Below are 43,312 nucleotides of genomic sequence, written 5' to 3'. Positions count from 1 at the left end.
TTTAAGGCGGTTTTCTACATAATTTTATCCTGTAAATGTTTTATACATTAATTTACATTAAACTGTCCATACGTCAGATGGTTTAGGATTGCCTCCTTCCCCGTAATATTCAAATACGTATCCTGCTGGCCGGCAAAGGAGGCCGTCGGTAAATCCTCTGCAGTTGCGCTGGAACGCACGGCATAGGCATCTTTTTCACCAAACTTTGTGAGATAATCCGCGATCTCTTCTGTTATATCCTTAGAAATAGATATTCTTTCGATAACCATGCGAACTTTCTTGCTAACTTCACCAGCTTTTTCCTTATCTTCTACTCTAAGATGTGATAATTCATCTAATAAACTGTTAAGTTCCTTATTATTTCCAGTTATCTTTTTATATGCTTCCGTGGTGACACAAAAACCTTTTGGTACTGGGATCCCGAGAGCCTTGGATAGTTCCCCTAGGTTGGCGCCTTTACCCCCCACTATGGAAAGCTTTGTTTTGTCAATTTCCTGAAAACTAAGTACATATGAATTCATACATATTCTCCTTCCTCTTTTCCAGGTATGGATGAAGTAATTCTCTATGACGTGATATCTGTTCCTATAATACACACAATAAGAGGAAATTATAAGCCTGTTATTTAAAAATTTCATATGATATAATTAAACTGGAGGGGAACAAACGTGACTAAAATGGTTATTATTAGCATTTTCTCCTCCTTAGACAAAAATAAAAGACCCTTGGCGTAGTAAAAACACGTCAAAAGTCTCATTTCGCATTTTAGGGTTAAATTTTATTGGTTTTTGTGAATATTTTCAATAAACGTAAGTAGTGATTTGCTTCACGTAAAGTATGGTCGCCTAACAATGGTATTATTATGGACTTAATTTTACATTCTACCAATCCCTGCGTACCTTGTGCCTTAAATTTGCTTATTTCCATGGTTGCTTTCAGGCTATCATCTGTAATTTTTGAAATGGGCATTGCCTTATCCATGGCCTCTTTTGCCTCTTTTGTCAACTTATCAAATTCATTACCAAAGTTATTTGCTGTATTTATAAGTTCATTTTCAGTTGGATCAAGAAGCCCACGAATAAATTTCGAATGTTCAGCCATAATTCTATTCCAGAATGTTTCTTGTTCATAAGCCTCTTTTTCCACGTTTATTTCTCCGTGATTTTGCAGTCTTTGAACCAGCATAAAATAAAACTTTGCTTCCCTTAAAATATGATCGATAAGTAAAGGATAATTAGTTGTAAATATCCTACAAGATAAAACATCTGATAATAACTTAGTTTTAAACTCTGCTAAAGCTTTGGTTAACACCATAGCTCTCTGATTAAGCATAAATACTCTTTGTTCAAGCATAAGATTACCTGTCATTGGGACACCTCCCATCAAACCTGCCTCTGCTTTTGTCAAATTGACTGCAATATCTACTCCTGTAAAATATGCTGAAACCATTTCTGCTTTTAATGTAAAGGGCGTTATTACCTCACCAGACTGTAACACACTAGGGTTAACAACCCCATTAGATAGATATATAGCTTCTGCTAAAAGTTTATCAAATTCCTTTCGTAAGTTATCTGCCTGCTCCACATAACGTGAATCCACTGGTGTAAAACCCACTTCTAAAAAGAATGAATGTTCTTTCATGATCCTTGCAAAAAAAAGATGTAACTCCAGTGAGTGGCGTATAAACTCACTTCTAGATAGCATAGTCAATTCCCCTTAAAAAATTTTTTTCGATATCATTATATTAATTGTTGTCATTTAGTGTGAGTACAAGTCACCTTACCTATCTAAAATATTTATAGTTATAGAACTTTCCTGTTTACATAAGCATACTATAAAAAATGTAAGGATTATTAAAGGAGTAATAAAATGTTATGTCCAATAAGAAAATTTTTCTGTACTATTCAACCATACAATCGAGGATTGCCAACCAAAAGATATCCTTCTAACATTTATCCAATCACTACAGTAAATCCAGGCTCAAATTTTAATTGTTTATATTCTAGATATGGAGATTACAATGAAAGTTATTCTACTATTCCTACAAAAATCACTAAATCAGAAGTAGATTTAATAAATACTCTACGTATGCTCTGGGAGCAACATATTGTGTGGACAAGAATCACCATAATAAGTATACTAGCAGGTTTACCAGATGTGAATCTTGTTACCCAGCGGCTTCTTAGAAATCCCGTAGATTTTGAGAAAGCCTTAAAACCTTTCTACGGAGATAGAATTGCTTCTCAATTTAGAGATTTGCTTAAAAGTCATCTTATTATAGCTGCTGAACTGGTCAAGGCTGCTAAGGCTGGCAATAATCAAGCAGCTGCAAATGCTGAAAAAAGATGGTATGCCAATGCAGATGAAATTGCTAATTTCCTTGGTAGAATAAATCCTTATTGGTCTCAGGGAGACTGGCAAACAATGCTGCATGAACACTTAAAACTAACTAAATCTGAGGCAGTTGATATACTTACAGGAAATTATGCGGAAGGTATCAAATTATACGATGAAATTGAGAAACAAGCCCTAAAAATGGCTGATGTAATGGCAAAAGGTATTATTAAACAATTCCCGAGAAAATTTATAAGATAATTACTTTAGTATATCAAAAATAACAAAGCTCTTACCATATTAATATTAAGCTTATATTCTTTCGTTAGGATACAGGCTTAATCATTTCTATTAATCCTACCCAGTAGTCTTTTCAGAAGAAGTAGTAAGTTTCCTTTTTACAGATAGTGCGTGCAATAGCCATTATATCCCACAATCTACATAATAAAAAAAATAAGCACCAACAATATATTTGGTACTTATTTCTACAATGCCATAAGAGATATAACCTTTTGCATAATTGGAGTCTGCAGCATTATTTGGCCTATTGCTTATAGGTATTATTATAATTAATAATTGTTATGATATTATTTCGTATATGTTAAATAAATATTCATGCATATCAAAAGCACATCACAAAAAGACACTTGCCCAATAACAAATGCCTTTATATTGACACGATAAAATAAAAGTGATACACTAAGTTTAATGTCACCCTTATAAAAAAGTATAATATAATCCTCTAATTACATTATACACCCTTATAACAATGATGTCAACAGTATTTGAAAAAATCTTACTCAGTTATTCGTTAAAAAGGAGGGAGTATATCATGAACAGGAATGATGTTAAATGGGAGCTTGAAAATGAATGGCTACAGGAGGTGCTTAAAGAAGCTCGAAAACAATTTAATGAAAAACATGATTTTAAAGAAAGGTTTAAAAAGGATGCCATTAAAACACAAAGGGAACTGTGGCAGGATATAGGTTCTGTTTCCGTAAGTAACGGACTGCAGCAGATTGTAGACTTTATGCAATTTATCAATACAATGAAAATGGAGAAGAGAAGCCATGAGTTTACCAGAAAACTTGAGAAAAAGTATGAGAGAATGCTTTTATCACCTTATTTTGGAAGAATTGATTTTTTTGAAAAGGGAGATAAGAAAGCTGAAAAGTATTATATTGGAATCTCGAATCTTATTAATGATAATTACGATATTCTCATATATGACTGGCGTGCACCAGTTTCCAATATGTTTTATGATTACGAAATTGGAGAGGCTAGTTATGAATGTCCTGAAGGAATTATAGATGGAAAGCTTACACTGAAAAGACAGTATAAAATTAATGATGGTAAAATTGAGTATATGTTTGACAGTAATCTTAAGATAGATGATGAAGTGCTGCAAGATATCTTAAGTAAAAGCACTGATAGTAAAATGAAGACAATAGTAACAACTATTCAAAGAGAGCAGAATAAAGTAATCCGTAATGAGGAGTACAAAAATCTGATTGTCCAAGGTCCTGCTGGAAGCGGAAAGACCTCTGTTGCTCTTCATAGAATTGCCTATCTCTTATATAAACATCGGGATAAAATAAAGCCTCAAAATATAGTAATATTCTCTCCCAATAATATTTTTAATGATTATATTTCCAATGTATTGCCACAGCTTGGAGAAGACAATATGTACCAGACTACATTTAGGGAATATATGCATATGGCCTTAGGCAGTGAGCTTATAAAGGAAAACTATTGCGAGATGATGGAATACATCCTCGTTTCTAAGAAGCAGGATTCTTACCAAAAGAGAATCGACAATATAAAATTTAAGTCTTCCATGGAATTTGTAAATATATTAAAACAATATGTATCTTATCTGGAAAAGATGGATAGAAATTTTACAAATATCATTTTCAGAGGTAATTTGATAATTTCCTCTAAGGATATACAAGAATTATTTTTTAAGGATTATATACAGCTTCCGCTGAAAAGGAGGCTTGAAAAGATAAGAGAAAGAATTTTATTCCTTGTAGAGCCTTATAAAAAACTACGGATAGAAGAAGTGGCTAGCAATCTTGAGGATTCAGATTCTTATATGGATAAAGTAGAAATTATGAAGCGAAGTACACTTATTGTAAAGGAAGAAATGAAGAATATTTATTATGAAATTGATAGGACGACAGAACTTGATTTGGTGGATATTTATAAAAAGCTTTTTGAGAAATTTGAGTTTTTTTATACAAGTTCAAATACTAAATACAGTGAGACGGAAATTGATGAAATCAAAAGCTATACTCTAGAAAATCTGAATACTGGAATACTTAATTATGAGGATCAGCCGCCCCTTCTATATTTAAAAGGTGCCATCGGTGAGCTTCCCAAAACCTCAGAAATCAAATATGTTATTATTGATGAAGCACAGGACTATACACCGTTACAGTATGAGATATTTCATCAGCTTTTCGAGTCTGCCAGTATCACCATACTGGGAGATTTACATCAATCCATCAATCCGTTTATGAATGTAGGAGATTATAGTAATATATCTAACATATTTTCAAAAGATAATACCTGCATAATAAACTTAACCAAAAGCTACAGATCAACAATAGAAATCACCAAGTTTTCAAGAAGGCTGCTTAATAAGGAGATTTCTGATGAATGCGTAGAAAGAAGTGGAGAGGAGCCTTTACTCCTTGGTTTCATAGATGAAGAGGCTATAAAAGAAAAACTTCTTGAGGATATAAAAATATATAACGCGAAAGGTTACAAATCAATTGGTATCATAACAAGGACCGTAAAAGAAGCAGAAGAGTTGTATAGTTTCCTAAAAGATAAAGTTCATGTTAAATCCATAATGAAGGATGATGATGAATATGTAAGTGATACCTTGGTAATTCCATCTTACCTTTCTAAAGGATTAGAATTTGATGTGGTGCTTATATATAATGCAGGAGATGGAAATTATAGTTATGAAGAGGAAAGACTGCTGCTTTATACTATCTGTACTAGAGCGCTTCATACTTTATGCATATACTATTCCGGTAAGATTACACCACTGCTGAAAGGAAGTTATTAAGTTTATTACTGCTAAGCAGGACTACTCAATTTTTGGCGATCTTTCTAAAGTAGTAGAAGATAGCTGTAGTCAGTTTGTAATTACAAGTAGGTCTGTGTCTAAAGGTTGAATCAAAGTAATTCTTGTTGGGGAGAAACTAGGTTTTTAAATATGTGTGTTTACTATTCTGCAATTCGTAATTTGGACTAATATAGAAAATTCTCTAATATTTATATAAAAACATATGAATATTTAGTGCATACAGTGTATATTACGAATTGCAGCTATTATTGAAAACAGTAGAGAATTAAAATTACATATGTTACTATATAATAGTAAAAGTAATACGATGCATATGATGCATATTTTAAAGAAAGGATTGAAAAGGAAAAGTGATTCCAAGTACTTATAAGACACTATACTTGCTAAAAAAGTATGATGTCTCTAGACAGACATTGTATAATTGGATTAAAAACGGTTTTATATCTGAGCCTGAAAAAGATTGGAGAGGATGGAGAATTTGGACAGATGAATCTTTAAATGAAATTGAACAAATTATAAAATTAAAAAAACATAAATCTGAAACAATTAAAATTCAGGAGGAAAAAAAATTATACATAAATAATAGAAGATATTTAGGAAGTAAATATAAATTAATAAATTTCATAAAAGATATTGTAAAAGAGGAATGTGGAAAATTTCATGTCTTCAGTGATATATTTGGAGGAACTGGAGTTGTAGGATATACTTTTAACAATAAAGATAATAAAGTAATTATGAATGATATATTATGTTCAAATTATCTGGCTTATAAAACATGGTTCAGTAATGAAGAATATGATAAAACAAAAATGATTAAATTGATAAATGAATTTAATCATTTAGAAGCTAATGAGGAAAATTATGTATCTGAGAATTTTGGCGGTAAATATTTTACAACAGAAAATGCTAAAAAGATTGGAAATATAAGACATGAAATAGAGCTATTGAGTTCTTCATTGACTTTTAGAGAAAAGGCAATATTAATTACATCACTAATTTATGCTGTGGATAAAGTCGCCAATACATGTGGACACTATGATGCCTTTAGAAAAAAAATAGATAGTTTACAGGCAGTAAAATTACAAATGCCAGCTATTGATGATTATTCTAATAATAATAATGAAATATATAAAGAAGATGCAAATGAACTTGTAAAAAAAATTTCATCAGATATTACATATATTGATACTCCGTATAATTCTAGGCAATATTCTGATTCTTACCATTTATTAGAGAACATTGCGGAGTGGAAAAAACCCCAAGTAATTGGGGTAGCAAAAAAGATGATAGATAGAAGTAAAATTAAAAGTAAATATTGCACTGTTAAGGCACCATTAGTGTTTGATAATTTAGTTCAGAACTTAGATACAAAATATATACTAGTTTCTTATAATGATATGGCAGAAAAGGGTAATGGTAGGTCAAATTCTAAAATTTCTGATGAAGAAATTTTAGAATCGTTGAATAAAAGAGGTAAAATTAAAGTATTTGACACAGACTTTCAATATTTCACTACAGGCAAAACTAAACTAGTTGAGCATAAAGAAAGAATATTTCTATGTAAATGCACATAAGAAAAGAGGTAGAAGTTTGAAATTTTATATGAACGATTTAATCAAATCACCTTTAAATTACACAGGGGGTAAATATAAGCTCCTAGATCAAATACTACCCATGCTACCTGATAGCACAAATAGATTTATAGATTTGTTTTGTGGGGGATGTAATGTGGGAATAAATGCAAAATTTAATGAGGTAATTTTTATAGATAATCAAAAGCAACTTATGAGACTATTTGAGACATTTAAAGATAATGATAAAGATTATATTTTACATACAATAGAAAACATAATTAATACATATGGACTTTCTCAGTCCTCTAGGCATGGATATGATTATTATAATTGTTCAAGTTCAAATGGATTAGGCGAATATAATAAAATCAATTTTTTAAAAATGAGAAAAGATTATAATTGCAGAGAAGAAGATAATTTTTATAACGATATATTATTTTATACAATAATAATTTTTGCCTTTAATAATCAAATCAGATTTAACAAGATGGGAAAATGCAATATACCAGTAGGAAAAAGAGATTTTAATGATAGGATTAGAAAAAATCTTTTAAGCTTTATTGATAGAATAGAAGATATTAATGCAAAGTTTGTTATGAGTGATTTTAGGGAATTTGAATTTTATGATAAAGAAAAAGATACAGTTATTTATGCTGATCCACCTTATCTAATCAGTAATGCTGCGTATAATGAACAAGATGGATGGAATGATAAAAAAGAAAAAGCATTATTAGAATTATTAGATTATATTCATAGTAAAAAAATTAAGTTTGCATTATCCAATGTTATAGAAAGTAAGGGAATAAAAAATGAAATATTAATTAACTGGAGTAGAAAGTATAATGTTAATCATTTAGATTTTAGTTATAAAAATTCAAATTATCAAAAGAAATCAGAACATAGAAATGCCAAAAATATCGAAGTTCTAATAACAAATTATTAGATTTAATCCTATATTTAAAAATATAGGATTTTTTTATAATAAGTTATATAATGTATGTGGAGGGATAATTTTGGGTATTTATCAAATAGACAGAATTCAATATATTGAGAAAAAGGACAAGCTTATCATATTTGAATTTTATTTAGTTGAAAGTTTAAATGAGTTTATCTATAAATTTAAGCAACAAGATTATAAATTTACTAATAATTATATAAATGATAATTATTTACATAAACTAAATATATTATATGATTTATCAGAAAGAAAATGTTGTTATCTATTCATTATAATTTATGATAGAAAACTTGAAAAAATATATTATTACCTGAAGACAGAGGATAATGAACAGAAAATTATGGATTATAATGAATTTAGGGAGAAATTCACCAGAATAAATAATATAGATGGTGTCGATAAAAAATCTAAAAAATTAGGTGCCGTAAGGAAAGAAAATAAAGATACATTTGTTTTAGAAACTTTAAAAAAGATAGATAGTAGTATAAATGGAAATGATGATAATGGATTAGAAATCACGAAAAATATGTTAGGAGAATATACAACAAAAGGGTTTGATCTGGATTTATTTCAGTATATTAATTCTACAGATGAAACCATTATATACGAGTTTTTGAAAAGAGAAAATAGTGGTGTGACGAATTATACAGCTCATCCAATGAGATATTGTTGGACAGGCTACAAAACAGATAATAGACAAAAATTTATTAGCTTGTGGAATGTAAAAGAGAAGCTTAATGGAAGATTATATTTGATTAATTATAGTGATGATACTAATGAAGGTATAGGAATTTCCGAAATATTAAATTTAGATAATAAAAAGGGTATTAGAAAAGAGTATAAATACAATCTTACATATGATGAATTCATTGGGTGGATGAAAATGATGGATAATTATAATTATTCAGATAAGGATTATTTGAGAATTTACAATAATAAAAGAAAGTGTTTTAATGAGGATTTTTTTCATAATTGGAAATACAATAAAATAAATTATGGCTAAGGATCTAAAAAGATACTTAGTTGATTCTAGGTATTTTTAGATGTGTGTAAATATTTATTTAACGTATACCAAATAATATTATAACAATTAGTGAATATAATAATACCCATGGTACCCATGATAAACTATGGTTATGCAAAATGTTAATAATCCTTACAATATGATGATAATTATCTACCCACATAAAAATAAGTGCCAGTATTTAGGACGCTTATTTTTACATATTAATAAGAATAAATAATTACCACCCATAATTAGTAATTGTAAGTAAATACCCAAGGACGAAGTCTTAGAAGGGTATTACCTAAACAGACATATATTTTTTTCAGCAACTTCCTTTATAGCTTCTTTGTACATTTTTTCATATTGTTCGTCTGCCATGGAAGAAGTTCTACAAAGTGCTAAAGTAAATAACATCATAAAAACAACAATCATAATTGAAGAAATTTCCCACATAAAAAACCCTCCTAAAGTTTTTATTATATTAATATGTTCTTTAATTGCTTTATTTAACTTTGCTTTGAAATAAATTGTAACTAATAATTATGGGGATAATACTGGGTAATTATGTGAAGTTTATGTTATTTATAGGTTTGTGCAATTATGATTTATTCTAATCTAAGATAAAAGAATGTGGCCGCTATGACGTTAAATAGAGGGTTTTACATGAATTTTTGCTATGTCTATTGTTAGTTTAGGTTGTAATGTTCTTATATAGAATACCTGAGAATATGAAAAAAGACATTCTTCTGAGTGTCTTTTTTGTTAACAAAAGGAGATTGAACAAGTTGTTGAGAGGATAACAAATGCACATAATGAGACTGGTCTATTGAGTAATCAGAATAATATCATATTGTAATACAATAAAAAAATATTAATAAATAATAATATAGTATTGAATAACAATTAAAATCTAGTTATAATATAATAGAGAGATATATTTAAAAATTGGAGGTTTGTAATATGATTAATCATAAAGGCTATTTATTTTTTTTAGAGATACTTCTAGATATAATTTTAGTAATGGGAGTAATAGCGCTAGTGACTTTTTCTCTGGTGACTGTTTTTTCAATGTCTCAATTTAGTAGTTTAGACTTAAGGACGCACGTATTTGCAATAATAGACTGTGCATTTTACTTATTAATAGTTTATGAATTAAAAAATATATTAAATAAAGTATTTGAAGAAAAACCATTTATAATTAACAATGTGAAAAGTTTTAGAAGAATAGCATATTATATTTTTGCTATAGGATTTGTGGATATGATAAATAATATAATTAGTAGAAGCTTTAGAATATTATTTGTTATAAATAAGAATGGTTCCGTTAAACCTGATATATTAGTATTTATTATATTAGGATGTGTTTTTTTAGTTACAGGAGATATATTTGAAAAAGCTATAAAAATAAAAGATGAAAATGACTTAACAATATAATGGAGAATAAGATGAGAATTATAGTTAACTTAGATGTTATAATGGCAAAGAGAAAAATGTCTCTTTCAGAATTAGCGAAGAAAGTTGGAATTACAAACGCAAATTTATCTATATTAAAAAATAACAAAGCAAAGGCAATAAGATTTTCTACTCTTGAAGCAATTTGTCGTGAATTACAGTGTCAACCGGGAGATTTACTGGAATATAAAGAAAATGATTAATGGAGAAAACTTAAAATAACAGTGAATTTTATGATAAAACTAAACGCCAAGGATTATCCATCCCTGGCATAAAGAAAAATATTGATTATATGAAGAATCAAAATGTTAATACAAGATTTTTAGTATGGGAAAGTTCTTATATAAATAGGGTGCGTAAATTTAGATTTAATATACTGGGAATATGTAGTTTAGTGCTATAAATTAGTATGAAGGCTTTTATTGAAGGGTTAAATGGGGCTCCAATGCAGAAAAACCCAAAATATAAGTTGACTATTTCTCATTTTTAAGGAAATTTTAAGAATAAAGATATAAAATAATTTATTAATAGCTCCTTTGTTGCTATAAAGTATTATAAAGAGACAAGCACCTGTCATCTAAGGTGCTTATTTCTATGTGTATACAAAATTTGGAAAATTATCTTTCGTATGGATGGGTTGTTTTAAAGTATGTGGAATTATTTGGGTTCTGCAAAGCTGATATCTCATATAGAATAAGACATCAAAAATGTACTCAGTGATATGTACAAGTTATTTATTAAGAGTAATAGCTAACTACAGAAGATATTGTAGAAGGCTCTGGTATACCTACAGAAGTAGTGATGTGCTGAGCGGAACTATAAATAAAGGTGAACTATATCTTTAGGAATATTTAAATAATTCAATTTGAGTGCCTCAAATTTCATGATATACTAGAATTAGTTATGGCTTCATTATAATGTTATAGTAGCTTGAATTAAACCTTATTTACAGCACTTCTGGAGGTGTACAAATTGGACTCAATGAAATATAATCAGTATTTAAGATATGTTGAATTACGTAGAGAAAGAATACAAGCATTTTCTAAATATCCATATTGTTTATCAGCCATAAGGGATTTATCCATATTGGAGTTTCATCCAAAAGTAACATATATAGTAGGAGAAAATGGTACTGGTAAATCAACAATACTTGAGGCCGTTGCGCTAGCATATGGATTTAATCCAGAAGGTGGAACAATAAATTTTAACTTTTCAACAAAAGATACTCATTCAGACCTATATAAGAATCTTAAGTTAGTTAGAGGGGTTAAAAGACCCAATGATGGTTTTTTCTTAAGAGCAGAAAGTCTTTATAATGTAGCTACAAATATAGATGAAATAGATGCTTCCAGTTCATATGGAGGGGTTTCACTACATTCACAATCTCATGGAGAATCTTTTTTATCAGTTATTAGAAATAGATTTAGTGGAAATGGTTTATATATTTTAGATGAACCAGAAGCAGCATTGTCACCATCAAGACAAATGTCTCTGATTGTTATAATGGATGAATTAATACAGAAAAGTTCTCAATTCATAATAGCTACTCATTCTCCTATAATAATGTCTTATCCAGATTCAATAATTTATGAATTAAGTGATGGAATAAAAAAAGTAAAATACAAGGATACTGAACATTATAAGATTACGAAAGCCTTTCTTGATAGACCAGAAAAAATGTTGCAAATGCTTCTCAATTGAAGGATTTTCCTGAATGAGTTTTATAATTATAAGATTTGGAATAAGCGTTTTGCTAATGTTATGCCAAAGGAAAATCCAAAATTAAATGAAGCTTGGCTAAAACGATTAAACAATCCAAAAGCAATAGCAAGATATTCAACTACATCAGAAATAGAAAATGATCTTGAATCTTTATCAAATAATATAACTCCTGATAATGTTAAAGTACATACCTTTGTACAGTCGTTTATAGTTTAATATTAAATATGTCTAGTACAAACATAAATAATGGTATGCCAAGTAAAAGACCCCATAGACCTATGTATTTTTCTGATAATATTAAAATAACAAATACCAAAAATTTAGGAATTTTTATGCTATCTGACATCAGCTTAGGTATTAATATATAATTCTCAATTAAATGAAGTATTATCACCATTATTAGTACTTGAAATATTTTTACAAAACCACCTATTTGAAAAGCAATTAAAGAAAGTGGTACAAGCGCAATCATTATGCCAACTACAGGGATTTGCACTAAAACAAATATCATTAGACCTAATCCTAATACTTGTGGAAAACCAAGTATGACTAGACCGATTACTGAAAGTGTGGCATCAAAAAGTCCTATAATTAGTTGAGTCCTTATAACTTTACCAAATGAATCTGTAAAACTTTTTCCATAGGCTTTAAGATATTTAAATATACTTAGTTTACTGCTCTTTTCTGCATTCTCAAATGCCGCTGCCAAATTTTTTCTTTCCATATTAAAGACTATACTTAATACTAATGCAAGAATTACATTCAAGCTAAATTGTCCTATATCGGAAATTGTACTTAGTAATGTGTTACTATCTTTTTCAATTATTTGACCTATATTCCAATCTTTAATATATGGCTTGATAAATTCTATAATTTTATCAGTACTATTTGAATTTAGATTTATACTTGTTATTTGTGTAACCAATGTGGTAGCCTGTTCTATAGCTTTAGGAATATAATTACACAGTAATAAAATAATAGATAATATTAAAGTAACATATATCAGTACAGAAAATAACTTTCGTATTAGTGGGGTTAACTTATATAATAATCTACCAACAACTTTATTCATAGTGTATATTAAATAAGAAAATAGAAATGTAAATAATATTATGTTGATAGAATCACGTAGAAAATACAAAAGTATAACAATAAATGATATTGCTATAATCTTTTGAACTGTCTCAAGTTTAAAGATATTTTTTAGATTATCAATAAATAGATTCATTTGTTCTCCTTCTAATTAAGGGTTCATAATGGTTTGTTAAAAACTATATTTTAAATTTAGTATACCTTATTTTTATTATATTTCAAGAGAATTAAAATTTCATTAAATTTATTTTTTAAAGTATTAGTTTAATGGATAATTCCATGACACCATTTATCAACAAAAAATTAGTAATGCATTTTAGGGTATTAATTTTTTGTAAAGAGGTGTAAAATTGGTATCAAGTGATTCTTAGGTTCAGGTGGAGTTTGCTTATGAGAAATACTTTTCTCCATCTGAAACTTATTAACAGTATTCTTAGTGTCTTTAGCACTTAGAATACGTTATCCTTTAGGAGAAGAACTTATCCAGGCGCGTAGCAGTGCTTATCCCCCACTTTAAAGAAGAGGGGGATGTTAGCGATGGTAGCGTTCGGATAAAATAAATTACGTAAAAAATTGTGGAGTATTTTGAAGATAAATAACAAATATAGGTTGGATAACAAGTATATCTTTATTTAGCATATTGTTATAACCATAGACATATTTTATATATATGCCCAGAAAGAGGAGTTGGTAGCATGAATTTCGATATATTTTCTTTGATTCTAGGCTATGCCATAGCACCTAGCTTATACTACAGAGGCTTTTCAAATAAAATAATTAAAAAAGCTCCTACAAAAGATAAAGTTATTGCTTTAACTTTTGATGATGGACCTAATCCTGAGTATACACCAAAACTTTTGGATGTGCTTAAAACAAATAATGTAAAATGTACATTTTTTGTCCTTGCAGAAAATGCACAAAAGTATCCTGATATAATTAAGCGTATTGAAAATGAGGGACATTACATTGGACTTCATTCTTTAAAGCATACAAATGCAATTTTTTCATTGCCATATCAAACACGAAAAAATTTTTGTAAAGCTTTAAATATTATGAATAATTTAGGTGTAAAAATTAAATTTTTTAGACCTCCCTGGGGAATATTTAATCCATTAACGAATTATTATGCTAAGGCCAATAATTTGCAGATTATTCTTTGGTCTATTCATGCTATGGATTGGAGTAGATGGGTAACTGAAGATTACATAAAAAAGAAACTTATGAACAATGTAAAATCTGGTGACATCATATTATTACACGATGGTAGGGGCTCGAAAAATTCGCCTATAAAGACAATAAGAGCCCTTCAAACTGTTTTACCCGTTCTTAAGAGAAAAGGATATAGATTTATTCTTGTCAGGGATTTATAAAGGCAGGTGTCTTGAGTAATTTGTGATATAATATTTACAAATGTTATTACAATTTTGGAGTTTATGAAGAACAAATAACTTCTTAGATGCTAAAAGGTGTCTAGGTGAAAGGAGAAAAAATGAGCAGAACTAGTTTAAGTACGTACATTTGGAACATATTCTGGGGCTATTGGATATTATCTGCTATGTATACTCGCTTAAGAGTAAAAAAAGTATCCAGTGGACAAAGAAATACACAAAGGATTGTTCATTTAAGTTTTGTTATAATAGCGTTTTTTATTACCTTATTTCAATTTAGACATATTACTTTCTGGAACAAGAGTATCTCTGATAATTTGACGGTTCAATATACTGGTGTTGTAATTTTAATAACATCTCTTTTATTTGCTGTTTGGGCAAGGGTAACATTAGGAAGAAATTGGAGTGGAGCCATACAAAAGGTAGAAGGGCAAAGATTAGTTCGGAGTGGTCCATATAAGTATATTAGGAATCCGATTTATACAGGAATTATTTTTGGTTTTTTTGGTACATTTATTACCTTTGGAACTATGGCTTCATTAGTAGGATTTATTATTATTTTACTGATTTACATTATTAAAATCAACAATGAACAAAAATTTTTAATGAAAGAGTTTGGTGAAGAATATAGAAAATACATTGCTGAAAGCTGGGCTTTAATACCGTTTATATTCTGAAATTTTAAAGTTGAATTTATATCATGAGATTATATGTGAAAAAAGGTGGAAATTTATTGGACGTTTTACCTGAATACGGTGTTTGTACTGAGAGGAGGAAAAGTTGTTGGGTGAATTATGTGAATTGCCTAATATAGGTAAAAAATTAGAAGCACAGCTTAATGAAGTTGGAATAGAAACAGTTGGACAATTAAAAAGAATCGGAAGTAAACAGGCTTGGCTAGATATTAAAGCTATAGACAATTCAGCGTGCATCAATAGATTATGTGCCATAGAAGGCGCAATACAAGGAATTAGATGGCATAGTCTTTCAAACGAAGTAAAAAATGAACTAAGAGAGTTTTATAATACAGTAAGATAACTAAAAGAAAAATTTTGAGGAATTAAAGCACCTGATTTTTACATGATTATGTATAGTTCATTAACATAATGATGTAATCTGAAAGTTGTGATATAACTTTTTTATTATTTATAGTCAATAAAAAGGCTGTTGCAAAACTTGCAACAGTCCTTCGTGGACTTACGTTATAGTTCACTGAGATGCCAATTTTAAATCACCATTGTTAACCCAATCTATAACATTTCCATTCTCATCAATACCAATATAGGAATTTCTATATTTCATACTTCTAACTTTCGGATCTCCACCATGATTACTCCAAGAAATAACTGTGTATGGAGTTGTTTTTCTAGTAAATCTAATTGAGACATTACTTTTATAATAAATATCAAAAATTTTACATAAAAATTTTCATGAAAACTTTGACTCTTACCTTGGGGGAGGGATTATGATTATTTATGAGGTGAAGAATTATGTTATACACGGTGAAAGAAGTTGCAGAGTTAACGGGAGTTACCATAAAAACACTCCATCATTATCATAAAATAGAATTGCTGCAACCATGTAAGATAAATGATGCCGGATATCGTCTCTATGGGACAGAAGAACTTGAACGTTTGCAGCAGATATTATTCTACCGTGAGCTTGATTTTTCACTGAATGATATCAAAAAAGCACTGAAGGATGAACCGAATCGATTAGAGTGTTTAGCTAAACAACAGGAACTGATCCTTGCGCGCGAACAGAGGCTGGATTGTCTGCTAAAGACCATAAATGAATCGATTGTCCTTGGGAGGAAAGGAGAAGTTATGGATAAATCTGCAATGTTTAAAGGGTTTGATAAAGAAGAATGGAAAGATGCACTTTCAGAGCAAAACAAATATATTAAAGATAAATACGGCTATGATATGCCAGTGGTACAGGAAGCTCAAGTGAATAACATGAATGAACAAGCTGTGGAAGCAAAGCAATTTATTGATTATATAAGAGATGCCCTTAAAGGGGGATGGAAGGCTGATGACAAAAGGGTACGAGAAAGATTGAAAAACCATATTACATTTTTAAATAATTATGGTCATAGTATTAATGTTAAGTCATTTGCAGCGCAGACAAGGTTTTTTTTAGATGATGATTTTCATAGAAATATGCTTGAAAATCAGATGATTGGGCTTTCCTACTACCTTTGTATTGTGGCAGATATGTATGCAGCTTCAAATTAATAAAGATTCTGTGGCTATCTGTTTTTAGCGGCAGAGAAATTATTAAGTTGTTGAATGAAATGCTGCTGGGTAAGTATGATATCTTGATAATGGATGGACGAACCCAGTAACCTCCCTGCCCCACCTGGCATTGATAAATCATTTATCCCAAACTACTGAAACAAATTTTCCAATTACATCTGAATCCTTGACTTCTATATTAAGTGTCCTGCAGTTTTCCTCATGTTCTTTTCTCAATTCCTCTGGAGCGTTTTTATAGGCATATGTTTCTAACGTTACTATTGCGCTTCTTTTTACTACTGTACTTCTGTCTGTATAATTATTATTGTTTTGATTTGATTTTTTTTCAGTTGCCGTATTAGTATTATTTTCTAGAGATGTTGCTGATATTTTATTGATATTTAATGCAAATAGAGAGCTTCCTATAACAGCTAATGATATGGCAACAGCTGCCATTCCCTTTTTCTTTGACTTTAAACTTAGCATATTTTCTATTCTCCTTTTCGTTATATTTACTTTTTTATTGGTTAATTGTGATGACATTATGGAAAGTTTAAGTGTGTTTCTATACCTGGCGGATTTTACTAAAAGTAATGCATATTCTTTAATATCCTCCGTTTTAGAACCGCTGATAACTGCTTCATCACAGGATAATTCACATTGTTCATTAAAAAATTTTCTGAATATATATATTAATGGATTAAACCAATGTAATGCTATTGATAATATCATCAGAAGCTTTATAATATTATCTTTTCTTTTAAAATGAACCAGCTCATGTCTGAATATCCATTTTAATTCGTTAGTTGAAAATTGTTGTTCAGGTACAATTATTGTAGAATTTAGTATTCCTATTATAGCCGGTGAAGAAATTCCTTTTACTATTTTTACTTTTATATCTTTAGTTATATTTAAATTTATTTTTTCATTATTTAAAATTTCTTCTATTCTTGTATCTTTCACAGAATTAATATTATTTCTAATTTTTAAGTAAAATTTTCCCTGGAAACAAGCATAATATAGCAAAACTCCTGTCAATCCTATAATCCAGATCAACATTGTAATATAGGTGTAGTCAATTGTATTTATATTGTTTAGATGAGTTTCGGTGAGACTATATATAACTCTATGATAAGCAGCGTAACTTTTATTTGTTAAATCACTTATATTTATATTAAGTTTAATGCTGACTACTAAAAGCATTCTTACAATAACCATAGTAGCTAAAAAATAGTTGAATTCATGACTATACTTAGCTAAAAATTTATCTTTTGTAATAATTATTCCAAATATTAATATTCCCACTAATAAACTTGTTCTTAAAACTTCTAAAAAAATATGGCTCATACCAATTACCTATTCTTTATCCATCTTTCAAGCTCATCTAAATCTTCATCGGTAATTTCATCACTTTCCTCAAGTGTGGATAGTATACTTTTTAATGACTTTCCATGAAGATAATTAAAAAAATCTTTAGTCTCAAATTTTAAGTAATCATTTTCTTCTACTATTGATGTATAATAAGATTGTTTACCTATTCGTTCTGTAACAAGAAATTCTTTTTTTACAAGCCTTGATAAAGTTTTAGATGTAGTACTGAGTTTCCAACCTAAGACTTCTTCCATATATTTGGCCACATCCTTTGTAGATGCTGTATCATTTCTACTCCAGATAAATTTCATTATTTCAAGTTCTGTTCTGGGAAGCTTTTTCATTTCGTAATCAACCTTTCTTTTATTTTTTATCTTAAATAAAGTATATACGACAATTGTCGCAGTGTCAATATTTTCATGAAATTGTGATGTGATTACTAATCCATATGTTCTTATTTAGTTTTTTAATATTTGTAAATAAAGTCTATGGCCATTGATATCCGGTGGATATAATTATGGTATAAGAATAGGGGAAGATGGGGAAGCATATGAAATATATTTTATGGAGCTTAGAAAGACTGGCAGATTAAGGAGGAGTTTATATAATGAGGCTATGGCACCAATCACTAATACCACAGCTGCCACGCCAACAATTACTGGGGCAACATAGAGAATGTTGTGCATTAAGAGGGAATAGTTGGGGAAAGAAACATAGAATTGTGGATTATGTATTTACACATGAACCAGAATACTTAGTAGCTTATCATCTTAAGGTTATGGAAGAAATGAAACTAAGATGTTATAACGTATCATCAGAATGGAGCGATTGTAATTACAGAGGCAAACAATGTAATAAAGCTAATTTAGATTTGTTTAAGGTGAATAGGATTAAGAATCTCAGTCCAATTTATCCAGAGCATGACGATAGATACTTAAAAGAATGTTTAAAGAATTTAGAGGGTAAAGGCATTTTAATATCAAGTATTATAAGAAAATAAGAGATATAGAGTTACGTTATATTCAATACCAATATAATACTAAATATTTTAAGGTCTTAAGCAAAGTTTTATAAAGACCTTAAAATATTAATTAGAATAATATGTTTTATAAATTACTTAGCTTAAGGTTTTTCTTTGCCTTCATAAAACAAATAATTGATAAAATTAATGTTAGTATAAAAATCAGTTTGTAAAATCTCCATGGATTAGGTTTACCACCAAGCTGTATTACATTCCGCGGACTAAATTGTCCTAGAATAGGCGGAATTGTCATCTTAAATGTCATTGAAAATGACAACATTGACAAAATAAAGATTAAAGCAGATACAAACAACATCTTATTTTTGTAGATAAATTTCAAATTGGACACCTCCTGATAATATTGCTCTATATATTTTATGCCATTAGAAATTATGGATATGAATATGAATTGATATTGAAATTTAAATAAAACAAGAGAATAATTTGCTCCAGAAGTTGAACAACTTTAGCAGATAACATCAAATTACATCTGTTTTCAAGAAATATCTGAGGAGTAAACTTCGTTTTGTTTTGGAAATGAAAAGGAGCCTCATGGTTACATTAAGGCTCTTTTCTTACGGATTTATATTTTGATTTGTTTCTGTCTTCTGGATTTATATACTCAAAATCTCCATTTGAATTTTTCTTTATACCTAACTTCTCGTACTGTTTATTTTTTACTTTACGTTTATTAACCATCATTATCACACCTCTACATTAGTATTTGTATTAACTTGTCAATCTATGCTCTATTTTTATGGATTATTCACAGCTTATCCCCATTATTACAATATTCCATGTGTTGATGTATCATTGAGAATACGGTTTCATTTATAATGAATACAATCACATTTTTAAAATTTAGAACATATTATAATTTCGTAAGACTATGAAAGAAAGGAACAATATGTATAATATTTATAGAAAGTATCCATGCCATTATTGCATTAATGCACAAATGCATAACTCAGGCAGTATGTATAACGCCTATCCGTGTTCCTACTTCGCTAATACAATGTATGATCATGATTCTTGGGAGCAGTTTAATGATTCGTATATTCCTTTTGATGACGGAATCGAGCATGGTTCAAGGTCTGATTCTTCACAATTAATAAAAGGTAATGACTCAATTGAATTGAAGGACTATGGACCACAACCTTTTGTAGTTGATATTAATAAAGCTGCTAAGCAAAATAATACTTTTCGTACTGCCTTATGGACAGGAAACCATCTGCAAGTTACCTTGATGAGCATCAATGTGGGTGATGATATTGGTTTAGAAGTTCATCCAAATGTCGATCAGTTTATACGTGTTGAAGAAGGCCAAGGACTTGTTAAAATGGGAAGTAGTAAATATAAGTTGAGTTTTCAAAAGAAAGTATATGATGATTTTGCCATAATGATACCTGCAGGTACATGGCACAATGTTATCAATATAGGTAATAAACCACTTAAAGTGTATTCTATTTATGCACCACCTCAGCATCCGCGCAATACAGTTCATGTGACTAAAGCAGATGCAGAAGCTGCTGAAAAGAATCATCACTAATTGAGATTACAACTTAAGATGTGAAGTAATAACTAAAAAAGAGAAGAATTATTTTTAACACCGTATTATCAAAAGGATTTTATGGTGTTTTTTAATTTATGGGACAAATAGATTAGTTATGAAACAAGATATTCCATGATATGATAGATTTTTTAATGTTATAATCATAACTAAAGTAACCTTTTAAATATGGAAACAAAAGGATAGGATGTGTAAATGGTGGGTATAAATCCAAATCAGTGTATTTTACAGATGAAGGTATAAAGAAAGCTGAAGAGTTACTGTATAGCTACTTCAAGAACTTCAAATCAGCTGACAATTAGTAATTATTCGAGAGTGAGGAATAGAAGATGAACATAAATAATTTTCAGAAGCATACAAATAAAACAATTTTGGATAGAGGGTATGACTACTATAATGAAGGGAATATAATTGAAATCTGTAATCAAGGAGATAATGAATATATTTTTCAAATTCGAGGAAGTGAAGACTATGAGGTTGTAATAAAGATAGATGATGAGGGAGAAATAGTGTATTCCCAGTGTGATTGTTCTTATGATTTGGGGCCTGTATGCAAACATCAAGTAGCAGCTTATTTTCAACTATTTGAAATTTTTAATAGTGAGTATAACAGCACAAATATGAAAAAAAAGTAGTAAAGCAGACAGAGATTAAAGGAGTTTTAGACAATCTTTCTAAAGAAGAACTAATTGGAATTATAATAGATATAACCCGAAAGGATACAACCTTAAAAAATAGCCTCATAGCTAGATACTCGAAAGGTAATGATAAACAGGAACTTGAAAAATGCAAAAATCTTATAGATTCTATTGTAACAAAATATACGGGAAGAGAAGGTTTTATTAGATACAGAGAAACCCGTGATTTTGTTAGTGATATGGAAGAGCTATTAGAAAAAGTAAGAAATACACAGAATATACTGTTAGCCTTGGATATTGCTTTTTTACTGCTTGATGAAGCTATTGGAGCCTTCCAATATGCAGATGATTCTAATGGAGAAATAGGTTCTTTGGTAACAGAAACTATAGGATTGGTAGAAGAAATTGCAGTTGGAATAGATGCTTCAGATGTAAATCTAAGAGAAAGAGTATTTAATAAGTTACTTGGGCAAAGTGACAGCAAGGTTTTTGATGAATGGGACGAATATAGAATTGACATGCTGAGACTATGTGTAAAATTTGCTGATGTAGAAGAATTTAGGGAAAAATTAAGAATGAAAATAGAATATTTAGTGGATAAAAATTCTGATAATAATTATAATAAGTACAGTAATGAAAGTATGCTCCGAATATTATTTGATATAGTATGTGAAATAATTGAGAAATATAAAAAGATAGCTGGAAAGAAGAAGCAAGAGTGTATGATAAATGAGTTAAGTGCTTTATATAGGAAAAGACCAGCGTTTTTAGATGAACTTAGTAAAGTTAGATAAATATATTTATGGCAAAGTGAACGAAAAGGTATTTAGTTAAACGCACGTTAATACAAAAGATAGGTTATGGATTATCTTTAAGGAGGGGTATATTATGGCAAGAGCAGCAGCTAAAACAGGAGCAGACCCAACAGTGATGGTAGCTATTGAGCAATATTTTCCAAAGAAGGAACGCATTATCGAAGATGGGCTGGCATATGGTATACTGCCGTTTGGAAGAAGCTTTGTATGGTTGGCACGGTTTAATTCGGTTAGAAATTGGATGGTTCGAGCCGCAGAGAAAAGCTTTCCTGGCTTATGGGGATGTATGATGTGCAGAAAAAGATATATAGATGAGAAACTAATGGAATCGGTTAATAATATTAACGCGGTAGTAAATCTGGGTACTGGATTTGACACTCGGGCGTATCGGTTACCGGAGCTTTCAAAAATACCTGTTTGGGAGCTAGACCAACTGAAGAACATCAAACCCAAGCAAATCCGACTTATCAAGGTATTTGGAGCAATTCCCTCCCATGTGAAGCTTGCTCCAATAGACTTCGATACCGAAGATATATGTACCATATTGAAATTACATGGGTATTCAACAGATGAACGGACATTTTTTATATGGGAGGCTGTTACACAGTATCTGACAGAAGAAGGCATTAGAGCTACCTTTGATTTTCTAGCTAAAGCTTCAAGTGGTAGTCGTCTTGCTTTCACATATGTTCGTAAAGACTTTATTGAAGGACGAGCCAGGTATGGATGGGATAAGATTTACGAAGATTATGTAACCAAAAATATTTGGATTTTCGGTATGGAGCCGGGAGCATGGCCGAGCTTTCTAAAAGAGTATGGCTGGCGGATAATTGAGGACATAGGTTATGATGAAATGGCTGAGAAATATGTTAAACCTACTGGGCGGATACTTATTTCAACGCCGGTAGAGCGAATGGTCTATGCGGAGAAGTTATAAGATTCTACCAAGATTGTACAGATTTTTATCCCAATGCAGCAATTAGCTAATACTCTATAAGTTTATAGAAGATAGCAATATTGTTTTATATTTTGACAAGTAATATTGATATACTTTATAAAAACTCAGGGGGAGGGGATTTATAAATTGGTTTCAAAAGAAAAATTAATGAAAGTACTTGTAAAAGGAAGATATGAATGTTATGTTAAAAAAATTCTTTATATAATCCATATATAAAATCTGTGCTGTATGACTGGGATTTCAAGATGGAAATAGATGATCTGATATTCACGGATTCTTATAGAGGATTTAATCCATATAGTGGTGTAGAGTATGTATATGAAAAGGATAATGATATTCCTATCTGGTCATGTGATTATGTAGGATATATAAAGCAAGATACAAATGTATCTGCTGAAAAAATTTACAGGTTTTTAAAAGAAGCAAGGGGAATGCACTTAAAGAATTGTGGTGGTAACTTATTCTCAAATTATACATATGAAAATGGACTATTCCAGTATGAAACATTTTTTCAGGGTGATATAAACTCATTATTGCAAATAGAAAATTTCTATTATAAAGCCTTATTATCAGCACAACAAATTACAGCAGGCAGGTTAAAATACTCCAATGAATAATAGGCTATTACTGTCTCTATTTTTAATTAAAAGAGGTGATGAACTTTGAATTATTTTATCAGAGAAATTCAGGATAAAGAGTTATCAATTAGCATACGGATTATTAGGCTGTCGTTTCTAACAGTTGCAGAGGAATTTAATTTAACAAAAAAGAACTGCCCAACAAATGGTGCATTTATTGAAACTGAAAGACTTATAAAGGATAAGGCGAGGGGAATAAAGATGTTTGGTTTATTTACAGATAACATTCAAATAGGATTTGTTGCTATTGCAAAGCAGGATGATGATACTTACGAGATGGAAAAGCTATCCGTGTTACCTGAATATCGCCATAATGATTATGGAAAAGCACTAATAACTTATGTTAAAAACTATGTGGAATTTTTAAATGGAAAGATAATTAAAATAGGTATAATTGAAGAAAATAAAATATTGAAGCAGTGGTATCTATCTTGTGGGTTTACAGAAAAAGGAACAAGCAGTTTTTCACATCTACCGTTTACTGTAGGATTTATGGAATTGATATTGTAATATGTATATTGAATTTTAGTTATATGAATAATCGAAACTGGAGGTGCGAAATGAGAAAAAAGTTTTTTTGTAATGTTTTTAGCTGTAATTTGTTTAATTATTATAGGTTTTAAATTTTTTATACCCAAAAATGTACTTTACAGTAGAAATACCACAAAGCCCCAAACTAAAAATACATCTAGTAAAGAAAAGAATGAAACAATTGACGAGAAGTTAAAGAAAATAATAGTATTAGTAAATTCAGACAAAGATAAAGATGGTATAAAAGATCAGGAAGATATAGTTCTTGGAGCAAGAAAGGAAGCAAATAAGAAGGTAAGATATAAAGGAGGCTATTATGTAGGTGGATATCCTCCAGACAATGAAGGAGTATGTACGGACTTAATATGGAGAGCCTTTAAAGATGCAGGATATAATCTAAAGGATATGGTAGATGAGGATATAAGAAATCATCCTGGTGATTATAACAAAATTGAGGGTAAACCAGATCCCAATATAGATTTTAGAAGGGTACCTAATCTTTATGTTTATTTTAAGAAATATGCAGCTAGCATTACTACCGAGTTGAAACCTAACGATATAGAGAATTTGAAGGAATGGCAGCCAGGTGATATCATAACTTTTGATCACAGTGAACACATAGCTATAGTCTCTGATAAAAGGAGAGCAGATGGTATTCCATATATAATACATAATTCACCACCTTATGCTAGAGAAGGTGATGAGATTATGTACTGGATGCCCAAAATAACAGGTCATTTTAGATTTCCTAAATACTAGCAAGTTCAGGCAGCTCGATCCAAAATGGAAGAACGTAAAAAAGCTAGCATTTCGTAATATAATATTTTCATTTTCCACTTATAATTAACAAAATATATTCAAAGGGTTCTTTTAACCTTTTTTAAAATAAGCATTATAACATGTTTTTTGTTCAAACTATTAAATTTGCTTGTTATTAATAATCTTTGATTTGAAATAGACAAAATGATATATTATAAATGTGAAGCCAAGGAAAGGAAGTTATTAATAGTGAATATAGGATATGTTAGAGTTAGTGCCGTTGAACAAAATGAAGCAAAGCAGATCGAAGCATTAAAAAAATATAATATGGATAAAGTATTTACTGAAAAGGTTAGTGTTAAAAGTGCAGATAGACCAGAATTAAAAGTAATGATGAAGTTTGCAAGGGAAGGAGATACAATATATATTTATAGTTTGGATAGGTTAGCAAGGTCAACAAAGGACTTATTAGACATAGTAGAAGAATTACAATCAAAAGGAATACATTTAGTAAGCCATAAGGAGAATATGGACACAGCAACTGATACTGGAAGGTTAATGATTACAATGATAGGTGCTATTGTAGAATTTGAACGTATTAATTTGCTTGAGGGACAAAAAGAAGGTATGGCAAAATAGTGAAAAAATGTTATTTTATAAGGCTTTGTATCTACCAAAGTTTTGTTTGTACAAAACTTTGGTAGATATAATCTTGGACCATTCTTGTTTTCTTGGATACACTTTCTTGAACATAATTATAATAAGTGAACTTTTAAAATAAAAGAAGTTTGATTTGAAAAGTAAGGAGGAGAGGTATATGATTCATTTATCCAAGAAAGTCGTCAGTTATGTATTTATTATATTAGGGGCTTTAGGTATTTTAGATTTTTTATTTTTAATGTTTCTAAGGGCGGCAATGAATTTTGGAATAATATTCCCATGTATTGTGGCGATTCCGTTACTTATTGTGGGTATCCAGCTCCGAAGAGATAAATTTATTTTTTTTCGAATACGAAATACTGTCTATAAGCGGATACTTGCAATAACATTTATTCTGGTTCTAGCATCATTTATATTAGTTGAAATATTGATACTGTCAGCAATTAGAACAGATTTTAATGTGCGGGTAGATTATGTTATTATACTTGGTGCTGGCTTGAAAGGTGACCAAATGACGTTAACATTTAGAAATCGCATGGATAAGGGTATTGAATTTCTGCGGGAAAATCCAGAAGTAAGAGTTATTGTTTCAGGTGGTAAAGGGTTTGGCGAAACTATACCTGAAGCAGAAGCGATGAGCAAATATCTTATTAAAAACGGTATTGATGCAAGTAGAATAATCAGAGAAGAAAAGTCTACAAGTACTATGGAGAATTTTAAGTTTTCAAGAGAATTGATACAACAGGGAGAGAATGAGAAAAATAAAATAATGATTGTTACTAGTGATTTTCATATGTTTAGGGCTAAGATGATAGGAAGACGTAATGGATTTATTACATATGGTTTGCCTTCAAGAACATGGTGGGGGATATTACCCAATTCTTGCATTAGGGAATATTTTGCTGTAATTAAATCGTTTTTTGTAGATAGATAAGGAAAATACACGCTGCTCTTCTTGTGAAGTCTTTCCATGACGGTTTATTTCTGTTCTGCGGACGGAGAAGGGACAGAATGAAAGCATTATATTTTAATTATTCCAATGCTACTGTGAAATGTTATAAGGTATGTATTTTATTCACTACAAGATTACTATTTGAGTAAGTTCTGCAATTACCATAAGGTTACGGAACAATTGCAAAGAAGCATGCGGTTAATAGACACGGATTACGCAGATGGACAAATATTACGAGATCAACTTTTACGATTTAGAAGAGTTCTTTAGAAAATTTTCCATTATATAAAAAAATAAACGAAGAAAAATTACTTGCCTTTATACGCTTTATGAATGTCAAAAGACCTGCTGGATTAAAAACGGTCATCTCATCATTAAAGAATAAGGATCCTAAAGAAATTGTAAGTGGTCTTAAAAAAGCTTATATTCTGGGTATAGTTTAGTGTCGCCTTTTTTAGGCTCAATTATTAAAAAATACTATAATATATTTTTCAATACCCCCCTTATTATTACACCGTGTGTCTTGTATAAAGTCTATTAATTACACCTCGTTTTCTTTATAATATAGGTAAATATGTTTCGTCTTTATATATTATAATCCTACTTGTTAAATAATTCAGTAGGTGGTAGAAAGCAGTTTGTAATATTATGAATCCTTTTTCAATATTTCCGGCTGTATTAAAGTTTTTTGTTTCCCTTAGTTTATTTAATACCTTTATAGGTACTATGTAGATAATTTCACTCTTGCCAGTAATTTACGTTGACGTCAATGTAAATAGAATGGTATTCTATTATATAATTAATGACTTTGGAGGGCTTTTATGGATTGGTTAAAAATAGATCAAGTTTCAAAAGAAAGTGGTTTGACTAAACGAACGATTAGATATTATGAGCAAATTGGTATTTTACCATCGCCTATGCGTAGTGAAGGAGGGATTAGGTGCTATACTCAGGAACATATTGACTTATTAATAAAGATTAAGAATGCTAAAGAGGCTTTAGGATTTTCCCTTCAAGAGCTGCAATATTTCATATCACTTGGCAATGCAATAGAAGCCAATAAAGTAGATTACAAACGGTCATTTGAACCAGCTAAGCAAAAAGAAAAATTGATTGAGATTATAAATAACATAGATCAAAAACTTATACTTATTGAAAAGAAGATTGATAAGATCCAAGATGTACGTAGGGAGTTACTGGATTTAAAAAAACGAGCTGAAGCAGTTGTTGAAAAAATGAATATGGAGCACTTTGAAGAGTGAGAAAGCATTAGTCACTCATTGAAAGTAGATAATTTAATGCTGGAAAAATAAAGATTCCAGTGATAATAGGAGGGGTATTATAAATGAGTATTGATAAGGCATTCTACCATAATGTCATGAGGAATATGTTTGCTGACCCATGTGAAGTAAAGTATTGGGATGGAGAAGTAAAAAAATATGGTGATGGAGAAACTTGTTTCAAGATTTATTTCAATGACACCATTGCAAAATCAGAGATTATAAGTGATCCGTCTCTTGCATTTGGCGAAGGTTATATGCATAACAAAATTGACATTGATGGAAGTGTACAAGAAGTCATTGAATCTATCTATAATAATCGCAGCAGCTTTCTCCATGAGAAAAAACCTTATGTTAAATTGGCAAAAATACTATCCAATACTATTCGTAGAAGCCAAGATGATGTTCAGTTCCATTATGATATAGGTAATGATTTCTATGGTTTATGGCTGGATGATACCATGACTTATTCTTGTGGATATTTTAAATCGCCGGAAGATAGCTTGTTTCAGGCTCAAAAGAACAAGGTGGATCATATTTTACGTAAACTCAATTTGCACCCTGGTCAAACGCTGCTGGACATCGGCTGCGGCTGGGGAGAACTTATTCTTACAGCCGCTAAAACCTACAAGGTTAAAGCACTGGGAATTACACTTAGCAAAGAGCAATATTCCAGGGCTTTAGAGAGAATTAAAGAAGAGGAATTACAGAACCTGGTAGAGGTTCTGCTCATTGATTTTAGAGAATTAAAGAACAGAACTTTTGACAGAGTAGTGAGTGTGGGAATGATTGAACACGTAGGTAAAGAAAATCTTCCAGGGTACTTTTCTGCTGTTAAATCACTTCTGAATGAGGGTGGGGTTTCTCTTTTACATTGTATTACTGGTTATGATGGAGCGGGGACAAATACTTGGATTAATAAGTACATATTTCCAGGTGGATACATACCTGCAGTTCAAGAGCTTGTTTCTATGATGGTTGCGGATAAGTTTTATCTTATAGATTTTGAGAGTTTGCGTAAACATTATACTAAAACGTTAGAACATTGGGCCCGAAATTTTGAGGAGGCTCTTCCAGATATCAGGAAAATAAAAGATGAAACTTTTATTCGTATGTGGCGGCTTTATTTAAATTCCTGTGCAGCGTCGTTTCATTGTGGCAACATTGATGTTCATCAGTTCTTATTTACTAAAGGTGTAAATAATGATTGGCCGTTAACTCGTAATTATATATATGAGTGAGAATAAATTAAATACTTGAATCCCAAATCTTAATAAAATCACATAAGATATATTGAATACGAATGGAGCAAATATAGAAAAGGAGGAATTCTATGTGTGCTGTAGTAAAAAAAATAATATCTAGAGAAGAATTAATTACAAAAAAAGTAATATGCAAAAATGCTACATTACCAAATGAAGAATATGTACTCATAAAGGGTGTAGTTTATAGTCCACAGAGAATACCACTGCCGCATGCAGCTATTGATATAGTTCAAATTAATAGTAATGTAACACCACAAGTGAGAAAAAACATAGGAGTAACTTTTACACTAGAGGATGGTTCCTATGGTGTGCCGCTTTTATGGAAAAAAGGTTATGCCTATGAGTTAACTGCATATTCTCCAGCATAAGACATAGTGTTTATTATACTAGAAAGTTGAACAGAGAATGTAACTACATTTTAAAACTGTAACTAATTTTACAGATTATAATACTATATAAGTATAGTAACTAATACTCAAAAATGTAGATAAAAGGGGAGAATGCTATGGCTAATTATAGACCAAAAGCAGTTACTGTTGCAGCATCTCTTGCAGATTCAGGAACAGCGTATAATAAGGATATTAGCACAAGTACTTGGGGTATGTTCTTATTGAGAGGAACAGCTTTAAGTCCTACTGGGGCTGCTATGCAAAGTGGTGCTGTTGAAGTTTGGGAAAGTACAGCTCCAACAACTGGAGCAGCGCAACACACTACTTTTACAGATGCAACTGGTAGGTATGGTGTAACTTGTAAGGCTAATGTTGCACTAGTAATTAAGTTCTTTGGAGTTTAATAATTAGATTTTTGATAACATCATAAAATTGTATAATATAATTTAAAATATAGAGCTATTTCAAAATAATTTTAAACTTTATTTTGGAATAGCTTTTCTATATATGGGGTATGAGTAACAAACAATACAGTTTTTAATATTATAAAATTAAAGAAAAAATATTCTCAAGAGATAATATAGGGAGATAATATGCAAAAGATTGAAACGTTGGATGGTTATCATGTTTATAATGTAAAAAAAGAAAAAAAATATTATTATTTAGCAGATAAGAATGATTATAAAAAAGACATTAATGATTTATTAAAAACTGTAAATGATATTAAATTTGATTCGTTAATCATTATTTTTGGCATTGATACAGGTGAATATTTAGATGATTTATATAATGTCTTATGTAAAAAAAATAGAATATTAATTTTTGAACCCAATAAGGAGATTTTTAATGAAAAGCAGAATACCATAGGTAATGATAATGTAAGATTGGTTTTTTATGATAAGAATTCTGTAAAACTCAAATTGTATAGCGTAATAAATATTACAAACTTCAATAATTTATATGTTCATGCCTTTGGAAATTATTCACGTGTATATAGAGAAGAATATGAAATATTTATGGAAAACTTGGAGTGTGTTTATTATACAGCATGTTCTTCTATAAGTATTGCAAACAGATTTAGGGAAGTATTTATTAAAAATTTAATAGCCAATCTAAAATCATTAAAAAGTGCAACGCCACTTAATTCATATGAAAATATAAATAGAGGAATCCCGGCAATAATAGTATCCGCAGGTCCTTCTTTAGATAAAAATTTAGCAGAAATGATGGAGTATAAAGATGAATTAGATAAATACTTTATAATAGCAGGAAATAGAACATTAGGGGCAATGCTTAAAAATGGGATAAGGCCAGATATGGTTGTGTCAATAGATCCTGTAAATGATAATTATGATATGATGGAAGATTATTTAGATGAAGATATACCACTGGTATTTTATGAATATAGTAATAGATATTTAATAAGAGACTATAAGGGCGAAAAGATATATTTATCAACATTGTTATCAAAGACAATACCCAAGCTATGTGGGCTTAAGGGAGTGTATTTAGGAGGTTCGGTAGCTCATACCTGTGTAGATATTGCAAATATTATGGGATGCTCCCCTTTAATATTAGTAGGACAAGATTTTGCTTTCACCTATGGTAAGCATCATTCGGATTTAGCTATTTTTGATAGTGATAAAAAAAATAACTATAATACTGACTTAACTGTAAAGGATATATTTGGTGACAAAATAAAAACCAATGTAACGCTTAATCAATTTAGAGCAAAGATAGAAGAGTATATAAAATTCCATAGTGAAGTGAATAATATAGAATTTATCAATGCATCTTATGGAGCAGAAATTAAAGGTGCACCTCACAAGGAATTATGTGATGTATTTAAAATATATGATGTTCATAATAGAAAAAAAAGCTGTATTATAGATAAATCCATTGAAATCCATGCAGAAAATATGGCTTATGATATATTGAACTATGTAGAAAAATGTATAGATGGAGCTAATAAGGGAGAAGAGTTATGTAAAGATTTATTATCTAATGAATCTGATAAATCTTTAATGGATATGGATGAAGATGATGAAGAACTTAAAAAGTTTCTGTATATTATGGCAATAGTAAATAACTTTGAGTCATCCCCAGGAAGACTTTATTTAGGTGGATATTTTAATAAATTTTTATTTGATATAAAAGAAGAAACTTTTAATATGTATGCTAAAGATTATGATTCTTTGACTTCAAGCTTAAGATATCAAAGTAAATGCTTTTTAGTCTATTTTGAGAAAATGAACGATTTCCTTAAAGAAATTAAGTCTTTAATATTAGAAACACTGTCAGAGTTTTATTAAGATATTTCTGGATAGTTAACTTATATAATATATATTAATGGAGGAAATATAATGGAAAAAGTAATAAATGGTAAAGTCTACAAACAAGTAAAAATAAGTAAGATGGTGATTAATGGTAAGGAAAAAGAAGGCTCAATAATATCGTCAGAAGATACTACTTCAGGTAATGATACAACAGTGACTATATTTACAGAAGATATGGATGAAAAGAATAATGAACAATAGTGGAGATACTATAGAGTTATGTGGAAAGACATCCGTGCTAATAAATACTAGCAATTTAAATCACTGCAGGAAATATAATTTAAATATAATTTTAAAGTGTTATAAAAGAGTTATTATTAAAGGTACTGTATATAATCCCAATAAGCTACCAAGTATTGGTGCTGCAATAGAAATAATTCAAGTTAATTTTGGGAGTGATATTAGAAAAATAATAGGTTATTCATATACTGATAATAAAGGAGAATATTTATTTTCCCTGGAAGTTTTACCTGATATATTTTATGAAATGAATATATATTCTCCTTTAAATATGTAATAAGTAGTGAATGGAAGGGTTAAATTTTGAAATCATATGCAGAAATCATTATAACGCCACAGGAACTACGTTTATATAAAATATTAAATAAAAGAATTGTCATAGAAAAAAGCGAGAATATATTAATAGAAGGAAAAGTCTTAGATTCAAAATGTAATCCAGTAGAGGGAGCAGTTATTGGTATTAAAAGTATAAATTACAAATATAGGCCTCCTAAAACAGTAGAAATTGGATATGCAACTACAAATGATTACGGGGAATATGCAATAAATATTGAAAAAATCCATGATGTTAACTATGAATTGTGTATATATGAACCAATAATTAAACCGTGTTCAGAGGAAACAACAAGTTAAATGGAAGGAATGCTGAAATGAAAAGTTGTAATAAGGTATTAGTAAAAGGAAGAGTATGTTATAGAAATGGAAATCCAGCTAAAGATGCAATAGTGATATTGGAAGCATTCCTTCCACATACAGATTACAAAAAGTTTTGTGGATATACACTTACCAACTATAATGGAGAGTTTTGTTGTTTAATTTATGATAAAAGATATTATTATAAATTAAAGGTTTTTAATAATGAATGTAGTGCTTTAAGTGATGTGAATTGCAGCATACACTTAGATTGATATATGAAGTAATAACATAGGAGGCAATTAATGAATAAGGTTCTGGTAACAGGAGCAGATGGATTTATAGGCAGCCACCTGGTAGAAAAACTTTTAAATTCAGGATATAGTGTTAAGGCTTTTGTATATTATAATTCATTCAATTCATGGGGATGGTTAGATACATTGTCAAAACATATGCTAAAGGAAATAGAAATATTTAGTGGTGATATAAGAGATCCAAATGGAGTAAGAGAAGCTATGAAAAATATAGAGGAGGTTTATCACCTTGCAGCACTAATAGCAATTCCCTTTAGTTATCACTCACCGGATTCTTATGTAGATACCAACATAAAAGGTACATTAAATGTGCTTCAAGCATCTAAAGAATTAAACACAAAGAGAGTTATTATAACCTCTACTTCAGAGGTTTATGGCAGTGCTAAATTTGTGCCAATAACCGAAGAACATCCCTACCAGGCACAATCACCATATTCAGCTACTAAGATAGCAGCAGATAAATTAGCAGAATCTTTCTATAGGAGCTTTTCTTTACCTATAACAATAGTAAGACCTTTTAATACTTATGGTCCAAGACAATCAGCAAGAGCTATAATACCCACAATAATAACTCAATTATTATCACAAAAAGAAGAAATAAAATTAGGTTCATTAAGTCCAACAAGAGATTTTAATTATGTAAAAGATACTGTAAATGGCTTTATTGCAATTGCTAAAAGTAATAAAACAGTAGGAGAAGTAATAAATATAGCCTCTCAAAAAGAAATATCTATAAAAGATCTTACAGCAGAACTTATAAAACAGTTAAATTCAAAAGTTAAAATTGTATGTGAGACAGAAAGAATTAGACCTGAAAAAAGTGAGGTAAATAGATTATTAGGATCAAATGAAAAGATTAAAAGGTTAACAGCATGGGCTCCAAAATTCACCTTTGAAGAAGGCATAAAAGAAACCGTTGAGTGGTTTAAGGTAGAGAAAAATTTAGAAAAATATAAAACAGATATATATAATATTTAATTAGATTAGATAAGTTTTTTATCATATTGTTAAATTAAGCAATAATTGGGAGGAAAGTTTATGGAAAAAATAATATTAATTGGCGCAGGGGGCCACTGTAGAAGTATTATTGATTCTATAAATGGGTTAAACAATTTTCAGATTGTAGGAATTGTTGATAAAAAATATAAGAAGGATAGTGAATTAAATATAGATAAAGTGTGGTGCGATGAAGACCTTAATTGGCTGTATGAATCTGGCATAAAAAATGCATTTATTGGAATTGGCTCCATTGGATATCCTAAAATTAGAATGAAAGTTTATAATTTATTAAAAAGTATAGGATATAATTTTCCCACCATAATTGATAAAACAGCTATAGTATCCTGTAGCGCAAAGGTTGAAGAAGGTGTATTCATAGGAAAAGGAGCAATTGTTAATGCTAATGCCTTAATAAAAAAGCAGTGCATTATAAATTCAGGAAGCATAGTGGAACATGATTGTAAAATAAATGAATTTGTTCATTTAGCGCCTGGAGCAGCATTAAGTGGGGGAGTTTCAATTGGGCAAGGGACACATGTGGGAACTAATGCTACAATTATCCAAAATGTTAACGTGGGGAACAATGTACTTATAGGGGCGGGTTCTGTTATTGTTGAAAATGTTAAAGATGGAATTAAGATTTATGGTAATCCAGGTCGGGAGGTGGAATGTTATGAGTAATATTTTTATAATTGCCGAAGCTGGAGTTAACCATAATGGAGATTTAAATACAGCAAAAAAAATGGTTGATAAAGCAGTAATTGCAGGAGTGGATGCAATAAAATTTCAGACCTTTAAAGCATCTACTCTAGTAACGAGAGATGCAAAACAAGCTAACTATCAAATTAATAATTTAGGTGAAGAAATTTCGCAATTACAAATGTTGGAGAAGTTAGAGTTAAGTTATAGAGAATATATAGAATTAAAGAATTATTGTGACATGAAAAAAATAATGTTTTTATCATCACCATTTGATTTAGAAAGCATTGATTTTTTAAATAGTATAGGAATGACAATTTTTAAAATACCTTCTAGCGAAATAGATAATGTTCCATACCTGATAAAGATAGCAAAGTTGAAAAAGAAAGTTATATTATCAACTGGTATGAGTAATTTATCAGATATAGAATTTTCACTAAATATCTTAAAAGAAAATGGCACAAAAGATATTGTTGTACTTCACTGTAATACTGATTACCCAACTAAAATGGAAGAAGTGAATCTGCTTGCTATGAAAACTATAGAAAATGCATTTAAAGTGCCAATTGGATATTCAGATCATACCCAGGGAATAGAGGTAGCTATAGCAGCTGCAGCCTTAGGTGCCAAAGTTATAGAAAAACATTTTACATTAAATAAAAACATGAATGGTCCAGATCATAAGGCTAGTTTAGAACCTTTTGAACTTAATAACATGGTTAAGGCACTGAGAAATATAGAAAGAGCCCTTGGAGATGGAATAAAAGTTCAAACCCCTTCGGAAAAAATAAATAGAGCGGTGGCAAGGAAAAGTTTGGTGGCTAAAGTTTTCATAAAATCTAAAGAAGCATTTACTGAAGAAAATGTATGCGTAAAAAGGCCTGGGACAGGTATATCACCCAGGAATTGGAATTATGTTATTGGGAAAAAAGCAAAAAAGGATTTTAAAAAAGATGAGCTTATAGATTTATAAGGTAGGGGAATTTAGTGGAATTTAAATTTATAGATAAAAATGAGTATTTGAGAAGAATATCAGAATTTCAAAGGTTGTTTAGGAGTTGTTTCAATAGAGAAATGCCTGAAGGATTCTTAACATGGAGATATATAGATAATCCCATGGAAGATATACTGGTTAACGCTGCACTTGAAAACAATAAGATAATAGCAAATTATTCTGTATCACCCTGTAAAATTTTTATTAATGGAAATATAGAAAAGGCTGCATTATCTATGACTACAATGACCCATCCAAATTTTAAAGGAAGAGGATTATTCCCTAAATTAGCCAATAGATTATATGAAAGAATGGATGAAAGTGGTTACAAAGCAGTAATTGGATTTCCTAATAATAATTCTCATTTCATCTTTGTGAATAAATTGAATTGGAGAAACATATATGAAATTCCCACTATGAAATTAAATTTATTTAAAATAGGTAATTTAAACAATTATAAAAATTTTAACATTATTAATGATAAAAAATTTTTATTAGATTATTCTAGGCTTATTAATAACAATAATAATAATAAAATAAAAATATATAAGGATTTAGATTATTTAAAATGGAGATTTAGAGATAATCCAATTAATAAATATGATAATTATGTAGTAGTTCAAGGACAAACTGTAGTTTCATCAATAATTACTAAGAAGTTTAATAATTATGAAGTTGATATAGTAGAAATCAATTCATTAGATGATTGTTATACAAAAGAAATATTAGAATGGGTTATTAAAAAAGGGAAAGATAATAATTTTAAATATATCAATATGTGGTGTCAGTTGAATGATAATGTACATGAAATGGCTGAAAGAATTGGATTTGTTAATTGTGAACCCATTTCTTATTTTGGAGTTAAAGATTTTAAAGAGGGATCCACTGATTTAAGTATTTATAATAATTGGAATATACAGATGGGAGATTCGGATGTGTATTAAGAAAATTTTAGCCTTTACTGGAATTAGGTCAGATTACGATCTGATGAGTCTTTTATATAAAAAATTAAATGAAGCAAATGATTTTGAAATTAAGCTTATAGTATCAGGTGCACATTTATCAGAAACTTATGGATATACATTAAATAATATAATAGAAGATGGAATACCCATAATGGCACAAATTGAAAATCTTATTGATTCTAATTCTAGGACTTCTAGAATTAAATCGCTATCCATATTACTGCAGGATTGTATTCATACAGTGGCAGCATATAAGCCAGATGTCATTTTATATGCTGGAGATAGAGAAGAAGTGGTTGTTGGAGGATTAATAGGCACATATCTTAGAATTCCAACCATACATTTTTTTAGCGGAGATCATGCTCTGGATGGGAATATTGATAATCCAGTGAGACATGCAACATCCAAATTATCATCTCTTCATTTTGTCAGTAACGAAGAATCAAAGCAAAGATTAATAAAGATTGGAGAAAATAAAAATAGAATATTTAATGTTGGAAGTCCAGCTTTAGATAAATTTATTTCCACTGAATATATAAGCAAAAAAGAAATTGTTCATGCTTTAGGTAAGCCCCATTGGAACAATTACGCAGTTATGATGTTTTACCCCCTGGCAGGTGAAGAAGATAGAGCAGGTCAATATTTTGAAGAAATTTTAGTTGCCTTGGAAAAAAAGTCCATAAATGCATTTGTCAGTTATCCAAATGTGGATAGCGGAAACAAGAAGATTATAGAAGTAATAAAAAAATACTATAATAACGAAAATTTTAAATTCTATAAAAATATCTCTAGAACTTTATTTATAAATTTATTAAGGAATAGCATGTTTATGATTGGAAATTCTAGTGCCGGGTTATATGAGGCACCAACATTAAAATTAGGTGCAGTTAATGTTGGAAATAGACAAAAAGGAAGATTATGTGCAGAAAATGTGGTTTTTGTTCATCAAGGAGTGAGTAATATAGTAAAAGGAATAGAAACAGTTTTAACTAAAGAATTTAAACTTTTATTGGATAAAGTACAGTCACCCTATGGCAGCGGAAATTCAGTTGAGAAGATTATAAGCTTAATGAGAAGCTTAGATTTAAAATCTTATGTAGTTAAATGGGAGGATCCATTGTTTGGAGGTTGATAATGAGTAATATATTGATTATAGCACCACATGCAGATGATGAAACCTTTGGTTGTGGGGGAGCTATATTAAAGTATGTAAAAGGGGGTCACAGGGTTTATTGGGTTATAGTAACTTCAATGACAGAGGAGTTAGGATTTTCTAAGGAAAGAATAAATAGCAGAGAATTAGAAATCGAAAAAGCAGCTAATGAATATAAATTTGCAAAGGTATTTAGATTAGGATTTTCTACTACAGAATTAGACAAAGTACCTTTTAAGGATTTAGTGGATAAAATATCTAAATGTATTATTGAAACAAAATGTGAAGTTTTGTACATCCCTAATTATGGAGATATACATAGCGATCATAGAATTGTTTCGGAGGCTGCAATGTCTTGTACTAAGTGGTTTAGGTATAATACAGTTAAAAAGGTATATGTTTATGAAACATTATCGGAAACTGAATTTGGAATAAATAATTCTATAGATAGTTTTAAACCTAATGTATTCATAAATATAGAAGGGTTTTTAGATAAAAAGCTGAAGATTATGAACATATTTAAAAGCGAAATAGGAAGAGCACCTTTTCCAAGATCTGCGGATGTAGTAAAAGGGCTTTCGGTATTTAGAGGAGGAGCTTCAGGTTATAAAAATGCTGAGGCATTTATGTTATTAAGAGAGAGAATAGAATAAAAATAGCTTTTAGGTAGTGAACTTTAAGATTATGAGAGGAAGATAATTATGATACCCTTATCTGTACCAAATTTAAAAGGTAATGAAGAAAAATATGTGGTAGATGCTATAGGAAGTGAATGGGTTTCTACATCAGGCAGCTATGTAAGTAGATTTGAAAATGATATAAAAAAATACCTAAATGTAGATAATGCTGCTGCATGTCAAAGTGGCACAGCAGCAATTCATTTAGCATTAAGGTTATCTGGAGTTAGTATAAATAACGAGGTTATAGTGCCAACTGTTACATTTATAGCGGCAGTTAATCCAGTTAAATATTTAGGAGCAGAACCTATATTTATGGATTGTGATACTAGTTTAAATATGGATTGCGGCAAACTTGAAGAATTCTTTGAAAATGAATGCATCATGACTGACAACGGATTAAAAAATAAAAATACTAACAGGTATATTAAAGCATTAATAGTAGTTCATGTGTTTGGAAATATGGCTAATGTTGAAAAAATAAAAGAGTTAACAGACAAATACAAAATAAAATTAATAGAAGATGCTACTGAAGCTTTAGGAACCTATTATACCAGTGGAAAATATAAAGGGAAATTTGCAGGTACCATAGGTGATTTTGGAGCCTATTCATTTAATGGGAATAAAATAATAACAACCGGAGGAGGAGGAATTTTAATTGGAAAATCCTCTGGGGACATAAAAAAGGCTAAGTATTTGTCAACTCAAGCTAAGGATGATGAATTATATTATGTACATCATCATATAGGATACAATTACAGAATGACTAATTTACAAGCAGCACTCGGAGTAGCACAACTTGAAAGATTAGAAGAATTTATTGAAATAAAAATTAAAAATTATAAATTGTATAAGTCAAGGATAAGTAATATAGAAGGATTAACACTTCTGGAGTTTAATAATAATGCAAGAAACAATCATTGGTTTTATTCCTTATATATAGATAATAGCAGCTTGGATAGAGATGAACTGCTAAAATACCTTTTAAAAAATCAAATCCAAACAAGACCTATTTGGAAACTAATACACACCCAAAGACCATATATAAAAAATCAAGCATATAAAATTGAAAAAGCCATTAAATATTACAATAGAGTATTGAATATACCATGCAGTACCAACTTAAAAAGAGAAAGCATAGAATATATCATAAGCATACTAGAAAAAGCTGAATAAATTAGGGAGTGTTCTTATGGATATTCAAAATCTTTTTATAGATAAAAAAATATCAATACGACAGGCAATTGAAAAGTTAAATAAAACTGCAAAAAAGATTCTTATTGTAGTAGAAAATAATAAATTAATAGGTGTAGTTACAGATGGAGATATAAGAAGGTGGATCGTAAAAAGCGGAGATTTATCGTCTTTAGTAGAAAATATAATGAATATACATCCTATATATTTAAATATAAAGAATGGAAATAGAGCAAATGAATTAATGAAAAAGTACCGTATTGAAAGTCTGCCTTTGGTAAATGAATACAATGAAGTGGTAGATATGATATTTTGGGATGATTTATATGATGATAAATTTAATTATAGCAATACCAAGGATATATCAGTTGTTATAATGGCTGGGGGAAAAGGTACAAGGCTCCATCCATATACAAAGATTATTCCAAAGGCACTTATCCCCATTGGAGATATACCTATAATAGAGAGGGTAATAAACAAATTTTTGGAGTTTAAATTTAAAAATTTTTATATTACTGTTAATTATAAAAAGGAAATAATAAAAGCATATTTTAATCAAAAATTATCATATAAAATATTATTTTTAGAAGAAAAAAAACCTCTTGGTACTGCGGGGGGATTGAGTTTATTAAGTGACAATATAGTTGATACCTTTTTTGTAAGTAATTGTGATATACTAGTTAACACCAATTATTCTAAAATTTTAGAATATCACAAAAACCATAATAATAAGTTAACAGTAATTACAGTTCTAAAAAACTATGTAATTCCATATGGAGTTTTCAATTTAAATGAAAAAGGAGAGATAGAATCCATTAATGAAAAACCCAATTATGAATTTTTAATTAATACAGGTATGTATGTATTAGAAGCAGATGTATTAAAATATATCCCTAAAGATATATATTTTAATATGACAGATTTAATAAATATTTGTTTATCAAAGGGCGAAAAGGTGGGAATATACCCCGTAACTGATAATGATTGGCTGGATATGGGAGAATTTAGAGAAATGAAAAGTATGATAGAAAAATTAAATGTTTGATTTAAAAGTCACTTATGGATTAAGGAGATAGGCAATGTATATGAATAAAAGTTTTTTAGCTATAATACCTGCAAGAAGCGGATCCAAGGGTATAATTGATAAAAATATAAAAGAAATAAATAACAAACCCTTAATGGTGTATACTATAGATGCATGTATAAAATCTAAAATCTTTGACGGTATAATTGTATCTACTGATTCTGAAAAATATGCAAAAATAGCGGAAAATTATGGAGCCTCAGTTCCATTTTTGAGGCCTGATGAGCTGTCTACAGATACTGCATCAAATCATGATGTCATTTTACATGTATTAAATGAAATAAAAAAAATGGGGAATTCATATGATTATATTGTTCTACTGCAGCCTACATCGCCTCTTAGAAATGGAAAGCATATATTGGAAAGTGTAGACAAGTTATTAAATTATGATGCAAATTCAATAGTAAGTATATGTGAAGTAGATCATCCATCAAATATTAATATAGTTTTAGATTCAAATATGCGTTTAGATTTTCTTTTTGATGACAACAAGAAAATGAGAAGACAAGATATGGAGAAGGAATATAGAATAAACGGAGCTATTTATATATGTAAAACAGATTATTTTTTAAAATATAAGAGCTTTTATAGAGAAAAAAGTTATCCATATATAATGGATAAAATATCATCTATAGACATAGATGATATTTATCAATTTGAATTTGTGAAATTTATTATAAATAATAATTTAATCTCGTATTAAAAAAATACTGGCGTATTAAAAAATGCCAGTATTTTTTATGAGAAGAAAAGCAGTTCTCATAGACAAACTCTCCGTGAGCCTAAGAATTACTTGATAAAATAAGTTGATTCGGCTCTGGCTCCTGGGTTCTGACTTATACACCTTAACTTTTGGTGCTGTGACCGCTGGCTTCTGGCTCGTAAAATCAACTTATTAAATGTAGTTTATCATTAATGTTTAATAATATAAACATCTTATATGTTATCAAAAAGTAAAGAATTGTAAAAAAATTAGAAACCATAGCCCTAGCCAAATAATCAGCTAGTTCTCTTTGTGGAGATAACTTGGTTCCTGGAAGTAATAAGCCGTCTGTCATACAATTATACGATTGTATGACAGGTGCGGCAAGAAAGAGATATAAATTAATTAACGAGGAATCAGATTTTGTTGCAACTTGACTTTTTTTACATGTAATGGATGGATATGTAATTGTATTAACAATAAATTAACTGTATAATAAATTAATTGAAAACAAAATTTAACATATGTACTTTAAACTTAAAGGGGTATTATAAATATATATGTGAACTAAAGTTAAAGTGAGATTAAATAAACAAAGACGATAATTATGGAGTTATAAACGTTATGAATAATGGCAATATAAAGATAATTTATACTATATTTGTTTTTGTGGCACTGGCGGCTTTTGATAATATTATTATAGGGTTGTTTCCACCACTTTTTTCCTCTATAGCAGCAGATTTGAAGGTACCCTTATCTGCCTTGGGCATTGTTTCGGCTATTAATATATTAGTAACTTCCATTTCATCAATTTACTGGGGCTATCTGTCTGGTAAATTTAATCGGAAGAAACTTGTCATCACAGGAACTATTTTTTGGTCGGTATCAGTATTTTTAACATCCCACAGCAGTACTTATGTTCAGCTTCTTATTTTTCAGATATTTACTGGCATAGGATTGGGGTGCATAGCGTCAATTGGATTCAGTGTGTTAACTGATTATATTCCATATAAATTTAGAGGAATGCTTCTAAGCCTTTGGGGAATGTCACAAGGCTTTGGCGGAATAGCAGGATCACTAATGGCTTCACTTATTGCTGCCGCCACAGATTGGAGAAGACCCTTTGAAATTGTCAGTATAGTAGGGCTTTTATTAATTGTTTTATATTTTTTTATAAAAGAACCTGAATTAGGGGAATCAGAACCTGAATTAAAAGAGCTTATTAAAAAAGGGTATGAATATAATTACAACATTGAATTTAATCATTTATATGAAATAGCCTCCAAGAGCAGTAATGTTTTACTGTTTTTTCAGGGATTTTTTATGAATATTACAACTGGAAGTTTAATATGGCTTCCAACATTATATATTTCTAAAATCCAACATGAACATTACAGTATAAAAACAGCAACTATTGCTGCAGGATATATCTTTGCCTTGTTTCAAATAGGTGGTTTGACTTCGGGATTTTTTGGATACCTTGGAGATGTATTTCAAAGAAAAAATTATAAAGGAAGAGCTATTATAACTTCATTATTTGTTTTTATTACAATACCTTTTTATTTAGCAATGTTTATATTACCAATGAATAACTTATTATTGCCAAATGAC

The 43,312-nt window shown here is 29.7% G+C and carries 49 protein-coding genes and 1 pseudogene; 42 read left to right on the top strand and 8 right to left on the bottom strand.

Annotated elements, in window-relative coordinates; all coding sequences use genetic code 11:
* Positions 1-71 precede the first annotated feature (71 nt).
* Together ACJDU8_RS19560 and ACJDU8_RS19555 are read right to left on the bottom strand one after the other, a co-directional pair.
* A pseudogene (locus ACJDU8_RS19560) lies at positions 72-521 on the bottom strand (PEP/pyruvate-binding domain-containing protein); the annotation flags it as partial.
* A gap of 250 nt (positions 522-771) precedes the next feature.
* Positions 772-1,704, bottom strand: a complete 933-nt coding sequence (locus tag ACJDU8_RS19555) for a DUF2935 domain-containing protein (RefSeq protein ID WP_406793851.1) — start codon at positions 1,702-1,704, stop codon at positions 772-774.
* Between the two features lie 165 nt (positions 1,705-1,869).
* Here ACJDU8_RS19555 and ACJDU8_RS19550 point away from each other — a divergent pair, with 165 nt between their 5' ends.
* From ACJDU8_RS19550 to ACJDU8_RS19530, 5 genes are all read left to right on the top strand, one after another.
* Positions 1,870-2,595, top strand: coding sequence for an acetylglutamate kinase (locus tag ACJDU8_RS19550; protein WP_406793850.1), 726 nt, complete (start codon positions 1,870-1,872; stop codon positions 2,593-2,595).
* A 571-nt stretch (positions 2,596-3,166) separates the two neighbouring features.
* The gene (helD, locus tag ACJDU8_RS19545; protein WP_406793849.1) at positions 3,167-5,413 is read left to right on the top strand and encodes an RNA polymerase recycling motor HelD; all 2,247 of its coding nucleotides are present in this window, start codon (positions 3,167-3,169) and stop codon (positions 5,411-5,413) included.
* 371 nt (positions 5,414-5,784) lie between these two features.
* Positions 5,785-7,008, top strand: coding sequence for a DNA adenine methylase (locus tag ACJDU8_RS19540; RefSeq protein WP_406793848.1), 1,224 nt, complete (start codon positions 5,785-5,787; stop codon positions 7,006-7,008).
* 16 nt (positions 7,009-7,024) lie between these two features.
* Positions 7,025-7,951, top strand: coding sequence for a Dam family site-specific DNA-(adenine-N6)-methyltransferase (locus ACJDU8_RS19535; RefSeq protein ID WP_406793847.1), 927 nt, complete (start codon positions 7,025-7,027; stop codon positions 7,949-7,951).
* A gap of 70 nt (positions 7,952-8,021) precedes the next feature.
* The gene (locus ACJDU8_RS19530; RefSeq protein ID WP_406793846.1) at positions 8,022-8,969 is read left to right on the top strand and encodes a hypothetical protein; all 948 of its coding nucleotides are present in this window, start codon (positions 8,022-8,024) and stop codon (positions 8,967-8,969) included.
* A gap of 300 nt (positions 8,970-9,269) precedes the next feature.
* On the opposite strand, the gene ACJDU8_RS19525 is transcribed toward ACJDU8_RS19530, so the two are convergent.
* The gene (locus ACJDU8_RS19525) at positions 9,270-9,425 is read right to left on the bottom strand and encodes a hypothetical protein (RefSeq protein ID WP_406793845.1); all 156 of its coding nucleotides are present in this window, start codon (positions 9,423-9,425) and stop codon (positions 9,270-9,272) included.
* A 507-nt stretch (positions 9,426-9,932) separates the two neighbouring features.
* Between ACJDU8_RS19525 and ACJDU8_RS19520 the strand changes: the two genes are divergently transcribed.
* From ACJDU8_RS19520 to ACJDU8_RS19505, 4 genes are all read left to right on the top strand, one after another.
* Positions 9,933-10,406: a DUF2975 domain-containing protein gene (locus tag ACJDU8_RS19520; protein WP_406793844.1), complete on the top strand. Its 474-nt coding sequence runs from the start codon at positions 9,933-9,935 to the stop codon at positions 10,404-10,406.
* 11 nt (positions 10,407-10,417) lie between these two features.
* A complete protein-coding gene (locus tag ACJDU8_RS19515) occupies positions 10,418-10,627 on the top strand; it encodes a helix-turn-helix domain-containing protein (RefSeq protein ID WP_406793843.1) in 210 nt (69 codons plus the stop codon).
* A gap of 778 nt (positions 10,628-11,405) precedes the next feature.
* Positions 11,406-12,125: an AAA family ATPase gene (locus ACJDU8_RS19510; protein ID WP_406793853.1), complete on the top strand. Its 720-nt coding sequence runs from the start codon at positions 11,406-11,408 to the stop codon at positions 12,123-12,125.
* 60 nt (positions 12,126-12,185) lie between these two features.
* On the top strand, positions 12,186-12,362 hold the full coding sequence (locus ACJDU8_RS19505; protein ID WP_406793842.1) for a hypothetical protein: 177 nt from the start codon (positions 12,186-12,188) through the stop codon (positions 12,360-12,362).
* Here the strand turns inward: ACJDU8_RS19505 and ACJDU8_RS19500 are convergent.
* Positions 12,352-13,374, bottom strand: coding sequence for an AI-2E family transporter (locus ACJDU8_RS19500; protein ID WP_406793841.1), 1,023 nt, complete (start codon positions 13,372-13,374; stop codon positions 12,352-12,354). The two genes, ACJDU8_RS19505 and ACJDU8_RS19500, sit on opposite strands and share 11 nt — an antisense overlap.
* A 559-nt stretch (positions 13,375-13,933) precedes the next feature.
* Between ACJDU8_RS19500 and ACJDU8_RS19495 the strand changes: the two genes are divergently transcribed.
* The 4 genes from ACJDU8_RS19495 to ACJDU8_RS19480 all read left to right on the top strand — a co-directional run bounded on the left by ACJDU8_RS19495 (position 13,934) and on the right by ACJDU8_RS19480 (position 16,863).
* Positions 13,934-14,608: a polysaccharide deacetylase family protein gene (locus tag ACJDU8_RS19495; protein WP_406793840.1), complete on the top strand. Its 675-nt coding sequence runs from the start codon at positions 13,934-13,936 to the stop codon at positions 14,606-14,608.
* Positions 14,609-14,712: 104 nt separating this feature from the next.
* Positions 14,713-15,303, top strand: a complete 591-nt coding sequence (locus ACJDU8_RS19490; RefSeq protein ID WP_406793839.1) for a methyltransferase family protein — start codon at positions 14,713-14,715, stop codon at positions 15,301-15,303.
* A 106-nt stretch (positions 15,304-15,409) separates the two neighbouring features.
* A complete protein-coding gene (locus ACJDU8_RS19485) occupies positions 15,410-15,664 on the top strand; it encodes a TfoX/Sxy family protein (protein WP_406793838.1) in 255 nt (84 codons plus the stop codon).
* 452 nt (positions 15,665-16,116) lie between these two features.
* Positions 16,117-16,863, top strand: a complete 747-nt coding sequence (locus tag ACJDU8_RS19480) for a MerR family transcriptional regulator (protein WP_406793837.1) — start codon at positions 16,117-16,119, stop codon at positions 16,861-16,863.
* Positions 16,864-17,001: 138 nt separating this feature from the next.
* Here the strand turns inward: ACJDU8_RS19480 and ACJDU8_RS19475 are convergent, their stop codons facing one another.
* Positions 17,002-18,210, bottom strand: a complete 1,209-nt coding sequence (locus ACJDU8_RS19475) for a M56 family metallopeptidase (RefSeq protein WP_406793836.1) — start codon at positions 18,208-18,210, stop codon at positions 17,002-17,004.
* Positions 18,211-18,215: 5 nt separating this feature from the next.
* The gene (locus tag ACJDU8_RS19470; protein WP_406793835.1) at positions 18,216-18,578 is read right to left on the bottom strand and encodes a BlaI/MecI/CopY family transcriptional regulator; all 363 of its coding nucleotides are present in this window, start codon (positions 18,576-18,578) and stop codon (positions 18,216-18,218) included.
* Positions 18,579-18,841: 263 nt separating this feature from the next.
* Here ACJDU8_RS19470 and ACJDU8_RS19465 point away from each other — a divergent pair, with 263 nt between their 5' ends.
* Entirely contained in the window at positions 18,842-19,234 is a 393-nt protein-coding gene (locus ACJDU8_RS19465) for a TIGR02328 family protein (RefSeq protein WP_406793834.1), read from the top strand.
* Between the two features lie 106 nt (positions 19,235-19,340).
* Here ACJDU8_RS19465 and ACJDU8_RS19460 read toward each other — a convergent pair whose 3' ends face one another.
* Together ACJDU8_RS19460 and ACJDU8_RS19455 are read right to left on the bottom strand one after the other, a co-directional pair.
* Positions 19,341-19,595, bottom strand: coding sequence for a hypothetical protein (locus ACJDU8_RS19460; protein WP_406793833.1), 255 nt, complete (start codon positions 19,593-19,595; stop codon positions 19,341-19,343).
* Between the two features lie 221 nt (positions 19,596-19,816).
* Positions 19,817-19,954: a hypothetical protein gene (locus ACJDU8_RS19455; RefSeq protein WP_406793832.1), complete on the bottom strand. Its 138-nt coding sequence runs from the start codon at positions 19,952-19,954 to the stop codon at positions 19,817-19,819.
* A gap of 208 nt (positions 19,955-20,162) precedes the next feature.
* Between ACJDU8_RS19455 and ACJDU8_RS19450 the strand changes: the two genes are divergently transcribed.
* From ACJDU8_RS19450 to ACJDU8_RS19310, 28 genes are all read left to right on the top strand, one after another.
* Positions 20,163-20,804 carry a cupin domain-containing protein gene (locus ACJDU8_RS19450; protein ID WP_406793831.1) on the top strand — a complete coding sequence of 214 codons (642 nt, stop codon included), beginning with the start codon at positions 20,163-20,165 and terminating at the stop codon, positions 20,802-20,804.
* A gap of 350 nt (positions 20,805-21,154) precedes the next feature.
* On the top strand, positions 21,155-21,460 hold the full coding sequence (locus ACJDU8_RS19440) for an SWIM zinc finger family protein (RefSeq protein WP_406793830.1): 306 nt from the start codon (positions 21,155-21,157) through the stop codon (positions 21,458-21,460).
* Between the two features lie 242 nt (positions 21,461-21,702).
* The gene (locus tag ACJDU8_RS19435; protein WP_406793829.1) at positions 21,703-22,257 is read left to right on the top strand and encodes a hypothetical protein; all 555 of its coding nucleotides are present in this window, start codon (positions 21,703-21,705) and stop codon (positions 22,255-22,257) included.
* A gap of 94 nt (positions 22,258-22,351) precedes the next feature.
* Positions 22,352-23,215, top strand: coding sequence for an SAM-dependent methyltransferase (locus ACJDU8_RS19430; RefSeq protein ID WP_406793828.1), 864 nt, complete (start codon positions 22,352-22,354; stop codon positions 23,213-23,215).
* Positions 23,216-23,481: 266 nt separating this feature from the next.
* Positions 23,482-23,853, top strand: coding sequence for a DUF5680 domain-containing protein (locus ACJDU8_RS19425; RefSeq protein WP_406793827.1), 372 nt, complete (start codon positions 23,482-23,484; stop codon positions 23,851-23,853).
* 45 nt (positions 23,854-23,898) lie between these two features.
* Positions 23,899-24,384, top strand: coding sequence for a GNAT family N-acetyltransferase (locus tag ACJDU8_RS19420; protein ID WP_406793826.1), 486 nt, complete (start codon positions 23,899-23,901; stop codon positions 24,382-24,384).
* 72 nt (positions 24,385-24,456) lie between these two features.
* Complete coding sequence (locus tag ACJDU8_RS19415) at positions 24,457-25,164, top strand: DUF1287 domain-containing protein (protein WP_406793825.1); 708 nt, start codon at positions 24,457-24,459, stop codon at positions 25,162-25,164.
* 249 nt (positions 25,165-25,413) lie between these two features.
* Positions 25,414-25,803 (top strand): recombinase family protein, encoded by a 390-nt coding sequence (locus tag ACJDU8_RS19410; protein ID WP_406793824.1) that lies wholly within the window; start codon positions 25,414-25,416, stop codon positions 25,801-25,803.
* A gap of 178 nt (positions 25,804-25,981) precedes the next feature.
* Positions 25,982-26,758, top strand: a complete 777-nt coding sequence (locus ACJDU8_RS19405) for a YdcF family protein (protein WP_406793823.1) — start codon at positions 25,982-25,984, stop codon at positions 26,756-26,758.
* Between the two features lie 839 nt (positions 26,759-27,597).
* Positions 27,598-28,038 carry a MerR family transcriptional regulator gene (locus ACJDU8_RS19400; protein WP_406793822.1) on the top strand — a complete coding sequence of 147 codons (441 nt, stop codon included), beginning with the start codon at positions 27,598-27,600 and terminating at the stop codon, positions 28,036-28,038.
* A gap of 83 nt (positions 28,039-28,121) precedes the next feature.
* Positions 28,122-29,297 (top strand): class I SAM-dependent methyltransferase, encoded by a 1,176-nt coding sequence (locus ACJDU8_RS19395; protein ID WP_406793821.1) that lies wholly within the window; start codon positions 28,122-28,124, stop codon positions 29,295-29,297.
* 92 nt (positions 29,298-29,389) lie between these two features.
* Positions 29,390-29,689, top strand: a complete 300-nt coding sequence (locus tag ACJDU8_RS19390) for a hypothetical protein (RefSeq protein WP_406793820.1) — start codon at positions 29,390-29,392, stop codon at positions 29,687-29,689.
* Positions 29,690-29,826: 137 nt separating this feature from the next.
* Complete coding sequence (locus ACJDU8_RS19385; protein ID WP_406793819.1) at positions 29,827-30,114, top strand: hypothetical protein; 288 nt, start codon at positions 29,827-29,829, stop codon at positions 30,112-30,114.
* Positions 30,115-30,303: 189 nt separating this feature from the next.
* On the top strand, positions 30,304-32,022 hold the full coding sequence (locus tag ACJDU8_RS19380; protein WP_406793818.1) for a motility associated factor glycosyltransferase family protein: 1,719 nt from the start codon (positions 30,304-30,306) through the stop codon (positions 32,020-32,022).
* A 51-nt stretch (positions 32,023-32,073) separates the two neighbouring features.
* Positions 32,074-32,247, top strand: a complete 174-nt coding sequence (locus ACJDU8_RS19375; RefSeq protein ID WP_406793817.1) for a hypothetical protein — start codon at positions 32,074-32,076, stop codon at positions 32,245-32,247.
* The gene (locus ACJDU8_RS19370) at positions 32,237-32,563 is read left to right on the top strand and encodes a hypothetical protein (RefSeq protein WP_406793816.1); all 327 of its coding nucleotides are present in this window, start codon (positions 32,237-32,239) and stop codon (positions 32,561-32,563) included. The genes ACJDU8_RS19375 and ACJDU8_RS19370 overlap by 11 nt, the downstream gene beginning before the upstream one ends.
* A 26-nt stretch (positions 32,564-32,589) precedes the next feature.
* Positions 32,590-32,919 (top strand): hypothetical protein, encoded by a 330-nt coding sequence (locus tag ACJDU8_RS19365; RefSeq protein WP_406793815.1) that lies wholly within the window; start codon positions 32,590-32,592, stop codon positions 32,917-32,919.
* A gap of 17 nt (positions 32,920-32,936) precedes the next feature.
* Entirely contained in the window at positions 32,937-33,194 is a 258-nt protein-coding gene (locus ACJDU8_RS19360; RefSeq protein ID WP_406793814.1) for a hypothetical protein, read from the top strand.
* 30 nt (positions 33,195-33,224) lie between these two features.
* Positions 33,225-34,211 (top strand): NAD-dependent 4,6-dehydratase LegB, encoded by a 987-nt coding sequence (locus ACJDU8_RS19355; RefSeq protein WP_406793813.1) that lies wholly within the window; start codon positions 33,225-33,227, stop codon positions 34,209-34,211.
* 60 nt (positions 34,212-34,271) lie between these two features.
* Positions 34,272-34,913 carry an acetyltransferase gene (locus ACJDU8_RS19350; protein ID WP_406793812.1) on the top strand — a complete coding sequence of 214 codons (642 nt, stop codon included), beginning with the start codon at positions 34,272-34,274 and terminating at the stop codon, positions 34,911-34,913.
* Positions 34,906-35,904, top strand: coding sequence for an N-acetylneuraminate synthase (gene neuB, locus ACJDU8_RS19345; RefSeq protein WP_406793811.1), 999 nt, complete (start codon positions 34,906-34,908; stop codon positions 35,902-35,904). Before ACJDU8_RS19350 ends, neuB begins: the two co-directional genes overlap by 8 nt.
* A gap of 14 nt (positions 35,905-35,918) precedes the next feature.
* Positions 35,919-36,869 carry a GNAT family N-acetyltransferase gene (locus ACJDU8_RS19340; protein ID WP_406793810.1) on the top strand — a complete coding sequence of 317 codons (951 nt, stop codon included), beginning with the start codon at positions 35,919-35,921 and terminating at the stop codon, positions 36,867-36,869.
* Positions 36,859-38,022, top strand: a complete 1,164-nt coding sequence (neuC, locus tag ACJDU8_RS19335; protein WP_406793809.1) for a UDP-N-acetylglucosamine 2-epimerase — start codon at positions 36,859-36,861, stop codon at positions 38,020-38,022. Before ACJDU8_RS19340 ends, neuC begins: the two co-directional genes overlap by 11 nt.
* Before the next feature lie 2 nt (positions 38,023-38,024).
* Entirely contained in the window at positions 38,025-38,696 is a 672-nt protein-coding gene (locus ACJDU8_RS19330) for a PIG-L deacetylase family protein (RefSeq protein ID WP_406793808.1), read from the top strand.
* A 48-nt stretch (positions 38,697-38,744) separates the two neighbouring features.
* Entirely contained in the window at positions 38,745-39,896 is a 1,152-nt protein-coding gene (locus tag ACJDU8_RS19325) for a LegC family aminotransferase (protein WP_406793807.1), read from the top strand.
* Between the two features lie 16 nt (positions 39,897-39,912).
* The gene (locus ACJDU8_RS19320) at positions 39,913-40,959 is read left to right on the top strand and encodes a nucleotidyltransferase family protein (RefSeq protein WP_406793806.1); all 1,047 of its coding nucleotides are present in this window, start codon (positions 39,913-39,915) and stop codon (positions 40,957-40,959) included.
* Between the two features lie 40 nt (positions 40,960-40,999).
* Positions 41,000-41,701: an acylneuraminate cytidylyltransferase family protein gene (locus ACJDU8_RS19315; RefSeq protein ID WP_406793805.1), complete on the top strand. Its 702-nt coding sequence runs from the start codon at positions 41,000-41,002 to the stop codon at positions 41,699-41,701.
* Positions 41,702-42,325: 624 nt separating this feature from the next.
* Positions 42,326-43,312, top strand: a 987-nt coding sequence (locus tag ACJDU8_RS19310; RefSeq protein WP_406793804.1) for an MFS transporter, incomplete at its 3' end; no start/stop codon positions are given.

The sequence above is a fragment of the Candidatus Clostridium eludens genome (assembly GCF_045310515.1).
GTDB lineage: Bacteria > Bacillota > Clostridia > Clostridiales > Clostridiaceae > Clostridium_B > Clostridium_B eludens.
This window is presented reverse-complemented; position numbering and strand designations above follow the sequence as displayed.

What these genes read in the sequence shown, in the direction of transcription:
- ACJDU8_RS19430 (WP_406793828.1), top strand. Translation starts at nt 22,352, where the DNA reads ATGGCAAGAGCAGCAGCTAAAACAGGAGCAGACCCAACAGTGATGGTA.
- ACJDU8_RS19495 (WP_406793840.1), top strand. Translation starts at nt 13,934, where the DNA reads ATGAATTTCGATATATTTTCTTTGATTCTAGGCTATGCCATAGCACCT.
- ACJDU8_RS19505 (WP_406793842.1), top strand. Translation starts at nt 12,186, where the DNA reads ATGCCAAAGGAAAATCCAAAATTAAATGAAGCTTGGCTAAAACGATTA.
- ACJDU8_RS19350 (WP_406793812.1), top strand. Translation starts at nt 34,272, where the DNA reads ATGGAAAAAATAATATTAATTGGCGCAGGGGGCCACTGTAGAAGTATT.
- neuB (WP_406793811.1), top strand. Translation starts at nt 34,906, where the DNA reads ATGAGTAATATTTTTATAATTGCCGAAGCTGGAGTTAACCATAATGGA.
- ACJDU8_RS19435 (WP_406793829.1), top strand. Translation starts at nt 21,703, where the DNA reads ATGGAAGAGCTATTAGAAAAAGTAAGAAATACACAGAATATACTGTTA.
- ACJDU8_RS19455 (WP_406793832.1), bottom strand. Translation starts at nt 19,954, where the DNA reads ATGGTTAATAAACGTAAAGTAAAAAATAAACAGTACGAGAAGTTAGGT.
- ACJDU8_RS19450 (WP_406793831.1), top strand. Translation starts at nt 20,163, where the DNA reads ATGTATAATATTTATAGAAAGTATCCATGCCATTATTGCATTAATGCA.
- ACJDU8_RS19425 (WP_406793827.1), top strand. Translation starts at nt 23,482, where the DNA reads ATGGAAATAGATGATCTGATATTCACGGATTCTTATAGAGGATTTAAT.
- ACJDU8_RS19440 (WP_406793830.1), top strand. Translation starts at nt 21,155, where the DNA reads ATGAACATAAATAATTTTCAGAAGCATACAAATAAAACAATTTTGGAT.
- ACJDU8_RS19390 (WP_406793820.1), top strand. Translation starts at nt 29,390, where the DNA reads ATGTGTGCTGTAGTAAAAAAAATAATATCTAGAGAAGAATTAATTACA.
- ACJDU8_RS19375 (WP_406793817.1), top strand. Translation starts at nt 32,074, where the DNA reads ATGGAAAAAGTAATAAATGGTAAAGTCTACAAACAAGTAAAAATAAGT.
- ACJDU8_RS19525 (WP_406793845.1), bottom strand. Translation starts at nt 9,425, where the DNA reads ATGTGGGAAATTTCTTCAATTATGATTGTTGTTTTTATGATGTTATTT.
- ACJDU8_RS19470 (WP_406793835.1), bottom strand. Translation starts at nt 18,578, where the DNA reads ATGAAAAAGCTTCCCAGAACAGAACTTGAAATAATGAAATTTATCTGG.
- ACJDU8_RS19395 (WP_406793821.1), top strand. Translation starts at nt 28,122, where the DNA reads ATGAGTATTGATAAGGCATTCTACCATAATGTCATGAGGAATATGTTT.
- ACJDU8_RS19465 (WP_406793834.1), top strand. Translation starts at nt 18,842, where the DNA reads ATGAGGCTATGGCACCAATCACTAATACCACAGCTGCCACGCCAACAA.
- ACJDU8_RS19550 (WP_406793850.1), top strand. Translation starts at nt 1,870, where the DNA reads ATGTTATGTCCAATAAGAAAATTTTTCTGTACTATTCAACCATACAAT.
- ACJDU8_RS19555 (WP_406793851.1), bottom strand. Translation starts at nt 1,704, where the DNA reads ATGCTATCTAGAAGTGAGTTTATACGCCACTCACTGGAGTTACATCTT.
- ACJDU8_RS19385 (WP_406793819.1), top strand. Translation starts at nt 29,827, where the DNA reads ATGGCTAATTATAGACCAAAAGCAGTTACTGTTGCAGCATCTCTTGCA.
- ACJDU8_RS19380 (WP_406793818.1), top strand. Translation starts at nt 30,304, where the DNA reads ATGCAAAAGATTGAAACGTTGGATGGTTATCATGTTTATAATGTAAAA.
- neuC (WP_406793809.1), top strand. Translation starts at nt 36,859, where the DNA reads ATGTGTATTAAGAAAATTTTAGCCTTTACTGGAATTAGGTCAGATTAC.
- ACJDU8_RS19515 (WP_406793843.1), top strand. Translation starts at nt 10,418, where the DNA reads ATGAGAATTATAGTTAACTTAGATGTTATAATGGCAAAGAGAAAAATG.
- ACJDU8_RS19360 (WP_406793814.1), top strand. Translation starts at nt 32,937, where the DNA reads ATGAAAAGTTGTAATAAGGTATTAGTAAAAGGAAGAGTATGTTATAGA.
- ACJDU8_RS19480 (WP_406793837.1), top strand. Translation starts at nt 16,117, where the DNA reads ATGTTATACACGGTGAAAGAAGTTGCAGAGTTAACGGGAGTTACCATA.
- ACJDU8_RS19520 (WP_406793844.1), top strand. Translation starts at nt 9,933, where the DNA reads ATGATTAATCATAAAGGCTATTTATTTTTTTTAGAGATACTTCTAGAT.
- ACJDU8_RS19405 (WP_406793823.1), top strand. Translation starts at nt 25,982, where the DNA reads ATGATTCATTTATCCAAGAAAGTCGTCAGTTATGTATTTATTATATTA.
- ACJDU8_RS19325 (WP_406793807.1), top strand. Translation starts at nt 38,745, where the DNA reads ATGATACCCTTATCTGTACCAAATTTAAAAGGTAATGAAGAAAAATAT.
- ACJDU8_RS19415 (WP_406793825.1), top strand. Translation starts at nt 24,457, where the DNA reads ATGTTTTTAGCTGTAATTTGTTTAATTATTATAGGTTTTAAATTTTTT.
- ACJDU8_RS19370 (WP_406793816.1), top strand. Translation starts at nt 32,237, where the DNA reads ATGAACAATAGTGGAGATACTATAGAGTTATGTGGAAAGACATCCGTG.
- ACJDU8_RS19320 (WP_406793806.1), top strand. Translation starts at nt 39,913, where the DNA reads ATGGATATTCAAAATCTTTTTATAGATAAAAAAATATCAATACGACAG.
- ACJDU8_RS19500 (WP_406793841.1), bottom strand. Translation starts at nt 13,374, where the DNA reads ATGAATCTATTTATTGATAATCTAAAAAATATCTTTAAACTTGAGACA.
- ACJDU8_RS19475 (WP_406793836.1), bottom strand. Translation starts at nt 18,210, where the DNA reads ATGAGCCATATTTTTTTAGAAGTTTTAAGAACAAGTTTATTAGTGGGA.
- ACJDU8_RS19510 (WP_406793853.1), top strand. Translation starts at nt 11,406, where the DNA reads ATGAAATATAATCAGTATTTAAGATATGTTGAATTACGTAGAGAAAGA.
- ACJDU8_RS19355 (WP_406793813.1), top strand. Translation starts at nt 33,225, where the DNA reads ATGAATAAGGTTCTGGTAACAGGAGCAGATGGATTTATAGGCAGCCAC.
- helD (WP_406793849.1), top strand. Translation starts at nt 3,167, where the DNA reads ATGAACAGGAATGATGTTAAATGGGAGCTTGAAAATGAATGGCTACAG.
- ACJDU8_RS19315 (WP_406793805.1), top strand. Translation starts at nt 41,000, where the DNA reads ATGAATAAAAGTTTTTTAGCTATAATACCTGCAAGAAGCGGATCCAAG.
- ACJDU8_RS19400 (WP_406793822.1), top strand. Translation starts at nt 27,598, where the DNA reads ATGGATTGGTTAAAAATAGATCAAGTTTCAAAAGAAAGTGGTTTGACT.
- ACJDU8_RS19330 (WP_406793808.1), top strand. Translation starts at nt 38,025, where the DNA reads ATGAGTAATATATTGATTATAGCACCACATGCAGATGATGAAACCTTT.